Origin of the sequence: Streptomyces sp. NPDC090445, assembly GCF_044769385.1 — a bacterium.
GTDB lineage: Bacteria > Actinomycetota > Actinomycetes > Streptomycetales > Streptomycetaceae > Streptomyces.
On the sequence record NZ_JBIVXV010000002.1, the window covers coordinates 611,319 to 668,749 of the forward strand.

49 protein-coding genes and 2 tRNA genes (1 of these 51 only partly in view) are annotated in these 57,431 nt (G+C 70.4%); 11 read left to right on the top strand and 40 right to left on the bottom strand.

What is annotated here, in order from left to right; all coding sequences use genetic code 11:
• Positions 1-119: 119 nt before the first annotated feature.
• The 4 genes from ACIQUT_RS07520 to ACIQUT_RS07535 form a co-directional block, all read right to left on the bottom strand.
• Positions 120-512 carry a hypothetical protein gene (locus tag ACIQUT_RS07520; protein ID WP_403560406.1) on the bottom strand — a complete coding sequence of 131 codons (393 nt, stop codon included), beginning with the start codon at positions 510-512 and terminating at the stop codon, positions 120-122.
• Between the two features lie 96 nt (positions 513-608).
• Entirely contained in the window at positions 609-1,736 is a 1,128-nt protein-coding gene (gene proB, locus ACIQUT_RS07525) for a glutamate 5-kinase (RefSeq protein ID WP_403560408.1), read from the bottom strand.
• A gap of 90 nt (positions 1,737-1,826) precedes the next feature.
• The gene (locus ACIQUT_RS07530) at positions 1,827-2,270 is read right to left on the bottom strand and encodes a GtrA family protein (RefSeq protein ID WP_403560410.1); all 444 of its coding nucleotides are present in this window, start codon (positions 2,268-2,270) and stop codon (positions 1,827-1,829) included.
• A gap of 4 nt (positions 2,271-2,274) precedes the next feature.
• On the bottom strand, positions 2,275-3,321 hold the full coding sequence (locus ACIQUT_RS07535; protein WP_403560412.1) for a glycosyltransferase family 2 protein: 1,047 nt from the start codon (positions 3,319-3,321) through the stop codon (positions 2,275-2,277).
• A 157-nt stretch (positions 3,322-3,478) separates the two neighbouring features.
• On the opposite strand from ACIQUT_RS07535, the gene ACIQUT_RS07540 reads away from it, so the two are divergent.
• Both ACIQUT_RS07540 and ACIQUT_RS07545 read left to right on the top strand, forming a co-directional pair.
• Positions 3,479-6,349, top strand: coding sequence for a CDP-glycerol glycerophosphotransferase family protein (locus ACIQUT_RS07540; RefSeq protein WP_403560413.1), 2,871 nt, complete (start codon positions 3,479-3,481; stop codon positions 6,347-6,349).
• An 86-nt stretch (positions 6,350-6,435) separates the two neighbouring features.
• Complete coding sequence (locus tag ACIQUT_RS07545) at positions 6,436-7,566, top strand: glycosyltransferase (RefSeq protein WP_403560638.1); 1,131 nt, start codon at positions 6,436-6,438, stop codon at positions 7,564-7,566.
• Between the two features lie 100 nt (positions 7,567-7,666).
• Here the strand turns inward: ACIQUT_RS07545 and galE are convergent, their stop codons facing one another.
• From galE to ACIQUT_RS07590, 9 genes are all read right to left on the bottom strand, one after another.
• On the bottom strand, positions 7,667-8,665 hold the full coding sequence (gene galE, locus ACIQUT_RS07550) for a UDP-glucose 4-epimerase GalE (RefSeq protein ID WP_403560415.1): 999 nt from the start codon (positions 8,663-8,665) through the stop codon (positions 7,667-7,669).
• A gap of 60 nt (positions 8,666-8,725) precedes the next feature.
• Entirely contained in the window at positions 8,726-10,342 is a 1,617-nt protein-coding gene (locus ACIQUT_RS07555; protein ID WP_403560417.1) for a glycosyltransferase family 2 protein, read from the bottom strand.
• Positions 10,343-10,419: 77 nt separating this feature from the next.
• Entirely contained in the window at positions 10,420-11,865 is a 1,446-nt protein-coding gene (gene obgE, locus ACIQUT_RS07560; protein ID WP_403560419.1) for a GTPase ObgE, read from the bottom strand.
• Positions 11,866-12,031: 166 nt separating this feature from the next.
• The gene (gene rpmA, locus ACIQUT_RS07565; RefSeq protein ID WP_008738950.1) at positions 12,032-12,286 is read right to left on the bottom strand and encodes a 50S ribosomal protein L27; all 255 of its coding nucleotides are present in this window, start codon (positions 12,284-12,286) and stop codon (positions 12,032-12,034) included.
• Between the two features lie 14 nt (positions 12,287-12,300).
• Complete coding sequence (rplU, locus tag ACIQUT_RS07570; protein ID WP_114057537.1) at positions 12,301-12,621, bottom strand: 50S ribosomal protein L21; 321 nt, start codon at positions 12,619-12,621, stop codon at positions 12,301-12,303.
• A gap of 159 nt (positions 12,622-12,780) precedes the next feature.
• On the bottom strand, positions 12,781-13,218 hold the full coding sequence (locus ACIQUT_RS07575; RefSeq protein WP_403560421.1) for a hypothetical protein: 438 nt from the start codon (positions 13,216-13,218) through the stop codon (positions 12,781-12,783).
• A gap of 93 nt (positions 13,219-13,311) precedes the next feature.
• Positions 13,312-17,481, bottom strand: a complete 4,170-nt coding sequence (locus tag ACIQUT_RS07580; protein ID WP_403560423.1) for a ribonuclease E/G — start codon at positions 17,479-17,481, stop codon at positions 13,312-13,314.
• Positions 17,482-17,715: 234 nt separating this feature from the next.
• The gene (locus ACIQUT_RS07585; RefSeq protein WP_403560425.1) at positions 17,716-18,498 is read right to left on the bottom strand and encodes a TIGR03936 family radical SAM-associated protein; all 783 of its coding nucleotides are present in this window, start codon (positions 18,496-18,498) and stop codon (positions 17,716-17,718) included.
• Positions 18,499-18,726: 228 nt separating this feature from the next.
• Positions 18,727-19,746 carry a hypothetical protein gene (locus tag ACIQUT_RS07590; RefSeq protein ID WP_403560426.1) on the bottom strand — a complete coding sequence of 340 codons (1,020 nt, stop codon included), beginning with the start codon at positions 19,744-19,746 and terminating at the stop codon, positions 18,727-18,729.
• 184 nt (positions 19,747-19,930) lie between these two features.
• Here ACIQUT_RS07590 and ACIQUT_RS07595 point away from each other — a divergent pair, with 184 nt between their 5' ends.
• The 3 genes from ACIQUT_RS07595 (at position 19,931) to ACIQUT_RS07605 (ending at position 22,829) form a co-directional block, all read left to right on the top strand.
• Positions 19,931-21,505, top strand: a complete 1,575-nt coding sequence (locus tag ACIQUT_RS07595; protein ID WP_403560428.1) for a recombinase family protein — start codon at positions 19,931-19,933, stop codon at positions 21,503-21,505.
• Positions 21,506-21,902: 397 nt separating this feature from the next.
• Positions 21,903-22,262 carry a hypothetical protein gene (locus tag ACIQUT_RS07600; protein ID WP_328790457.1) on the top strand — a complete coding sequence of 120 codons (360 nt, stop codon included), beginning with the start codon at positions 21,903-21,905 and terminating at the stop codon, positions 22,260-22,262.
• 390 nt (positions 22,263-22,652) lie between these two features.
• Positions 22,653-22,829 carry a hypothetical protein gene (locus tag ACIQUT_RS07605; RefSeq protein ID WP_403560430.1) on the top strand — a complete coding sequence of 59 codons (177 nt, stop codon included), beginning with the start codon at positions 22,653-22,655 and terminating at the stop codon, positions 22,827-22,829.
• Positions 22,830-22,861: 32 nt separating this feature from the next.
• On the opposite strand, the gene ACIQUT_RS07610 is transcribed toward ACIQUT_RS07605, so the two are convergent.
• Positions 22,862-23,926, bottom strand: coding sequence for a DUF1269 domain-containing protein (locus ACIQUT_RS07610; RefSeq protein ID WP_403560432.1), 1,065 nt, complete (start codon positions 23,924-23,926; stop codon positions 22,862-22,864).
• Between the two features lie 1,087 nt (positions 23,927-25,013).
• On the opposite strand from ACIQUT_RS07610, the gene ACIQUT_RS07615 reads away from it, so the two are divergent.
• Positions 25,014-25,847: a recombinase family protein gene (locus ACIQUT_RS07615; protein WP_403560434.1), complete on the top strand. Its 834-nt coding sequence runs from the start codon at positions 25,014-25,016 to the stop codon at positions 25,845-25,847.
• Between the two features lie 52 nt (positions 25,848-25,899).
• Here ACIQUT_RS07615 and ACIQUT_RS07620 read toward each other — a convergent pair whose 3' ends face one another.
• From ACIQUT_RS07620 to ACIQUT_RS07700, 17 genes are all read right to left on the bottom strand, one after another.
• Complete coding sequence (locus ACIQUT_RS07620) at positions 25,900-26,376, bottom strand: hypothetical protein (protein WP_403560436.1); 477 nt, start codon at positions 26,374-26,376, stop codon at positions 25,900-25,902.
• A gap of 80 nt (positions 26,377-26,456) precedes the next feature.
• On the bottom strand, positions 26,457-26,681 hold the full coding sequence (locus ACIQUT_RS07625; RefSeq protein ID WP_403560438.1) for a DUF397 domain-containing protein: 225 nt from the start codon (positions 26,679-26,681) through the stop codon (positions 26,457-26,459).
• A gap of 273 nt (positions 26,682-26,954) precedes the next feature.
• Positions 26,955-27,167: a hypothetical protein gene (locus ACIQUT_RS07630; protein WP_403560439.1), complete on the bottom strand. Its 213-nt coding sequence runs from the start codon at positions 27,165-27,167 to the stop codon at positions 26,955-26,957.
• Positions 27,168-27,470: 303 nt separating this feature from the next.
• The gene (locus ACIQUT_RS07635) at positions 27,471-28,319 is read right to left on the bottom strand and encodes a helix-turn-helix domain-containing protein (RefSeq protein WP_403560441.1); all 849 of its coding nucleotides are present in this window, start codon (positions 28,317-28,319) and stop codon (positions 27,471-27,473) included.
• A gap of 18 nt (positions 28,320-28,337) precedes the next feature.
• Positions 28,338-28,862, bottom strand: a complete 525-nt coding sequence (locus ACIQUT_RS07640) for a DUF6879 family protein (RefSeq protein WP_403560443.1) — start codon at positions 28,860-28,862, stop codon at positions 28,338-28,340.
• A gap of 567 nt (positions 28,863-29,429) precedes the next feature.
• Positions 29,430-31,355: a TIGR03960 family B12-binding radical SAM protein gene (locus tag ACIQUT_RS07645; protein WP_403560445.1), complete on the bottom strand. Its 1,926-nt coding sequence runs from the start codon at positions 31,353-31,355 to the stop codon at positions 29,430-29,432.
• An 81-nt stretch (positions 31,356-31,436) separates the two neighbouring features.
• The gene (locus ACIQUT_RS07650) at positions 31,437-33,026 is read right to left on the bottom strand and encodes a CHAD domain-containing protein (RefSeq protein ID WP_403560447.1); all 1,590 of its coding nucleotides are present in this window, start codon (positions 33,024-33,026) and stop codon (positions 31,437-31,439) included.
• 91 nt (positions 33,027-33,117) lie between these two features.
• Entirely contained in the window at positions 33,118-34,317 is a 1,200-nt protein-coding gene (gene rodA, locus ACIQUT_RS07655; RefSeq protein WP_403560449.1) for a rod shape-determining protein RodA, read from the bottom strand.
• Between the two features lie 14 nt (positions 34,318-34,331).
• On the bottom strand, positions 34,332-36,512 hold the full coding sequence (gene mrdA / locus ACIQUT_RS07660; protein ID WP_403560451.1) for a penicillin-binding protein 2: 2,181 nt from the start codon (positions 36,510-36,512) through the stop codon (positions 34,332-34,334).
• Positions 36,513-36,525: 13 nt separating this feature from the next.
• Complete coding sequence (mreD, locus tag ACIQUT_RS07665; RefSeq protein ID WP_403560453.1) at positions 36,526-37,230, bottom strand: rod shape-determining protein MreD; 705 nt, start codon at positions 37,228-37,230, stop codon at positions 36,526-36,528.
• A gap of 12 nt (positions 37,231-37,242) precedes the next feature.
• Positions 37,243-38,181: a rod shape-determining protein MreC gene (gene mreC, locus ACIQUT_RS07670; protein WP_403560455.1), complete on the bottom strand. Its 939-nt coding sequence runs from the start codon at positions 38,179-38,181 to the stop codon at positions 37,243-37,245.
• A gap of 174 nt (positions 38,182-38,355) precedes the next feature.
• Positions 38,356-39,375 (bottom strand): rod shape-determining protein, encoded by a 1,020-nt coding sequence (locus ACIQUT_RS07675; protein ID WP_360622546.1) that lies wholly within the window; start codon positions 39,373-39,375, stop codon positions 38,356-38,358.
• Positions 39,376-39,696: 321 nt separating this feature from the next.
• Positions 39,697-40,107, bottom strand: a complete 411-nt coding sequence (gene ndk / locus ACIQUT_RS07680; protein WP_403560457.1) for a nucleoside-diphosphate kinase — start codon at positions 40,105-40,107, stop codon at positions 39,697-39,699.
• Positions 40,108-40,218: 111 nt separating this feature from the next.
• Positions 40,219-40,563, bottom strand: a complete 345-nt coding sequence (locus ACIQUT_RS07685; protein ID WP_403560459.1) for a DUF4233 domain-containing protein — start codon at positions 40,561-40,563, stop codon at positions 40,219-40,221.
• Between the two features lie 2 nt (positions 40,564-40,565).
• Entirely contained in the window at positions 40,566-42,038 is a 1,473-nt protein-coding gene (locus ACIQUT_RS07690; protein WP_403560640.1) for a bifunctional folylpolyglutamate synthase/dihydrofolate synthase, read from the bottom strand.
• Between the two features lie 135 nt (positions 42,039-42,173).
• Positions 42,174-43,322: a sensor histidine kinase gene (locus ACIQUT_RS07695; RefSeq protein ID WP_403560461.1), complete on the bottom strand. Its 1,149-nt coding sequence runs from the start codon at positions 43,320-43,322 to the stop codon at positions 42,174-42,176.
• Between the two features lie 196 nt (positions 43,323-43,518).
• Positions 43,519-46,140: a valine--tRNA ligase gene (locus tag ACIQUT_RS07700; RefSeq protein ID WP_403560463.1), complete on the bottom strand. Its 2,622-nt coding sequence runs from the start codon at positions 46,138-46,140 to the stop codon at positions 43,519-43,521.
• 126 nt (positions 46,141-46,266) lie between these two features.
• On the opposite strand from ACIQUT_RS07700, the gene ACIQUT_RS07705 reads away from it, so the two are divergent.
• Positions 46,267-47,259 carry a hypothetical protein gene (locus ACIQUT_RS07705; RefSeq protein ID WP_403560465.1) on the top strand — a complete coding sequence of 331 codons (993 nt, stop codon included), beginning with the start codon at positions 46,267-46,269 and terminating at the stop codon, positions 47,257-47,259.
• A gap of 58 nt (positions 47,260-47,317) precedes the next feature.
• On the opposite strand, the gene ACIQUT_RS07710 is transcribed toward ACIQUT_RS07705, so the two are convergent.
• The 6 genes from ACIQUT_RS07710 to ACIQUT_RS07735 form a co-directional block, all read right to left on the bottom strand.
• Positions 47,318-47,593 carry a hypothetical protein gene (locus ACIQUT_RS07710; protein ID WP_403560467.1) on the bottom strand — a complete coding sequence of 92 codons (276 nt, stop codon included), beginning with the start codon at positions 47,591-47,593 and terminating at the stop codon, positions 47,318-47,320.
• A 173-nt stretch (positions 47,594-47,766) separates the two neighbouring features.
• Positions 47,767-49,053 (bottom strand): ATP-dependent Clp protease ATP-binding subunit ClpX, encoded by a 1,287-nt coding sequence (gene clpX, locus ACIQUT_RS07715; RefSeq protein WP_030297265.1) that lies wholly within the window; start codon positions 49,051-49,053, stop codon positions 47,767-47,769.
• A gap of 154 nt (positions 49,054-49,207) precedes the next feature.
• On the bottom strand, positions 49,208-49,882 hold the full coding sequence (locus tag ACIQUT_RS07720) for an ATP-dependent Clp protease proteolytic subunit (RefSeq protein ID WP_306439583.1): 675 nt from the start codon (positions 49,880-49,882) through the stop codon (positions 49,208-49,210).
• An 88-nt stretch (positions 49,883-49,970) separates the two neighbouring features.
• Positions 49,971-50,588 carry an ATP-dependent Clp protease proteolytic subunit gene (locus ACIQUT_RS07725; protein ID WP_179174540.1) on the bottom strand — a complete coding sequence of 206 codons (618 nt, stop codon included), beginning with the start codon at positions 50,586-50,588 and terminating at the stop codon, positions 49,971-49,973.
• A gap of 287 nt (positions 50,589-50,875) precedes the next feature.
• On the bottom strand, positions 50,876-52,270 hold the full coding sequence (gene tig, locus ACIQUT_RS07730) for a trigger factor (RefSeq protein ID WP_403560470.1): 1,395 nt from the start codon (positions 52,268-52,270) through the stop codon (positions 50,876-50,878).
• Between the two features lie 163 nt (positions 52,271-52,433).
• Positions 52,434-52,510, bottom strand: a tRNA-Pro gene (locus ACIQUT_RS07735).
• Positions 52,511-52,687: 177 nt separating this feature from the next.
• Between ACIQUT_RS07735 and ACIQUT_RS07740 the strand changes: the two genes are divergently transcribed.
• The 3 genes from ACIQUT_RS07740 to ACIQUT_RS07750 all read left to right on the top strand — a co-directional run bounded on the left by ACIQUT_RS07740 (position 52,688) and on the right by ACIQUT_RS07750 (position 54,478).
• Positions 52,688-52,758, top strand: a tRNA-Gly gene (locus tag ACIQUT_RS07740).
• A 215-nt stretch (positions 52,759-52,973) separates the two neighbouring features.
• On the top strand, positions 52,974-53,450 hold the full coding sequence (locus ACIQUT_RS07745) for a hypothetical protein (protein WP_403560472.1): 477 nt from the start codon (positions 52,974-52,976) through the stop codon (positions 53,448-53,450).
• Between the two features lie 410 nt (positions 53,451-53,860).
• Complete coding sequence (locus ACIQUT_RS07750; protein ID WP_403560473.1) at positions 53,861-54,478, top strand: hypothetical protein; 618 nt, start codon at positions 53,861-53,863, stop codon at positions 54,476-54,478.
• Positions 54,479-54,793: 315 nt separating this feature from the next.
• Here ACIQUT_RS07750 and ACIQUT_RS07755 read toward each other — a convergent pair whose 3' ends face one another.
• The 3 genes from ACIQUT_RS07755 to ACIQUT_RS07765 all read right to left on the bottom strand — a co-directional run bounded on the left by ACIQUT_RS07755 (position 54,794) and on the right by ACIQUT_RS07765 (position 57,011).
• The gene (locus ACIQUT_RS07755) at positions 54,794-54,988 is read right to left on the bottom strand and encodes a hypothetical protein (protein WP_403560475.1); all 195 of its coding nucleotides are present in this window, start codon (positions 54,986-54,988) and stop codon (positions 54,794-54,796) included.
• A 146-nt stretch (positions 54,989-55,134) separates the two neighbouring features.
• A complete protein-coding gene (locus tag ACIQUT_RS07760) occupies positions 55,135-55,590 on the bottom strand; it encodes an HD domain-containing protein (protein WP_403560476.1) in 456 nt (151 codons plus the stop codon).
• On the bottom strand, positions 55,587-57,011 hold the full coding sequence (locus tag ACIQUT_RS07765; protein WP_403560478.1) for a pyridoxal phosphate-dependent decarboxylase family protein: 1,425 nt from the start codon (positions 57,009-57,011) through the stop codon (positions 55,587-55,589). The genes ACIQUT_RS07760 and ACIQUT_RS07765 overlap by 4 nt, the downstream gene beginning before the upstream one ends.
• Before the next feature lie 199 nt (positions 57,012-57,210).
• On the opposite strand from ACIQUT_RS07765, the gene ACIQUT_RS07770 reads away from it, so the two are divergent.
• On the top strand, positions 57,211-57,431 hold the 5' end (the start) of the coding sequence (locus ACIQUT_RS07770; RefSeq protein ID WP_403560479.1) for a DUF4232 domain-containing protein. It continues 358 nt past the right edge of the window; only the first 221 of its 579 coding nucleotides appear in the window; the start codon lies at positions 57,211-57,213; the stop codon falls past the right edge of the window.

The window sequence follows — 57,431 nt, forward strand, 5'->3', positions numbered from 1 at the left end:
GCCCGGGAGCGTCCGGCCCGGGCGGGGGCGCCGCCGGGGCGGCCCGCCGGTGGCCCTGCACCTCCGGCCTGCCGGCCGGGCCGGGCCGGACCCGGGTCAGGGCCAGGGGACGGCCCCGGTCAGTACGGGTGGACGCCGACCGGGTGGGCCGGGGGCGGGCCGTAACCTTCCGCCACGCGGAGGTGGTACGTCGCGCGGTCGATGACCTCCAGGCCGACGATCTCCCACGGCGGGAGCTGCGCCGTGGAGCGGTGCTCACCCCAGAGGCGGAGCGCGACGGCCGCCGCGTCGTGGAGGTCGCGCGCCTCCTCCCAGTACCGGATCTCGGCGTGGTCGTCGGCGTATCTGCTGGTCAGCAGGAAGGGATGGTCGTGGGCCAGCTGTTCCAGCCCGCGCCGCACCTCCGACAGCGGCGCCGGCTTGCCGGAGACGCTCAGGGTGACGTGCCAGAGGCGGGAGGGCTCTGCACGCTCGTCCCCGCCGCCGTTGATGCTGGTCAGCGCTCCTCTCACCAGCCGCCTCCTGTCTGCACCGCTTGTTGCCGCCGGCGTGTCCGCCCTTCACAGTTGACCAGTCCCGGGCCCGCCGCGCGGCGGTTTTGCCGAACCTCAGCCCTGGAGCAGGACCAGATCGTCCCGGTGGACGACTTCGCGTTCGTACTCGGGTCCGAGCTCGCGGGCCAGCTCGCGGGTGGAGCGGCCGAGGAGCTGCGGGAGTTCCCTCGCGTCGAAGTTGACCAGGCCCCGGGCCACGGGGCGGCCGTCGGGCGCCCGCAGTTCGACCGGGTCTCCGGCGACGAATTCGCCTTCGACGGCGGCGATCCCGGCGGGCAGCAGGGAGCTGCCGCGTTCGGTGACCGCGGCGACGGCGCCCTCGTCGAGGACGAGGTGCCCCTGGGGGGTCGATGCGTGCTGGAGCCAGAGCAGCCGGTCCGCGGAGCGGCGGCCGGTGGCGTGGAAGTGCGTGCCGGTGGTCCGCCCGGCGAGGGCGTCGGCGGCGTGGCTGGCCGAGGTGAGGACGACCGGGATGCCGGCCGCGGCGGCGATCCGCGCGGCCTCGACCTTGGTGACCATGCCGCCGGTGCCGACGCCGGCCTTGCCGGCGCTGCCGATCGAGACGTGTGCGATGTCGGCCGGTCCGTGCACTTCGTCGACGCGGGTGCTGCCGGGGAGCGACGGGTCGCCGTCGTACAGGCCGTCCACGTCGGAGAGGAGGACGAGGAGGTCCGCCCGGACGAGGTGGGCGACGAGGGCCGCGAGCCGGTCGTTGTCGCCGAAGCGGATCTCGTCCGTGGCAACGGTGTCGTTCTCGTTGACGACGGGCAGGGCGCCCATGGCCAGCAGCTGGTCGAGGGTCCGGTAGGCGTTGCGGTAGTGGGCGCGCCGGCTGGTGTCGTCGGTGGTCAGCAGGACCTGGCCGACGCGGACGCCGTACCGGGCGAAGGAGGCGGTGTAGCGGGCGACGAGGAGGCCCTGCCCGACGCTGGCGGCGGCCTGCTGGCGGGCGAGGTCGGTGGGGCGGCGGCGCAGGCCGAGCGGGGAGAGTCCGGCGGCGATGGCGCCGCTGGAGACGAGGACGATCTCCTTCTCGCCGCCGCTGCGGGCCTTGGCCAGTACGTCGACCAGGGCGTCGACCCGGTCCGCGTCGAGCCCGCCGGCCGCGGTGGTGAGGGACGAGGAGCCGACCTTGACCACGATCCTGCGGGCGTCCACGACACCTTGCCTAGCCGCTGACACGTCTGTCCCCTTGCCCCTTGCCGTGCTGGTACGCCTTGTGCGTCTGCCACCTCAATCTACGGGGTGGGTGCGGATGGCCGCGCACGGGTTTCAGACCCTGGACGACCGCGGCTTGCCGGAGGTGGTGGGCCCGGGCGCGGGGGCGTTCTCGGCCTGCTTCCGGCCGCCCGGGACGAGGATCTTGCGGGAGAGCAGGAAGGTGAAGGGGATGGCGACGACGGCGGCGACGAGCGGCGCGATCCGGGTGTCCATGCCGGCCCAGGTCACGAGGGCGTAGAGGCCGGCGGACTGGATGACGTAGTTGGTGACGTTCGTCAGCGGGAAGAGGAGGAACTTCTTCCAGGTGGGCCGGGTCCGGTAGGTGAAGTAGGTGTTCATGAAGAACGAGCCGACCATCGCCAGGAGGAAGGCGAGGGTGTAGGCGAGGAAGTACGGCATCCACGGGTGGAGCAGCAGGTAGATACCGAAGAAGGTGCCGGTGTTGACGGCCCCGACGAGGCCGAAGCGGAAGATCTGGCCGAGCTGCTCTTTCATGGGTTCAGCGGGCCTCGTTCTTCGACGGGACGGCTTCCCGGACCGCGGCTCCACGGACCGCGGCTTCCCCGACCGCGGCTTCCCCGACCGCGGCTTCCCGGACCGCGGCCGGCCGGGCCTGCGGGTCGGCGCCGTGGGCCTCCTTGACGAGGAAGTGCGGGCGGCGCTTGGTCTCGTAGTAGATGCGTCCGATGTACTCGCCGATCAGCCCCAGCATGATCATCTGGACGCCGCCGATGCCGACGATGATCGCGACGAGGGTGACGTAGCCGGGGACGTCGACGCCCTCGGTCATGGCCATGATCGCGATCCACACGGCGTACAGGGCGGTCAGCGCGACCAGTGAGACGCCCGCCCAGATGCCGATGCGCAGCGGGCGGTTGTTGAAGGAGATCAGCCCGTCCATGGCGTAGTTCAGCAGCGAGCCGAACTTCCACTTGGTCTCGCCGGCCTCGCGCTGGGCGTTGCGGTAGTCGAAGTGGACGGTGTCGAAGCCGATCCAGGAGAAGAGGCCCTTGGAGAAGCGGTTGTACTCCGGCAGCGACAGCAGTGCGTCCACCGCATGCCGCGACAGCATCCGGAAATCGCCCACGCCGTCGGTGAGCTCGACGTCGACCCAGCGGTTCACGCCCCGGTAGTAGAGGCTGCTGAGTGCGGAGCGGACCTTCTTGTCGCCCTCGCGGGTGCGGCGGGCGATGATCTGGTCGTGGCCCTGCCGGTAGTAGTCGAGCATGGTCGCGATGAGCTCCGGCGGGTGCTGGAGGTCCGCGTCCATGATCACGACGGCGTCGCCGGTGGCCTCGCGCAGGCCGGCGAGCATGCCGGCCTCCTTGCCGAAGTTGCGGCTGAAGGAGACGTAGCGCGTGCGTTCCCCGTGCTCGGCAGCGATCTTGCGGAGCTTTTCGAGGGTGCCGTCGCGGCTGCCGTCGTCGACGTAGCAGACTTCATACGTGACGGGCAGGGAGTCCAGGACCCTGCGGATCTCCGCATCGAAACTGTCGATCACGGCTTCTTCGTTGTAGCAGGGGACAACTACGGACAGCTTCGTCATGAACACTTCCTGCGGAGTCCGAACGGGTGATTGTCGGCGACCGGACCCGCCACTCACCTCTTCCTCAGAAGTATGCACGCCGGGGTCGGCGGGCCGGATCCGAGCGCGGCACACGGTAGCTTTGACGGGTTAAGCGGAATGGAACGAAGGGATCGAGGTGCACGTGCCTGACGTCTCCGTGGTCGTCATCGTCTACAACGACGCCGAGCGCCTGCCGACGGCCGTGCGGTCGGTTCTGGACCAGACCCTGCACGGGGTCGAAGTCGTGATCGTGGACGACTGCAGCCAGGACCGGTCGTTCGCGGTCGCCCAGGAGCTCGAAGCAGCGCACCCCGGACGGGTGCGGGCCTTCCGGCTGCCCGAGAACAGCGGCGGCTGCGGCGCCCCCCGCAACCACGGCATCCGGCAGGCGACCGGCACGTACGTGATGTTTCTGGACAGCGACGACGTGCTGGAACGAAACGCCTGCCGGAACATGCTGGACGCCGCCGAGCGGACCGGCTCCGACCTGGTCTCCGGCATGTGCGTGCGCGTGCACCTCGACAACCGCTGGGGCAAGACCACCGAGTGGTACCCCTGGATCTACTCGCGCACCCGCACCCTGGAGTCGATCACCGAGGACCCCGACCTCCTGGTGTACGACACCCTCTCCACGAACAAGTGCTACCGGCGCGCGTTCCTGCTGGAGCAGGGCCTGGAGTTCCCGGTGGGCATCCACTACGAGGACCTGCTCTTCTCCGCCCAGGCGTACGTCGCCGCCCGCCGCATCACGCTGATCCCGAACCACGTCTACTACTGGAACGTGGTCGAGAAGGCCGCGACCAAGTCGATCAGCAACCGCCGCCACGAGATCGCGAACTTCGTCCACCGGATGGAGATCCACCGCCGCGTCGACGAGCTGCTGGCCGCCAAGGGCTACACCGAGATCAAGACGGCCAAGGACGCCAAGTTCCTCAAGCACGACCTGGTGCTCCACCTGCGCGACCTGCCGCTGCTCGGCGACACGTACCGCCAGGAGTTCGCCCGCCTCGCCAACGGCTACCTCGCCGGCATCGACCCGGCCGCCTACGACAACGTCACACACCTCCAGGCGATCTGCGCCTACCTCCTGGGCAAGGAGGACTGGGACAACCTGCTCCCGGCCGCCGACGCCATGACCAACAAGGGCCGCCTGACCTCGCCGCTCGCCGAGCGCGACGGGCGGATCTACTGGTGTGGCGAACATCTCGACGACGCCGAGGCCCGCCGGATACTGGACGTCACCGAGCAGGGCTTCCACACCACCCCGCTCTCCTCGCTCGTCCTCGGCAACCGCCTGACCTCCTACGAGGACGACGGCCGCGGCAGCGTCACCCTCGCCGGCACCGTCGTGAACCCGCTCGGCCGGATCGCACCGGAAGCAGAACTCAAGGCCAGCCTGGAGTTCCGGGCCCGCCGCCAGGTCGGCGTGCGGTCCTTCAGCTTCCCGGTGGAATCCGTCCGGCACGCCGGTGACACGATCGAGTGGCGGGCCACCGCCGACATCGGCAGCACCGTGCGCCCCCTCGGCATCATCGACGCCGTCTGGGACGTCCGGCTCAAGCTGACCGCCGGCAGCGACCGCCTCACCACCCGCGTCTCCGTCGGCGGCGTCGACCTGGAGTCGGCGGCCCGGCTGCGCGTGCGCCCGCGCCTGACCCGGCTGGTCTCCGACCGCTTCGAGCCCGAGGTCACCAAGAAGGGCAACCTGTCCTACGTCCTGATCGCCGAGGGCCCCGCCGCCGTCCGCACCCAGGCCCTGATCAGCGGCGCCATGCACGGCAGAACCGCCGGCGTGGTCAAGAAGACCCTGCGCCGGGCCCTGCGCGCCCGCCGGAACCTCGGCTCGGGCGAGCAGAAGGTGAAGGTCTACCACGAGGTCTTCTCGAAGCTGCCGGTCAAGAAGGGCACGGTCGTCTTCGAGAGCCACATGGGCAAGCAGTACAGCGACAGCCCGAAGGCGATCTACGAGGAGATGGTCCGCCAGGGCGTCGCCTTCGAGGCGATCTGGTCGTACGCGGGCGCCAAGCCCACCGGCTTCCCCAAGGAGGCCACCCTGGTCAAGCGCTGGAGCTGGCCCTACCTGCGGGCCCTGGCCCAGGCCGAGTTCTGGATCGACAACCAGGGCTTCCCGCTGGCGCTGACCAAGCGCCCGGGGACGACGTACATCCAGACCTGGCACGGCTCCGCCCTCAAGCGGATGGGCTTCCACGAGCCCCGCACGAAGGCCCAGGGCCGCGCCGGCCAGGACCGCTTCCAGGCGGCCGTCAACCGCTTCGACCACTTCCTGGTCCGCTCCGAGCACGACGTGCGCACCCTGGCCAAGGGCTTCCGGCTGCGCGACGAGGTGCTCCTGCGCGCCGGCTACCCGCGCAACGACGCCCTCGTCGAGGCCCACCGCGCCGAGACCCAGAGCGGGGAGCGGGTCCGCGGACCGCTCGCCGCCGAACTGGGCATCGACCCCGCGAAGAAGGTCCTGCTGTACGCGCCCACGTTCCGGGCGAACGCGGACGGCGCCGTGGAGGGCTTCGAGTTCCCCTTCGACGTGGAGGAGTTCGCCAACCGGCTCGGCGACCGCTTCACCCTGCTGGTGCGCACCCACTACCTCAACAGCGTCTCCCTGCCGCCGTCCGTCGAGGGCCGGGTCATCGACGTCTCCGGGCACCACGACATCACCCCGCTGCTGGCGCTCGCCGACGGTCTGATCACCGACTACTCGTCCGTGATGTTCGACTACGCGGTCCTGGACCGGCCGATGCTGTTCTTCGCTTACGACTACGACAGCTACGCGGGCGACATCCGCGGCACGTACTTCGACCTGAAGGAGAAGGCCCCGGGCCCGGTCGTGGCCACGGCCGGCGAACTCTTCCAGGCCATCGCCGCCTTCGACGAGGCGGACGCCAAGTACGCGCAGGCGCGCCAGCGCTTCCTCACCGAGTTCGGCGAGTACGACCGCGGGGACGCCGCCCGCCAGATCGTCGAGAAGTTCTTCACCAGGAGCGGCAAGTGAGCCAGCAGACCGCCGAGGCAGCCGAGACCGCAGCGGCCGCCGGTACCGCAGCGGCCGCCGAAACGGCCGGCGGCCGTGACGTCTTCATCGTCTCCAACAGCGTCGACGAGCTCGGCGGCGTGACGACCTGGTCGCACCAGATGGCCCGGCTGTTCACCGACCGCGGCCACCGCGTGCACCTCGTCGGCATCGCCCCGGTCGCCGAGGAGATCCGGCAGAAGCTGCCCGCGGACCTGCCGTACTCGATGACCACCCTGTACGACACCCACCCGCCCAAGGCCCGCCGCCTGCGCGGCATCAAGGGCCGCCTCAACGCCCCCGAGCGGCGCCGCCAGGCCGCCCGGCGGGCCCTGATGCACGCCAAGGCGGAGCAGCTCAGCGCCCTGCTGCGCACGGCCCGCCCCGGCGGCGTCGTGATCGTCACCCAGGTCTGGGCGATGGAATGGGTGGCGCTCGCCGACACCGAGGGGCTCACCGTCATCGGCATGAGCCACGAGTCGTACGAGGCCAGCCAGAAGTCCAGCCGCGGCGACCGGGTCCGCCGCCACTACCGCGGGGTCGACCGGCTGCTGGTGCTGACCCCGGAGGACGCGGACCTGTGGATCCGCTCCGGCATGGAGAACGTCTCCAGCATGCCGAACCCCCTGCCGTTCATGCCGGAATCCCCCGCCCCGCGCACCGCGAAGGTCGTCGCGAGCGTCGGCCGCCTCGCCTTCGAGAAGGGCGTGGACCTGCTCCTCGACGCCTGGGCCGAGGCCGCCCCGCAGCAGCCCGACTGGGTCCTGCGGATCTACGGCGCCGGCGTGGAGGAGGCCGCCCTGCGGGCCCACTGCGCCTCGCTCGGGATCGACGACTCGGTGGAGTGGATGGGCAGCACGGACGACGTGCTGGGCGCCCTGCGCGGGGCTTCGGTCTTCGCGCAGGCCTCCCGGGCCGAGGGCTTCCCGATCACCCTGCTGGAGGCGATGGCCGCGGGCGTGCCCGTCGCCGCGTTCGACTGCGCGCCGGGCGTGCGCGAGATCGTCTCGGACGGCGAGGACGGGCTGCTGGCCCGCCTGGGCAACACGATGGAGCTGGCCGGGCACCTGCGCGTGCTGATGGCGGACCGGGAACTGCGCGACCGGCTCGGCGACCGGGCGTTCCGGTCCGTGCAGCGGTTCTCCGGCACCGAGATCACCGACCGGTGGGAGGAGCTGTTCGCGTTCCTGGAGCGCTGAACGGCCCCGGCCGAGCGCCGGACGGTACGGACGAAGCCGCCCGCCCCCTTCGCTACAGGGGACGGGCGGCTTCGTCGTACGACGGACGTGCCTGCGGAGGCTACCGCTCGTGGTGCACGGCGCCCTCGCGGTTGGCCTCCCAGCCCGCCCACGCCGAGGCGATCATCTCGCGGACGTCGTGCTTGGCCTTCCAGCCCAGCTCCGCGTGGATCCTGTCGGCCGAGGCCACGACCTTCGCCGGGTCGCCGGGACGGCGCGGCACGACCACCGGCTCGACGTCGTGTCCGGTGCCCTCGTTCAGCAGCCGGGCCATCTCCCGCACGGAGACGCCCTCGCCGCGGCCGATGTTGACCGTCAGGTCCCGGTAGTCCTCCGCGGCCGCCCACTCGGCGAGCTTGCGGGCCGCGGCCACATGGGCCTCGGCCAGGTCCTCGACGTGGATGTAGTCGCGGATGCAGGTGCCGTCCGGGGTGGGGTAGTCGTCGCCGAAGATCCGGGCGCCCTCGCCCTCGTCGAACCGCTGGAAGACCATCGGGACCAGGTTGGAGACGCCGGTGTCCGCGAGCTCGGGGGCGGCGGCGCCCGCCACGTTGAAGTAGCGCAGGCAGGCCGTGGCGATGCCGTGCGCCCTGCCGGCCGCGCGGACCAGCCACTCGCCGGCCAGCTTGGTCTCGCCGTACGGGCTCAGCGGCGCGCACGGGGTCTCCTCGGTGACGAGGTCCACGTCGGGCATGCCGTACACGGAGGCGGAGGAGGAGAACAGGAAGTTCCGGACGCCGGCCTCGGCCACCGCGCCCAGCAGGACCTGCAGGCCCTCCACGTTCTCGTGGTAGTAGTACAGCGGCTTCTCGACGGACTCGCCGACCTGCTTCTTGCCCGCCAGGTGCACCACACCCGTGATCTTGTGCTCACGGATGGTCTTGTCGAGGACCAGCCGGTCCAGGACCGAGCCGATCACCAGCGGGACGCCCTCCGGGACACGGTCCTCGTTGCCCGTGGACAGGTCGTCGAGGACGACGACCCGCTCCCCCGCGAGCTGCATCGCGCGGACGACGTGCGAACCGATGTAGCCGGCGCCACCGGTGATCAGAAAGGTCATGCGTTCCTCCCGAGTCGTTTCCGTTGAGCTGGGCGGCGGTCCGGAGGCCGCCTGCCGTCTTCACCCCGCCGCGCGGCCTGCCCGGACCCGGTGGAGACGGCTGCGTACGAGGCTCAGCGCGCCCGCAGCGCCCGGCGCGAGCCGCAGGGCCAGGGAACCCCCGGCCGTACGGAACGGCTGCGCCAGCAGAACACCGTACCTGCTGCTGAGCAGCGCCCTGCGGCGGAGCAGACCGTCGAGGGGGCGCGGGGAGGTGAGCAGGGAGCTCCCGTCGGCACACTCCACGCCCACCTGCACGTTCCAGGCCTGCATGCCGGTCCGGCCCTGGCGGCGCCCGGCGGCGGCCACGGCCGTCAGGTGGAACGGCACGTCGCAGGTCCAGCCGTCGCCGTCCGCGGCGGGCCGCAGCTCCACCGGCCGGTCGAGCACCGGCTCGCCGCCCGAGCGGGGCACGAAGCCCAGCCGGACGGTGCGCGGCCCGGCCTGGGCGAGGCGCCCGTACAGGTCGTGCACCCGCAGCCGCAGGCCGCTGCCGGCCGGTCCGGCGTCGATGGTGACGGGCAGGTCGGCGAGCGGCAGCCCGTCCAGCCCGTCGAGGGGGACGGGGAGCTCCTCGCTCCACACGGGCCCGCCGTCGGGGCCGGTGGCGTACGGGGGCAGCAGCCGCGGCGGCTCGGCGGCGAACCGGGTGAGCCGGGCCACGTCGGCGGGCGGCTCGGGCGTCGCCCGCAGCACGCGCACGATCCAGCGGGCGTGGGCGCCGGCGGCCTCGACGGCGGCCTCGTCGAAGGTGTCCAGGTAGTCGCGGGTGAGGGTCCACCAGGCGGCCTGGTAGCCGGGGTCGGTGCCGAGTTCGCGCAGGTACATGCGCAGGTCGTACTCCAGGAACTTCACCTGGCAGGCGCGGCCCAGCTCCGGGGAGGAGTCGTCGAGGATCCGGTGCGCGGTGCGGTGGGCCTCGATCCGGGAGCGCCAGTTGGAGACGTCCTTGCGGTCCAGGGAGATCGACACCTGGGCGGCGCTGCGGCGCACGTGCCACACGTAGACGAGGTCGCCGACGACCGCGATGCGGGGGGCGGCGGCAAGGACGCGCGAGGTGAAGACGAAGTCCTCGTAGACGAACCGGCCGTCGGGGAAGCGGATCGCGTGCTCCTCCAGGAAGGCCCGGTCGTACAGCTTGTTGACGCAGAGGGTGTCGCGGACCAGCTCGGGCCGGTCGGCCGGCCGGTCGATGACGTCGCCCGGGGCGTACAGCCCGGGCACCCAGGGGGTGTCGTGGTACTGCGGCAGCTCACGGCGTACGCAGGCGCCGACGGTCACGGGCGCGCGGTGCTCCTCGGCGGCCCGCAGGAGGGCCTCGGCCGCCCCGGCGGGCAGCACGTCGTCACTGTCGAGGAACAGGACGTACGGGGAGGTCGCGACCGCGATGCCGTCGTTGCGGGGGGTGCCGCAGCCGCCGCTGTTCTCCGTGCGGTGCACGACCTTGAGGCGGGGGTGGACGGCGGCCAGCTCGTCGAGCACCCGGTCGGTGCCGTCGGACGAGGCGTCGTTGACGGCGATGACCTCGGCGACGACCGGGCCCTGGGCGAGTGCCGAGGTGACGGCCTCGCCCACGAGCTCGGCGTCGTTGTACGCGATCACGACGACGGAGACGCTGGGAGGAAAGGTGCTGCTCACCCATGGGATCCTAGGCGACCAGGGTAAACATCACCTCAATACCGGCGCCTCCGCCGACGGAACGGCGGAATGGCAGGTCAGAAGGGACGGAATTCGTCGTACTCCTGCTGCGCGGAGTCGCCGCGGCGGGCGTCCTTCTCCTTGCGGCGCTGCGCGGCCGGACGCGGGGCCTCCATGCGGTGGTCCTCGCCGCGGCGGCCGAGCATCTCGGCGCCGGCCATCATCGACGGCTCCCAGTCGAAGACGACCGCGTCCTCCTCGGAGCCGATCGCGACGCCGTCGCCGGCCCGCGCGCCGACCTTCAGCAGCTGGTCCTCGACGCCCAGGCGGTTCAGGCGGTCCGCCAGGTAGCCCACGGCCTCGTCGTTGTTGAAGTCGGTCTGGCGGACCCAGCGCTCCGGCTTCTCGCCGCGCACCCGGTACACCTCCTCGACCTCGTCGAAGGTGACGGTGAAGCCGGTCTCGTCGACGGCCTTCGGGCGGATGACGATACGGGTCGCCTCCTGCTTCGGCTTGCGGGCGCGCGCCTTGGCGACGACCTCCGCGAGGAAGTAGGACAGCTCCTTCAGGCCGGTGCGGGCGACCGCGGACACCTCGAAGACCTTGTAGCCGCGCTCCTCCAGGTCGGGGCGGATCATGTCGGCGAGGTCCTGGCCGTCCGGGATGTCGACCTTGTTGAGGACGACGAGGCGCGGCCGGGTCTCCAGGCCGCCGCCGTACTGCTTGAGCTCCTCCTCGATGACGTCGAGGTCGGAGACGGGGTCGCGGTCGGACTCCAGGGTGGCGGTGTCCAGGACGTGCACGAGGACCGAGCAGCGCTCGACGTGCCGCAGGAACTCCAGGCCGAGGCCCTTGCCCTGGCTGGCGCCCGGGATCAGGCCGGGGACATCGGCGATCGTGTACACGGTCGAGCCGGCGGTGACCACGCCCAGGTTCGGGACGAGCGTCGTGAAGGGGTAGTCCGCGATCTTCGGCTTGGCGGCGGAGAGCACCGAGATCAGCGAGGACTTGCCGGCGCTGGGGAAGCCGACGAGGGCCACGTCGGCGACGGTCTTGAGCTCCAGCACGATGTCGCCGGTGGCGCCGGGGACGCCGAGGAGCGCGAAGCCGGGGGCCTTGCGTCGGGCGGAGGAGAGCGCCGCGTTGCCGAGGCCGCCGCGGCCGCCCTCGGCGGCGACGTAGGTGGTGCCCTGGCCGACGAGGTCGGCGAGGACGTTGCCCTGCTTGTCGAGGACGACGGTGCCGTCCGGGACCGGCAGGACGAGGTCCTGGCCGTCCTTGCCGGAGCGGTTGCCGCCCTCGCCGGGCTTGCCGTTGGTGGCCTTGCGGTGCGGGCTGTGGTGGTAGTCCAGCAGGGTGGTGACGGACTGGTCGACGACCAGGATCACGTCGCCGCCGCGGCCGCCGTTGCCGCCGTCGGGACCGCCGAGCGGCTTGAACTTCTCCCGGTGCACGGAGGCGCAGCCGTGGCCTCCGTTACCCGCGGCGACGTGCAGCTCGACGCGGTCCACGAAGGTGGTCATGGGTGTTCCTCCAGATACAGACGGGATGTCCCGGACAGACCTTGCTGTCCATTAAACGTGTCTACGTACAAACGCGCCGAGGGCGGACCTCTCTTCCCGGCCTGCGCCGGAAAGAGCTGAGATCCGCCCTCGGGACGTTACGAACGCTTGATCAGCAGAAGCTGGATCAGGCGGCCGGAACGATGTTCACGACCTTGCGGCCACGGTGCGTGCCGAACTGCACGGCACCGGCCTGCAGCGCGAACAGCGTGTCGTCGCCACCCCGGCCGACACCGGCGCCCGGGTGGAAGTGCGTGCCGCGCTGGCGGACGAGGATCTCACCGGCGGAAACGACCTGACCGCCGAAGCGCTTCACGCCGAGCCGCTGGGCATTGGAATCGCGACCGTTCCGGGTGGACGATGCGCCCTTCTTGTGTGCCATTGCTCAGTCCCTCTTTACTTCGCGGCCGACGGGATGGACGTGACCTTGATCGCCGTGTACTGCTGACGGTGACCCTGGCGACGGCGGTAGCCGGTCTTGTTCTTGTAGCGCAGGATGTCGATCTTGGCACCCTTGGTGTGGTCCACGACCTCGGCCTGGACCTTGATGCCCGCCAGGACCCACGGGTCGCTGGTCACGGCGTCGCCGTCGACCACGAGCAGGGTCGAGAGCTCGACCGTGTCGCCAGCCTTGGCAGTGGAAATCTTGTCAACCTCAACGATGTCGCCGACAGCAACCTTGTGCTGGCGGCCACCGCTGCGCACGATGGCGTACACGCGGATCTCTCTCTCGCTCGCAATGGAAACCCCTGAAGCCAGCCGTTCCCCGCAGAACGCGATACGGCCTCTCCCGTGCCGCTTGCGGCCCGGGAGGTGAGGTGCTCAGTGGCTGGCGCGCACGTAGACACGCCGACGGTCAAGGTTACGGGGCAGGGTTTACGAGGTCAAACCGGGCCGTGCAGTCGCCGGGTCCGGGGCCGGGGCGCCGCAGGCCCCGTCCGGTCGGCCCATCGTCCACGTACCGCTGTCGAAGCCCTCGACGAAGTACCGGCAGCCGGTGAAGTCGTCCTGCGCGAACCGCTGCGGGTCCGCGTCTGCGGCCGCGTCGACCGCCACCAGCAGCACGTCGTTGACGTCCTGCTGCTGCGCGGCGAACGCCCGCACCTCCGCCCAGGTCATGGGGACCCCGGTCGGCGAGGCCAGGACCAGCTCGCGGAAGTCTTCGAAGTCGAGGCCGCCGGGGGGCTCGCCGACCCCGTCCCAGTCGAGCAGGAGCCACGTCCAGGTGTTGTCGGGGACGCGGGTGAGCACCTCGGCCAGGCCGGTCTTCCGGCGCTGCCCGTCCTGCCCGTCCCACATGGGAAACCGGTCCATGTCCGGTGCCTTCTCTCCTGTTCGCGGGGTGCGGGTACGGGACTGCCCCGGCCCCCGCTGCGGGGGCCGGGGCAGTCCCGGTGGTGACGCGGATCAGGCGTCGGCGTCGGCGGCGGGCTCCGCCGCGGCGGCCTTCTTGGTCGCCTTCTTCGCCGTCGTCTTCTTGGCCGTCGTCTTCTTGGCGGCGGTCTTCTTGGCCGTCGTCGTCTTCTTCACGGCGGCCTTCTTCGCCGGCGCCTTCTTGGCTGCCGCCTTGCGGACCGTCTTCTTCGCCGGGGCGGCCTCCTCGGACGGAGCCTCCGCCTCGGCCTCGGACGCCGCTGCCGCGGGCTCGGGCTCGGCCGCGGCAGCCTCGACCACCAGGACCGCCGCCTCCGCGCCTGCCGGGGATCCGGCCGGAGCGGTGGCCTTGCGGGTGGCGCGGCGCCGCGGACGCGCCGGGGCGGCCTCCGCCGCCGGAGCCTCGGCAACCGGGGCCTCGGCAGCCGGGGCCTCCGCCTCGACGGCCTCCGCCACGGGGGCCTCGGCCGGCACGGCCTCGGCGACCGGGGCAACCGGGGCAACCGGCTCGGGCTGCGGCTCCGGCTCGGCCACGACGGCCGGCTCCGGCTCCGCCACCGGGGCGGTGGCCTTGCGGGTGGCGCGGCGGCGCGTACGGCCCTTCGGCGCGGCCTCCTCCGCCACCGGGGCGGGGGCGGCCTCGACCGTCTCCGCCGCGGCCTCGGCCTCGGCAGCCGGCTCCAGCACCGTGTCGGCGGGCTCGGTGACCGGCTCGGCCTCCACCTCGGCCACCGGCGCCGGGGCCGGGACCTCGACCGGGACGGCCTGCACCACGGGCGCGGCCGCGGCCCGCGGGGCGCCCGCCGCAGCGGTCGCCTTGCGGGTGGCACGGCGGCGGTTGCGGCGGCCGCTGATACCGGCCGCCGCCTCGGCCTCGGCCGCGCTGCTGTAGAGCTCCTCGTCCGGGGCGAACGCCGGCTCGGGCAGCGCCACCGGCGCGGCGATCTCGGCGGCCACCTCGGCCTCGGTCTCCACCTCGGCACCCGCCTCGGGCGCCTCGGTCACGACGGCCTCGACGGCCTCGACCTCGTGCTCGTGGCCGCGGCCGCCGCGGCGCTTGGCCCGCTTGCCGCCGTTGCCGGCCGTGACGGCCGTGTCCATGTGCACGATCACACCGCGCCCGTTGCAGTGGACGCAGGTCTCGGAGAAGGACTCCAGCAGGCCCTGGCCGACCCGCTTGCGGGTCATCTGGACCAGGCCCAGCGAGGTCACCTCGGCGACCTGGTGCTTCGTACGGTCGCGGCCCAGGCACTCCAGCATCCGCCGCAGGACCAGGTCGCGGTTCGACTCCAGGACCATGTCGATGAAGTCGACGACGACGATGCCGCCCAGGTCGCGCAGCCGCAGCTGGCGCACGATCTCCTCGGCCGCCTCCAGGTTGTTCCTGGTGACGGTCTCCTCGAGGTTGCCGCCCTGGCCGGTGAACTTGCCGGTGTTGACGTCGATGACGACCATCGCCTCGGTCTTGTCGATCACGAGGGAGCCGCCGGAGGGCAGCCACACCTTGCGGTCGAGCGCCTTGGCGAGCTGCTCGTCGATCCGGTACGTCGCGAAGACGTCGACCTCGGAGGTCCAGCGCTGCAGCCGCTCGGCCAGGTCCGGGGCGACGTGCGAGACGTAGCCGTGGATGGTCTCCCAGGCGCTGTCACCGCTGACGATGACCTTCGAGAAGTCCTCGTTGAAGATGTCGCGCACGACGCGGACGGTCATGTCCGGCTCGCCGTACAGCAGGCTCGGCGACGAGGTCGTGATCTGCTTCGACTTCTTCTGGATGTCCTCCCACTGCGCCTGCAGACGCTCGACGTCGCGGCGCAGCTCATCCTCGCTCGCGCCCTCGGCGGCGGTGCGCACGATGACGCCCGCGTCCTCGGGGACGATCTTCTTGAGGATGCTCTTCAGGCGCGCGCGCTCGGTGTCGGGCAGCTTGCGGCTGATGCCGGTCATCGAGCCCTCGGGCACGTAGACCAGGTAGCGGCCGGGCAGCGAGACCTGCGAGGTCAGGCGGGCGCCCTTGTGGCCGATCGGGTCCTTGGTGACCTGGACGAGCACGGACTGGCCGGACTTCAGGGCGGACTCGATGCGGCGCGGCCCGTTGGCCATGCCGAGCGCCTCGAAGTTGACCTCGCCGGCGTAGAGGACCGCGTTGCGGCCCTTGCCGATGTCGATGAAGGCGGCCTCCATGGACGGCAGCACGTTCTGGACCTTGCCCAGGTAGACGTTGCCGACGTACGAGGTGGCCTCTTCCTTGTTGACGTAGTGCTCGACGAGCACGTTGTCCTCGAGGACGCCGATCTGGGTGCGCTCGCCGGACTGGCGGACGACCATCACGCGCTCGACGGCCTCACGGCGGGCCAGGAACTCGGCCTCGGTGATGATCGGCACGCGGCGGCGGCCCTGCTCGCGGCCCTCGCGGCGGCGCTGCTTCTTCGCCTCCAGGCGGGTCGAGCCCTTGATGGACTGCACCTCGTCGGAGGTCTCGGCCTTCTCGCGGGCCGGGCGGGGCTCACGGACCTTGACGACGGTGCGCACGCCGTCCTCGTCGGTGGCCTCGGCCTCGGCGACCGTGTCACCGGTGCGGCGGCGGCGGCGACGGCGGCGACGGCTGGAGCTGGTGCCGAGGGCACCGGCCTCATCGCCCTCCGCCTCGTCCTCCTCCTCCTCTTCCTCGTCGGCCTCGGCCTCGGCCTCTTCCTCGGCGGCCTCGTCGAGGTCGGCGGCCTCACCGCGGCGGCGGCGACGGCCACCACGGCGGCGGCGGCGCGAGGGGCGCTCGTCGGACTCGTCGGCCTCTTCCTCGTCGTACTCGGCGGCCTCGGCCGCCGGCTCCTCCTCGGCGGGCTCCGCGGACGGCGCCTGCGGCGCGGCCTCGTCGAGGTCGGCGGCCTCACCGCGGCGGCGGCGACGGCGGCGGCCGGACGACCGGTCGGCGGGGGCCTGGACGGCCTCGGCCTCGGCGGCGAGCTCCTGCTCCTCCGCTTCCTCGGCCTCCTCCTCGGCCAGGGCCTCGGCGCGGGCGGCCGCGGCGGCGAGGGCGGCGGTCTCCGGGGTCTGGAACATCGGCTCGGCGAAGACCGGGGCCTGGAAGACCGGCACGGCGGGGCGCGTGGCGCGGCGGCCGCGGGCCGGGGCGGCGGGCTCCTCGGCCTCGGCCTCCGGCTCGGCGGGGGCGGCCGGAGCGGCCGCGGCAGCCGGAGCGGCGGCGCGGGTGACCCGGCGGCGGCCGCGCTTGGGGGCGTCGACGGCGTCGCCGACGGTGAAGGTGGCGGTGGTGGCGGCGGCCTTGGGCGCCTCCACCTCGGCCACGACCTCGGCGGCCGGAGCCTCGGTGACCGCGGGAGCCTCGGCGACCGGGGCGGCAGCGGCACGGGTGGCACGACGACGCGCACGCGGCGCCGGAGCAGCGGCCTCTTCCACGGCCGGAGCGGCCTCCGCAACGGGAGCCTCGGCGACGACCGCCGGAGCCTCGGCGACCGGGGCGGCAGCAGCACGGGTGGCACGACGACGCGCACGCGGCGCCGGAGCCTCCTCCGCGACCGGAACCTCGACCGGGGCAGCCTCGACGACCTCCGGAGCCTCGGCAGCGGCGGCCACCGGAGCGGCAACGGCGCGCGTGGCACGACGACGCGCACGCGGCGCCGGAGCCTCCTCCGCGACCGGAACCTCGACCGGGGCAGCCTCGACGACCTCCGGAGCCTCAGCGGCGGCAGCCACCGGAGCGGCAGCGGCACGGGTGGCACGACGACGCGTACGCGGCGCCGGAGCGGCGGCCTCCTCCACGGCCGGAGCGGCCTCCGCAACGGGAGCCTCAGCGGCCGGAGCGGTGGTGGCGCGCGTGGCACGGCGGCGGGTGCGCGGCGCCGGAGCGGCGGGCTCCTCGGCGGCCGGGGCGGGCTCCGCAGCCGGAGCCTCCGCGACGGCCGGGGCGGCGGCCTCGGCCTGCACCTCGGCGGCGGGCGCGGAGACGGTGCGCGTCGCACGGCGGCGCGGCCGGGCGGCCGGGGCGGTGTCCGGTGCCGCTTCCGCGGCGGGAGAGGCGGCCGGAGCGGCCTCGGCGGGAACCTCTGCGGTGGCCTCGGCGGCGGTGGCGCCGGGCGGACCGGCCGGGCGCGACGCGGCACGGCGACGCCTGCGCGGAGGCAGGTTGTCGCTGGGGCTGCCGCTGTCGATGGCGCCGGCGGTGTTCTTGTTTTCGTTGTCGAGCATGCGGGCGGTTCTCCCGTCACGCTCCCGGGCGCCGCGGCTGACATCCGGTCCGGCACGGCTCCGCACGATCAGCGCGGAGCCGGCCTCCGGGGCGCGTTCGCCACACGGGAGCTGTAGTCCATGGCCGCCGGTTCCGTACGCCTTGTCCGTACGGCCTGGCGGAAGTCTTCAGGTGGGTGCGCTGCCGGACCCAGGTGGCTCCCGAGTGCCAGGGCGGCGCAGCGACGGCGTTCCCTACGCGGCGGGACCTTCCGGCGCCTTCGCGTCGGCGGTCACGGCGGCCGTGGGTGAAGCGGCCGTGTCAGCCTCGCGGTCGGGCGCGAGCGGGTCGGTCACCGTGCCGGACTCCTCGTCGAAGAGCCCCTGCGCCAGCCTGGTCACCGCTGCGGGGACCGGCGGCGCCAGGTCGGCCACAGCTCGGAGACCGGACAGGACGTCGTCGGGTCGTACGGCAGGTGTCAGATGCCGAACAACCAGCCGCAGTATCGCACAGGCATTGTCCACCGGCCTATCAGCGGGGACCGGAAGGACGTCGAGGGTCGCAACGGCCCCTCGGGTGTCGAAGGTGCGCATGCCGTTCTTGGTGCGGCGCTGCACCTCGACCGTGCCGGCGGCGAGGTAGGCCTCGACCGCGCGGGCGGCCTCGGCCGTGTCGACACCGTCCAGCCGCAGCTCCCACACGGAGGCGGTGAGCCGGTCCGCGAGCCCGGAGGTGCGGACCTCCACGGCGTCGACGATGTCCAGGCCGACCGGCATCGACTCGTCGAGCAGCTCACGGAGCTTCTCCGGGTCGCGGGGCTCGGTGAGCGCGATCTCCAGGTACTCGGCCTCGCTTCCGGTGCCGGTCGGGGCGGCGTTCGCGTACGAGACGCGGGGGTGCGGTGTGAAGCCGGCCGAGTACGCCATGGGCACCTCGGCGCGGCGCAGGGCGCGCTCGAACGCGCGCTGGAAGTCCCGGTGGCTGGTGAACCGGAGGCGGCCGCGCTTGGTGTAGCGCAGTCGGATGCGCTGCGCCACCGGTGCGGGGGGCGGGCCTTCGGGCTGTCGCTTGCCCAGTGGTTCTTCTCCTTGTGCGGGGCGGCGCGGCTCGCGCGCTGCCCTGAGGTCCGGTGAGCCTGCGGGCGGTTCCGTGCCCTCCGGCTCACCCCTGCCGGGTGTGCAGGGAGCGCTCGGGGGCGGGACGCGGCCCAGGCTGTCGTACTACCCAGAGTACGCGCCCGTGACCTCGCCGGTTCCCGGGGCCGGTCACCCCAGGAGGGCCCGCCGCACCTCGGCGCGTACCTGCCGCACGGTCGCGCGGACCGTGCGCGCGGCGTCCCGCAGGACGTGCCCGACGGGGGTGAGGACGTGACGGTAGACCTGCCTGCAGGGCCACACGACCAGGGCCCGCCACACCAGGGCGATCCCCCGCCCCACTGCCTTGACGATCCGCCCGGCCACGTGCCAGGCCCACGCGAACAGCCGGCCGACCGGCGCGAGCACGTACGCGTACACCCCGCGCGCCAGCCAGACGAACGCGGCGCCGACGGGCACGAACACCCACCGCCACACCGCAGTACCGGTCCAGGCCATACCCCGCCCCACCGGCACGAAAACCCACCGCCAGACCGCCGTCACGGTCCACACCACGGCCTGTCCCACCGGCACGAACACCCAGCGCCAGACCGCTGCCACCGTCCACACCACGGCCTGCCCCACCGGGACGACGAGCCACTGGTACACGGCCCGGGCCAGCCACACGACGCCCAGCCCGAGCGGCACGAGCCCGTACCGGTACCCGCCGGTGACCAGCCAGGCCACGGCGATCCCGACCGGCCTGAGCAGATACCCGTAGACGGCGGCGACCAGCCAGGCCGCACCCAGCCCCACGGGCCGCAGCAGCCACCGGTGGACCGCCGCGGCCAGCCACGCCAGCCCGCGCCCGACCGGTACGAGCAGGTACGCGTACGCGCCCCGCGCCAGCCACGCCACCCCCTGCCCGACCGGCCGGAGCACGTACCGCCACAGGCCCACCCAAGGCCAGACGAACGCCAGCTTGAACAGGACGGTCAGCACCCACCCGATTCCGCGGCACAGCGGTTCGAGGACGTGGGTCCACAGCGGTCCGAGGACGTGCCGGTGCACGGCCCGCCCGAACGCGGCGAGCAGGTCCCACACCACCCGTACGGGCAGCACGATCAGCACCGCGATCACCTTGGCGGGGATCCGCAGCACCCCCACGAGGCAGCCGTCGCCCTGCCCGGAGGGACGTTTGTCGAGTTCCATGCAGCTAAGGACACGCGAAAGCCCCCCGCCGTTGCACGGCGGAGGGCTTTGGCGCACGGGCTGCTCCGGGCTACTTGACGACCGTCAGCGGCAACATCTTCTTGCCGGTGGGACCGATCTGGATGTGGGTGTCCATCTGAGGGCAGATGGACACATGCCTACATCCATACATACGCTCCCGCCCATGAAGACGTATGCCGTCGAGACGGAGTGGACTGCCTCAGACCTGGCCCTCTTGGAGGACCTGAAGAAGGCGGAGGGTCTACTCCCTGCGGACGCTCCGCGCGCCCTGCTGTCCATCCGCCTGTCCGTTCTCACCGAGGACACCACGTCGCCGGTACGCCAAGAGCTGGACCTCCGCCTCCTGGCCAGAGAGAAGGGATGCCGCGTCGTCGGCATCGCTTCCGATCTCAACGTGTCGGCGACGAAGGTTCCGCCGTGGAAGCGGAAGGAGCTGGGCGAGTGGCTCAACAACCGGGCCCCGGAGTTCGATGTCCTGCTCTTCTGGAAACTGGACAGGTTCATCCGCCGCATGTCGGATCTCTCGACCATGATCGAGTGGTGCGAGCGGTACGGGAAGAACCTCGTGTCGAAGAACGACAGCATCGACCTCGAATCGACCGTCGGCCGGATGATGGTCACGCTCATCGGAGGTATCGCCGAGATCGAGGCGGCGAACACGTCGACCCGGGTCGCGTCGCTGTGGGACTACACGCGAACCCAGGACGCTTGGTTCGTCGGCAAGCCTGCGTACGGCTTCGTCACCGCGAAGAAGAACGGCAAGCCGTCCCTCGCCATCGAGCCGAACGCATACAAGGCGCTGCACTGGGCTCGCCGCATGGCCCTTCGTGGCGTGTCCGCCCGCCGCATGGCTCTGTGCCTCGTCCGCTCCGGGCTCATGTCCCCAGGGCTCACTACCTCGACTCTCCTCCGGCGCCTCCGTAACCCGGCCCTCATGGGCTACCGGGTGGAGGAGAACAAGAACGGCGGCGTACGCCGCTCGAAGCTGATACTCGGGCACGACGGCAAGCCGATCAGGGTGGCCGAGCCCATCTTCACCAAGGAGGAGTACGACGAACTCCAGGAGGCCATCGACCGGCGCGGCAAGAACCAACCCCAGCGCCAGACGCACGGCGCGACGCAGTTCCCGGGAGTCCTCACCTGTGCCGACTGCACGTCGAACATGACCGTGCATGTCACGACCAACAAGTTCGGCCAGTACCAGTACCTCCGGTGCCAGAAGTGCAAGAGCGGAGGGTTCGGCGCACCCGATCCACAGGGTGTGTACGACGTGCTCGTGAACGACGTGCTGCGAGTCCTCGGCGACTTCCCCGTACAGGTTCGGGAGTACGCGCAGGGGGCGGAGGCTCGGGCCGAGGTGAAGCGGCTTGAAGAGGCCATCACCTACTACATGACGGGCCTTGAGCCGGGAGGTCGCTACACGAAGACGCGGTTCACTCAGGAGCAGGCGGAGAAGACGCTCGACAAGCTGACCGACGAGCTGACCGCGATCGACCCCGAGACCACGCAGGACCGTTGGACGCTCGTCCACAACGGGAAGACGTTCCGCGAAGTATGGGAGTCCGGCGGCATGGAAGCCATGGCCGAGGATCTGCGCCGCGTCGGCGTCACGTGCGAGGTGACTCGGACCAGGGTCAAGGGCGTGCGCGCTCCGTCCGTGCACCTGCGTCTGAAGATCCCTCGCGACGTGCAAGAGCGTCTCGTCATCAAGAGCGACGAGTTCGCCGCCAAGCTCTGACGGACCCGTGCCCCTGCCCTGTCGCGCGAAGGGCGGGGGCTCGGTCGACCAGGTTGACGACCGAACAACACGCCGTGTAAGAAGATCCTCCCGCTCCTTCCAGGAGCGGACACCGTAGCTCCCGCCGTGTGACGGCGGTAGAGCTGGCCACTCCATGAAGGGGCCGCCATCCCGAGGGGCTGGCAGGGGAAGCCGAGGGCACCCCGAAGCGCAGGACGGTACTGCGCGACTTCCACTCACCCGCCGAGGCACAGCTACGCGCTGACTTGGCCGCCGCCAGGAGGTCGCCGCCCTTGAACATCACCATCGAGATCGTCTGGACCTGTGAGGTCTGCGCATCACCGCTCCTGGACGGAGAGGCACACGACGACTGCGCCGGCACCGAAGCGACCGGCCGATGACTTCGAGCAGCATCGACTTCGGGCAGGGCCGCACGTGGGGCGGCGTCTCCCAGCAGGAGTACCAGCGTATGGCCCGAGACGCCCGACACCCGCTCGCCTACCGCATCCACTTCGCGGCCCTCGGGTGGGCCGACCGCCACGGGCACGCCAGCTTCGGTCCCGGCAAGCTCGCCGCCCTGTTGGGCAAGGAGGGCAAGCCCCTGTCCGATCAGAGCACGAACAACGCTCTGGCCCGGGCCAAACAACTCGATCTTGTCTCTCCCCGGTCGGGGGCTGCCTGTCTGCTCCTCCCCTACTACCTGTTCCAGAAGAGGAAGGGCGCACCCGTACCGTGCCGCCTGCACCTTGACCGGTGATCGCTACATCGCTCACGTGCAGCGAGCACACGCCGCACGTGTACCGAGTCGGCATCTCACCTGCGGAGACGTTCACGCCCTCTCTTTTCTTTTTGGCTTCACCAGCGCGGCCCCGAAGGGGAGGAAGGAAGGCACGTACGCACTTACATGTCAGCGGCGAAGGGAACGGGCGCGCAGCGCCCCAACCGCAAGCGCATCGGAGAAGAGGCAGAGGCGGAAGCAGGCTTTACGTAAGCGGCCCCGAAGGGGTCGACATCAGGAAGACCAGAGAGCTGGCCAAGCGGGGGCGCTACCGCGCCCCACTACCTCAAGGCTTCAAGGCAAGGCGCTTGGGCAAGGGGCCGCTACGCGGCCACAACGGGAAGCAACAGACGACAAGCCTCGATGATGATGAGGATCTCTGGAATCGGCCAGGGCTGCTCGTCGCCTCAGAACGAGGCACCGGCCGGGCCAGAGATCATCGCCCCGCGGCGGCCGACCCGCGTGGACCTCAACAGGCCCGGCAGCGGCACCGACCCCGACCTGATGGAACGGCTCGAACGGCAGATCCTCGGCCCCCGAGACTGATGCCCGGGCACGGACAGCCTTTCAAGATCGTTTCATTTCTCTTGTCCCGCCTCCGTTGCCGTGTGCCCCTGCACCTCGGTCTCCACGTGAGCGACTTCAAGAGTCTGAATCGTTCCGCCCAGGTCCTTGAGCTTCCCCGCGACGGCGTCGGTCTCAAAGTCCCAGGTGAGGACCCCGACGGCTGCACCACCGTCGTCAAGTTCGCGGCCGATGCTTTCCATGTCCTCGTCGGTCATCTTGAGACCTTTGTGGAAGAACTCGCCGATCACGCCGCCTCCGGCCCCGGCGGCGAGCGCACCCCCTGCCAGGGACAGGCCGCCGGTGGGGATGGCCGCGATCACGCCGAGCGCCACGCCGACCCCCATCCCCTTCTTCCCGGCCCTCCGGCCTAGCTTGTGCTCCTTGACCTTGCCGTGGCTGTCCCTGACAAGCACACCGATCGCGTCGACCTTCATGTACTCGGTGGCCTTTTCCCAGTTCTTCAGCGACCGCGCCGCCTGGTCGGCGGATTCCTCGTCGGGGAAGAACGCGAGGACGAGTTGCTGCCTGTCACCCCCCAGGTCCTCCCTTGCCTTGCGGGGCGTCACTGCCTCTTCTCGCGAGATCCCGTGGCGATCGAGGTAGGCGAAGATCTTCGCGCCACCGTCAGAGTTCCCCTCCAGCTCGGACTTGAGCCAGTCCCGCATCGCGTCCTCGTGTTCGAGCAGGTCCTCGGCGAGCGCCTTGAGCTCAGGCGTATGGGCGTGCTTGGCCATCATCTTGTACAGCGGATCGACCTCACGGGTCTCCTCGGCCGTCAGCTTGGCCACTGTCTTGAAGGAGTGCAGACCGCGCGCGAGCGCCGCGCCTTCCCTGCCCAGCTTCTCGGCCTGCGCCAGGGTGACGTGCACGCCCGCGTCGTGGCCGAAGGGCTCGCAGTAGTGGACGTTGAACCACTCCATCGTCGCGCACGCTGTGAACTGCTCGGCATGCTGCGGATACATCTCGGTCAGCGTCTCGAACAGCCCGACCCCGAAAATCTCACCCTCCCAGGAGATCTTCAGCAGGTCGCGCTCGGTCCGGCCACCGGCGAATCGGTGCTTCTCGACAAACGTCATGTGCACGCACCTCGTGATCCATCTCGCCGGAGCCCGGCCTGGTTCCGGCAGGCAGCAGCCTTCGAAGGGCCAAGGAACTCGAAGGGTCCATGTGCGGCATCGCGTCGGCCAAGACCGCCAGCTCATGTGTCGCTTTCGCCCTCTCACTACCAGTAGGCCAGCAACAGGACGCAGGTGCCAGCGGGCTCCGGTGACCCTTTGAGGACTGTCGGTGTTCGATGCGACACTCTGAGCTGATGAAGTTCAGGGGGCGGGCAGGCGCGGAGGCGCTCCGGCCGCCTGCGTCGATCGTCTGCGCGGAGTGCCAGGTGTTACGAACTCAATTGGCACGCGGCGGACGGCAGTCGAGGAGACACCGGATCAGTGAGCCGTCACCCGAACCCCTGCACGGAAGATCCATTCCGTGATACACGCCCGTCCGCAGGTCAGATGCCGTGTGGGTGGGGAGATCCATCGAGCAGGTCTGGGTTCCCCCCTGAGCAGGGGGTGGCCGATTTCAGGAAGCGCCATCAATTGAGGCTCACTCTTGCGCAGTCCCTGAGCGCCGGCTACGCCGGGCGCAGCTCTCTTACCTGCATCTTCTCCGCCGTTGCCTCACTCCGCCGCCCTGACGGGGTCTGAAACCGTGGCAGGATCTGAGCCGCCAAGACATGGCGGTCGGGCAAGGCCCCCGTCGGGGGTCATACCCCCACCCCCTTCGCCGTCGCCCTGCCCTTCCGTCAGCCGCCGGCAGGCAGACCCGTGCCACGCGGAGGCGAACGGCTGTGCACCCCTCCGCACGGCCGACAGTCCGCACGCCTCACACGGAGACAGGAGCGAAGCGGCAGGCTGGCAGGCAGCCTCCCGACAGGGCAGGCAGTCAGGGCAGAGGGCAAGCCAGAGACGCGGCGCACCAACGCCCCGCTTGAGCATGAGCACCAGAATCACGACCCCTCACGACGGGGCGTCTCGCAAACCTTCGTTTTCGGGACGGACGAGCAAGGCTCGGGGCGTGTCCGTTTCGCCCACGCTCGGATGTCCCGTAACCCGTCCCGAAACATCCCCCTCCGGACTGGCTTTCGGGACACGTTTGTGAGACGGTCTCGTCATGACCACGAACACCCCGGCCGCACAGGTCGAACGTCACGCCTGCCCGAAGTGCGATGCCCCTGCTGGTAGCCCCTGCCGTACGACGACGGGCAAGGTAGCGGCGAACTACCACACGGGCCGCTTCGCCCTGGTGCCGTCACTCAAGGCGGAACTGACCGTGAAGACTCCGGCCGACCGCAACCCCGGCAAGGCATGGACGGCAGGCGCTCCCGTCACACAGGTGTCTGACGCGATACCGGGCGCAGCGATCCGGCTGGGCTACGCCCGTTGCTCAACCGTGGGACAGGAACTTCAGTCTCAGTTGGACATGCTTGCCCGTGCCGACTGCACCCGCGTGTTCTCGGAGAAGATCAGTACCCGTGTGAAGGAGCGGCCGGAGCTTGAGAAGGCGCTCACCCTGGCACGGGAGATCAAGGCAGCTGCGCCAAATCAGCCGGTCATCCTGACCGTGGTCGAGATGAAGCGTCTTGCCCGCAGCGCGTCAGAGCTGATGACGCTGTCTTCCACCCTTCAGGCGGACGGCATCCAACTGGAACTCCTGTCCGGCCCCCTTCAGGGTGTGTACGACCCGAACGGGGCAGGCGCGATCGTGTTCGCCGTGCTCGCCGTCAGTGCTGAGGTGGAGCGGGAAGGCATCCGGGAGAAGACGTTGGAAGGGTTGGAAGCTGCGGCCCGTAAGGGCAACGTCGGTGGGCGTCCGTCCGTCGTGGACGACGACAGGCTTGCCGTAGCCCGTGCCCGGTACGCCAAGGGAGAGAGCGTCACAGCCATCGCCAAGGCCCTGGGAATCGGTCGTGCCACGTTGTACCGGCACCTCGGAGAGAGCGCCTGAGACAGGCGCACACGGACGCAGACGGGCCCTCGGCATACGCCGGGGGCCGCTGTCATGTGCGGGCCTGCTGGGCGGGGCAGGGCAGGGCTGGAGCAGCACGGTTTGGCGAGCACGTCACAAGGGCGACCGAGTGGAAGACAGTGCCCTTCAGGTAGTGGCCGAGGGACACGTCTCCTCCCCACGTGAGCCGCTCGACTGCACCCTTCACCAGGAGAACCAACCTGGTCACTTCCCGATCCTCCTCAGACGCGAATCGGGGGGCGAACTCTGCGAGCTGAAGGCCGAGCCACTCACCGGCTTCCTTGGGTTCCTCCCACGTCCCTCGGATCATCGAGGGCGGTTTCATGAGCCAGTGCGCCGTCTGGATCGGGGGCACGTCGGTAGCCGGGAACACGGCCACGGCTTCTCGGTACCGGTCATGTACCTCCATCTCGCTGCTTGCGGTCGGGGCCTGTCCGGCCGGTCTGCGGACGCTCTCCCTGTCGAACGTCTTCTTCTCCCCCACCCATGCGTAACCGTGGTGGTGCACCGCTGCTCCGTTCCGAGGGATGACGACGGCCCCGCCCGTCGGCGTGAGGGCGGGGCCGTCAGTTCAGGTGGTGCCGTGGATCAGGCGGAGAGGTCGAAGCGGGCGGGGTCGATACCCGCCGCGTCCAGCTCGGCCGTGGTGAAGCGCAGCGGCTCAGCGCTCGGGCGCTTGCTGTCGCCCACGGCCCACGCGTCCGGCCCGATCTTCGCGAAGGTCACGCACGCCTCGCCGTCCGGGTGGGTACTGCCGCCGCACGCCTTCGAGAACTCGGCTCCCTCGATGGGGAGCCCGTACAGGTCGGTCATCGTTGTGCCCTTCCTGATCTGCTTCACAGCCGAGCGAGTGCCGGCTGCACCCCGCCCGTGATGGGCGGGAGTCGATGGGTACTTCGGTTTCCCGGGGCCCGAAGCGGTTGCCCTCACCGCCCAGGGCGGCACTCCAGTCAAGGAGCGGACCGGGCCGGAACCTGGGCACGTCAACCCAGACGAGACACGTCCTGCCTCTGCTCAACGGCTTGTCGATCGGGGGACTACCTGCCTCCCGCCGGGAGGGCAGCGGTGACAGGATTCTGTGGCGGTTCAGGAAGCCGAGGGCACCCGCAGCGCCTCTGCGATCTGCTCGACCGCATCAGCGCGGATCATCCCGAGGTGGACGTATGCCTGCCCGGTGTGCGTCACCACGGGCCGGACGCTGCTCCACGCGGACTCGGGAACGCCGAGCGCGGCGAGTGCCGCGCGTATGGACTCCGTCGCGTCTGTCGCCTGAGCCCTGGCATCTCTCCACGTCTGCATGTCCATCAGTGGCCGGTCCCGTGCATACGGAGCAGGATGTTGCAGTCGGCGACCGTGGTCCTGTCGTGCTCCATGCCCGCTGCCTTACGGAGCTGGCCGAGCCGCGCGCACTCGGGGCAGCCAGGTACCGGACGGGGCGGAGGGCGCTCCTCCCGGATCGGCAGTTCTACCGGTACTTCCTGCCATCGCGTGGGTTCTGTCTTCGTCACCGCCGCGCCCTCCCTGTCGCTTCCGAGGTCGATGAACAGACCGTAGGGAGCGGGGTCGTAAGGGGTCCACGCTGTTGCACGCGGTTGCACGGATTCACCCGAGGGCAGCGAGAGCCTTCGTGATCAGGGCGCGGGCTTCCGTGCCGCGCACGGCGGATCGGGACAGTTCGGAGAAGGCCCGGAGGTACGTACGGATCTCGCCGGGGGTGGTCAGGTTGATCTCTGCGGTGAGAGTCTCCACCGCCACCTGTCGGTCGTCGAAGGCGTAGAAGGCTTCGAGCGGCCAGACGGTACGGCGAGCCCGTGCGGGGATGATGCCGAGGGATACGTTCGGCTGCCCCATCACCGAGAGCACGTGTTCAAGCTGGGCCGCCATCGCGGCATCGTCGCTCACCCGGTAGTAGAGAACCGTCTCTTCGAGCACCAGGGCGAACCGATGGTCCCCTTCCCGGATCACGCGGGACCGTTGGGCCCGAGCCTTCACCGCGTCGGCCACGTCGTCCGGGGTCCCCTGGAACGCCGTGATGGACCGCAGAAGCCCTGTCGCGTAGCCGGGGGTCTGGAGCATCCCCGGCATGACGTTCGAGGCGTACACGCGAAAGGAGCGAGTCCGCTGGTACAGCGGGACAGTCTGCTCATGAACGCGCCGCATCCCGTCACGGTGGATCTGCCGCCACTCGACGTACATCGACTCTGCGTTTCGGGACGCAGCGATCAGATCAGCCGCGTGATCGTCCGCCCCGCAGGCAGCGCACCAGGAACGGATGTCTGCGTCCGAGGGCGGCGTCTTGCCCCGCGCGATCCGGAATGACTTCGACTTGTGCCAGCCGCACCGAGCGGCCAGCTCATGCCCTGTCAGGCCAGCGTCTTGCATGAGGCCCTGCAAGCGGGCAGCCACAGCGGCTCGCGCCGCTTGGGCGCTGGAGAGCGGAGAGGAAGGCATGAGCTGACCGGTCAGGAATCAGACGGCGTACTTCTCGTGCGGGATGGCTCGCTCCCACACTGCTTCGAACGCCGACACGCACAGCTCAACTGCGGCAGGCTCTTCCGTCTGGTCAGTGTGGACCCATCGGCCGACTCCATCGAAGACGTTGAACTGAACAAGACGGCCGTCGAACAACCAGAAGTCGTTACCCGGCAGGGCAAGGTCCGAGGCGTGGCGACGGGGCAGCCAACGGATCTGCTCCCCAGCAGCCACGTTCGTGAAGGTGCCCGAATGCTCGAAGGCGATGTAATCACTGACGGGCTCCGAGACGATGCGGGCACGTCGGATGACCACACCCTTGGCCGTGACCTCCTGAACCAGGTCGAGCCACGGACGCCACCACGAACCCCGGTCCTCCGGGTCGAGCCGGCGCCCTTGCTTCCACGCGGCGAAGCCTTCGATCTCGTTCTCAACGCCGTACGTGTCGCGCATCTCAAGATGCACGGCTGACTCCCGCACTGACCTGATGAGGTCAGAGAAGTCAGTCAGACTCTGCGACACGGAGCGCCTCCCTGAGAAGCGGGATCATCCGCTTCGGAACCCTGATCACCGACTCATGCCCGGGGATCGGCACATCCCGCGAGCTCTCGCCCGTGGTCCGCTCGTCTGCCGTCCACCCCTGGATCACAAGATCCTTCGACTCCTGGTCCACCCACACAGCGGGTGATCCGTGATCTCCGGACTCGGGATCTTTACCGACGAACCGTAAGGCCATGGCGTCCCTCCCTGTCGAGCGCGTTGCGCCTGGTTGCACGACCTTCACTCTGTCGGAACCTGCGGGTCAAGAGGGCGCGTTCACCCCGATCCGACCCGAAGCTGTCCATCGGCCCCACGCAGAAGGCGCCCGGACTCTTACGGCCCGGACGCCTCTGTTCAGCTACACCCACTCGACCGCCGAGACGATGCCCGGATCTTGCCGAGGAGCAGGGAGCGGCGTGCGCCGCACAGGGCGGGAAGCCTGCTCCCGCCCCCTCGTCCCGAGCTCCCGAAGGATCTCGGTACGCTCCGCCTCGCTCATGCCAGCGAGCGTGTCAGCCATCCTCTGGACGGCATCGCCGCTGGTCACGGCTACTTCTTGACCTCAAGCGGGAGCAGCTTCTTACCCGTCGGTCCTACTTGTGGCCATGTGTCGAACTGAGGACAGACGCCGCAGTCGAAGCACGGGGTCCAGCGGCAGTCGTCGACCTCGGTCTCGTCGAGGGCGTCCTGCCAGTCCTCCCAGAGCCACTCCTTGTCGAGGCCGGAGTCCAGGTGGTCCCAGGGCAGGACTTCCTCGTACGTGCGCTCGCGGGTCGTGTACCAGTCGACGTCCACGCCGTGCGCGGCGAGGGCCTTGTCGGCGCACTGCATCCAGCGGTCGTAGCTGAAGTGCTCGCGCCAGCCGTCGAAGCGGCCGCCGTCCTCGTACACGGCGCGGATGACGTCGCCGATGCGGCGGTCGCCGCGGGAGAGGAGGCCTTCGACGATGCCCGGCTTGCCGTCGTGGTAGCGGAAGCCGATGGAGCGGCCGTACTTCTTGTCGCCGCGGATCTTGTCGCGGAGCTTGGCCAGGCGGGCGTCGGTCTCCTCGGCCGAGAGCTGCGGCGCCCACTGGAACGGGGTGTGGGGCTTGGGCACGAAGCCGCCGATGGACACCGTGCAGCGGATGTCGTTCTGGCCGGAGACCTCGCGGCCCTTGGCGATGACGTTGACGGCCATGTCGCCGATCTGGAGGACGTCCTCGTCGGTCTCGGTCGGCAGGCCGCACATGAAGTACAGCTTCACCTGGCGCCAGCCGTTGCCATAGGCGGTGGCGACGGTGCGGATCAGGTCCTCTTCCGAGACCATCTTGTTGATGACCTTGCGCATGCGCTCGGAGCCGCCCTCGGGGGCGAAGGTCAGGCCGGAGCGGCGCCCGTTGCGGGTGAGCTCGTTGGCCAGGTCCACGTTGAACGCGTCGACGCGGGTCGACGGGAGGGACAGGCCGACCTTGTCCTCCGTGTAGCGGTCCGCGAGGCCCTTGGCGATGTCGGCGATCTCCGTGTGGTCCGCGGAGGACAGGGAGAGGAGGCCGACCTCCTCGAAGCCGGTCGCCTTCAGGCCGCGGTCGACCATCTCGCCGATGCCGGTGATGCTTCGCTCCCGCACGGGGCGCGTGATCATGCCGGCCTGGCAGAAACGGCAGCCGCGGGTGCAGCCGCGGAAGATCTCGACGGACATGCGCTCGTGGACGGTCTCGGCGAGCGGGACGAGCGGCTGCTTGGGGTACGGCCACTCGTCGAGGTCCATGACGGTGTGCTTGGAGACCCGCCACGGCACGCCCGACCGGTTCGGCACGACGCGCCCGATGCGGCCGTCCGGCAGGTACTCCACGTCGTAGAAGCCCGGCACGTAGACGCCGCCGGTCTTGGCGAGGCGCAGCAGCAGCTCCTCGCGGCCGCCGGGGCGGCCCTCGGCCTTCCAGGCGCGGATGATCTCGGTGATGTCGAGGACGGCCTGTTCGCCGTCGCCGATGACGGCGCAGTCGATGAATTCCGCGATCGGCTCGGGGTTGAAGGCCGCGTGGCCGCCGGCGAGGACGATCGGGTGGTCGACGGTGCGGTTGCGGGCCTCCAGCGGGATGCCCGCGAGGTCCAGCGCCGTGAGCATGTTGGTGTAGCCCAGCTCCGTGGAGAAGGACAGGCCGAACACGTCGAAGGCGCCGACCGGGCGGTGGCTGTCGACGGTGAACTGCGGCACCTTGTGCTCGCGCATGAGCTCTTCGAGGTCGGGCCACACGCTGTAGGTGCGCTCGGCCAGGACGCCCTCGCGCTCGTTCAGCACCTCGTAGAGGATCATGACGCCCTGGTTGGGCAGCCCGACCTCGTACGCGTCCGGGTACATGAGCGCCCAGCGGACGTCACAGGCGTCCCACGGCTTGACGGTGGAGTTGAGCTCTCCGCCGACGTACTGGATGGGCTTCTGCACATGCGGGAGCAGAGCTTCGAGCTGTGGGAAGACCGACTCGGACATCACGCGACTTTCGTGAAGCGGGCAGGGGGGCGACTCTCAAGCGTAACCCGATGCGTCGCCGGTGCCGGACGTCGTGATCTTGGTCTAGGGGGCGAGGGCCTCCCGGAGGGCGGGGTCGGAGGCCTGGTCCCAGATTTCCGGAAGCTCCCGTTCGCGTGAGGCGGCGAGGGCTTCCTCGCGGGCGTAGAGCACGCCCCAGCTGAAGGCGGACTCGCCCGCCGCGGCCGCCTGCTCGGCGAGGCCGCGCAGTGCATCGCGGGCGACGACGCTGTCCTGGTGGTCGCCGAGCAGGGTCTGGACGGACTTCATGGCCTTGGCCTGGCGGTCGGCGGGCTTGCCGAGGGCGGGTTCGGCGGCCTCGGCGGCGTACCGGGCGCGCTTGGCGGCCTTGCGGGCGTCGTGGAGGGCGTGGTCGCGTTCCTCGCCGGGGTCCAGGGAGAGGGCGTGCTCGATCCGGCCGGAGAGCCGCTCGTAGTCGCGGAGCACCGCCTTGGGCAGGGGCTTCCCGGCGGGCTTGGCGGCGGCCGGCAGCAGCGGGGGGGCGGCGAGCAGGGCGTCGAGGGCGTCGAGCAGGGCCAGGTGGCGCGGGGAGTCGAGGTAGGCGAGGGCGCGGCGGCGGGAGGCGGCGCGGCGGCCGTTGTTCCAGGTGCGCAGGCGGCCGCGGACGGGGCCGTGGCGCAGGGTGCGCGGGAGGCCTTCGAGGCCGTCCTGGAAGCGCTCGTGGAGGACTTCCTGGTCGCGGTCGACGCCGAGTTCCTGGCCGAGGTGGCGCAGCTCCTCGCCGATGGGGTCGGTGACCTCGCGGTCGAGGATCTTGCGGTAGGTCTTGAAGGCGCTGCGCATGCGGCGGGAGGCGATGCGCATCTGGTGGACGGAGTCGGGCAGGTTGCGGCGTACGGCGGGGTCCTGGGCGACGATGGCGTCGCGCTGTTCGCGCAGGTAGGCGAGGACGTACGCGCCCGCAGTGCCCTCGGCGGGGCCGATTTCGGGGCGGGGGGCGGGTTCGGTGCCGGTCTCGGCGAGGGCCCGGGCGAGTTTGGAGGGGGCGTCGCTGACGCGGATCCCGGCCTTGCGGAACTTCTTCTCGACGGCGTCGAGGAGGGCGGGGTCGACGCCGTCGGCGAGTTCCACCTCGACTTCGGTCCAGGTGGCGACGGCTCCGGTGACGGCTCCGGCGGCAGCCTCGGCCGCTTCTGCGGTGTCCCCCGCCGCCCCCGCGCCGGCGGGCTCGGCCTCGGCGCGGACGCTGTCGGTGGAGAGCTCGGCGAGCAGGGCGCCGTCGGCGTCGAGGAGGTGGCTGACCCGTCGCGAGGAGAGCAGGCGGACCTGCGGCCTGAGGCCGCTGTCGCGGACGCGGGAGCGGACGAGGGCGGCGAGCGGGCGGGGGACGGTGTCGCCGAGCGGGGCGGCGACCTCGTCGCGGACGCCCGGGGAGACGGGCAGTTTGAGGTGCCAGCCGGCGTCGGAGCCGCCGGTCCGGCGCCTGAGGGTGAGTCCGTCGGCGGCGAGCCGCTGGTCGGGGGTGTCGTAGTAGACGGCGTCGAGGTCGACGGTGCCCCGGTCGGCGACCTCGGCGATCCCGGCCGTGCCGGTCAGGTCGGGGACGCCGCGCCGGGCCGCCTTGCTCGTCTCGAACTCGAACTTGCGCTCAATCTCCCGCTTTGTATCCGCCATGCATCGAACTTAATCCTGAACGGATCACGACGGGAGGGTGAACGGCTGCCGGACCGCCGATCGGCTGCGAAACGGCCGAAGACCGCCGCCGTCAGGCCGACAACGGCCGCTGCACCTTGATGGACTGCAGGAGCCCGATGGCCACCCACACGGCGAACATCGACGAGCCTCCGTAGGACACGAAGGGCAGCGGCAGACCCGCCACCGGCATGATCCCGAGGTTCATTCCGATGTTCTCGAAGGACTGGAAGGCGAACCAGGCGATGATCCCGGCGCAGACGATCGTCCCGTACAGCTCGGTGGTCTCGCGGGCGATCACGCAAGCCCGCCACAGGATGACGCCGAGCAGCAGCAGGAGCAGCCCGCCTCCGACGAATCCGAGCTCTTCCCCGGCGACCGTGAACACGAAGTCGGTCTGCTGTTCGGGGACGAACTGGCCGGTGGTCTGGGAGCCCTTGAACAGCCCGGCGCCGGTCAGGCCGCCGGAGCCGATCGCGATGCGCGCCTGGTTGGTGTTGTAGCCGACGCCGGCGGGGTCGAGGTCGGGGTTGGCGAAGGCGGCGAAGCGGTTGATCTGGTACTCGTCGAGGATGCCGAGCTGCCAGACCAGGACGGCGCCGGCGACGCCGGAGCCGAGCAGGCCGAGCACCCAGCGGTTGGAGGCGCCGGAGGCGAGCAGCACGCCGAGCACGATGACGACCATGACCATGACGGAGCCCAGGTCGGGCATCAGCATGATGATGCCCATCGGGGCGGCGGCGAGGCAGAGCGCCTTCACCACGGTGCGGTGGTCGGGATGGGAGAGGTCGCCGGCGTCCACCCGGGCGGCCAGCAGCATCGCCATGACCAGGATGATCGTGATCTTCACGAACTCGGAGGGCTGGAGCGAGAAGCCGCCGCCGATGACGATCCACGCGTGGGCGCCGTTGATGGTGGCGCCGAGCGGGGTGAGCACGGCGATGATCAGCACGAGGGAGATCCCGTACAGGATCGGCACGGCGCCGCGCAGGGTCCGGTGGCCGAGCCAGATCGTGCCGATCATCAGCACCAGTCCGATGCCGGTGTTCATGGCGTGCCGGACGAGGAAGTAGTACGGGTCGCCCTGGTTCAGCTGGGTGCGGTTCCGCGTCGCGGACCACACCAGCAGGCTGCCCAGGAGGGACAGGGCGAGCGCGGAGAGGATGATCGGCCAGTCGAGGCGGCGCAGCACGGAGTCGCGCGAGGTCAGTTTGGCCATCGCGCCGCGCTCGGGTGCGTAGCGGGATACGGAGAACTTGTTGGCGGTCTGCATGGTCGCTTTTCGGCTCAGTCGTGCCACGACGGGGGCTGGGCGGGGGGTCCGGCGAGCGCGGGCGGCGCCAGTTCCTCCGGGGACGGGGGCACGTACGGCTTGATCTCGGGTGCTGCGATGGAGCCGTCGGGCTGGACGGTGGGCAGTGCGGACTCGGGCCGGGGCAGCAGGGCCCTGGCGGGGTCGTGGTTGCCGGCCATGTCGTATCCGTACATGGCGTTGTAGATGTTGCGCACGGCGGGTCCGGAGGCGCCGGATCCGGTCCCGGCCTGGGAGATCGTCATCACGATCACGAAGTCGTCGGTGTAGGTCGCCAGCCACGAGGTGGTCTGCTTGCCGTAGACCTGGGCGGTGCCGGTCTTGGCCCGCATCGGGATCTCGTCCTGCGGCCAGCCGATGAACCGCCAGGCTGCGGTGCCTCCGGGCTCGACGACCATGCGCAGGCCCTTGTCGAGGTTCTGGATGGTCTTGGCGTCGACCGGCAGCCTGCCGTGGGGCGTGGGCTTGATGACGTCGGCCCGCTTGCCGTCGGGGCTGATCACGGCCTTGCCGACGGTGGGGTCGAAGAGGGTGCCGCCGTTGCTGATGGCGGCGTAGGCGGTGGCCATCTGGATGGGGGTGACGAGGACGTCGCCCTGGCCGATGGCGAAGTTGATGCTGTCGAAGGCCTTGAGCTGGTTGCCTTCGAGGCAGCTCTCGTAGGCGATCTGCTCGACGTAGGTGCCGCCCTTCTTGCCCTGCTTGCACCAGGCGTCCTTGTTGGCCGTCCAGAAGTTCTTCTTCCACCGGCGGTCGGGGATGCGGCCGGTGACCTCGTTGGGCAGGTCGATGCCGGTCTCGGAGCCGAGTCCGAACTCGCGGGCGGTCCGGTAGAACCAGTCGTGGGCGTCCTTCTTGGGCTTGAGGCCGCCGTCGCGCTGCCATTCCTTGTGGCCGAGGGCGTAGAAAACGGTGTTGCAGGAGAACTTGAGGGCTTCGCCGAGGCTGATGGGGCCGTGCCCCTTGGACTCGAAGTTCGCGAAGCTCCGGCCGCCGAGGCTGTAGGAGCTGCTGCAGTTGTACTTGCTGTCGAAGGGGTAGCCGGCGCGGACGGCCGCGCTCGCGGAGACCACCTTGAAGATGGAGCCTGCCGGGGCCTGGCCCTGGATGGCCCGGTTGAGCAGCGGGTAGTTGGAGCTCTTGCTGGTGAGCGCGGCGTAGTCCGTGCCGGAGATGCCGCCGACCCAGGCGTTGGGGTCGTAGTCGGGCTGGGAGGCCATGGCGACGACGCGGCCGGTCTTGGCCTCCATGACGACGACGGCGCCGGAGTCGGCCTCGTACTTGCGGCCGGTGATCTTGTCGGTCTCGTGGCGGACGGTCTTCATCGCCTGCTGGAGCTCGTACTCGGCCACGGCCTGGACGCGGGCGTCGATGCTGGTGACGAGGGTGGACCCGGGCACGCCCGGGTCGGACTTGGTCTGGCCCATGACCCGGCCGAGGTTGTCGACCTCGTAGGAGGTGACGGTCGCCTTGCCGCGCAGCTGCTTGTCGTACGTGCGCTCGATGCCGGAGCGGCCGACCTGGTCGGAGCGCAGGTGGGGCGAGTCGGTGTCCTTCGCCTTCTGGATCTCGTCGTCGGTGACCGGCGAGAGGTAGCCGAGCGCCTGGGCGGTGCGGGCGCCGCCGGGTGCCGGGTAGCGGCGTACGGCAGTCGGCTCGGCGGTGATGCCGGGGAATTCCTCGGGGCGTTCGCGGATCTGGAGGGCCTGCTGGGTGGTGGCCTCGGAGGTGACCGGGATGGGCTGGTAGGGGGAGCCGTTCCAGCAGGGCTTGGGGGTCTGGGAGTCGCAGATGCGGACCTTCTCCACGACCTCCCGGGGGGACATGTCCAGGACGGCGGAGAGCCGGGTCAGGACGTCCTTGCCCTTGTCCTTCATCTTCATCAGCGCGGTACGGCTGGCGGACACGACGAGGCGGGTCTCGTTGTCCGCGAGGGCGACGCCGCGGGCGTCGAGGATGGGGCCGCGGACGGCGGGCTGGACGACCCGCTGGACGTGGTTGTTCTTCGCCTCGTCGTAGTACTCGCCGCCGTTGCGGATCTGGAGGTACCACAGGCGCCCGCCGAGCGTGCAGAACATGGAGAAGATGAGGACCTGGATGATGACGAGCCGGATCTGCACCCGGGGAATCCGGCCGGTCGCGGGGGTGTTGGTCACGGTCCCTGCCCCTTCACAGCTTCTTGACGCTCTTCACGCTCTTGACGCCCTTCACCCCCCTTATCCGTCCGGCGCGGTTGGCCCGGTTGCGGGCCGTCATCAGGCGCAGGCCGCCGCGCTGGCTGCCGATGCGCAGACCGGTGCCGCCGGCGAGCCAGCCGGAGGAGACGTCGGTGGCGGCGGCCTGGCCGCCGCCCGCGTCGACGGCCATCGGGTCGCTCTCGGCGCGCCGGGCGAGGGCCATGACGAACGGGACGGCGAACGGCGCGAGCAGCAGGTCGTAGAGGGTGGCGGTGAACAGCAGCCCCGTCAGGCCCACGTGGCGGGCGGCGGTGTCCCCGACGAGGGCGCCCACGCCGGCGTACAGCAGGGTGGAGCCGATCGCGGCGGCGACGACGGTGAGCAGCGGGCCCCAGGCGGAGCGGAACCGCCCGGAGTCGGGGCGGACGAGGCCGGCGGCGTAGCCGATGACGCACAGGACGAGCGCGTACCGCCCGGCGGCGTGGTCGGCGGGCGGGGCCAGGTCGGCGAGGAGGCCCGCGGCGAAGCCGATGAGGGCGCCGCCGACGTGCCCGTAGACGAGGGCGAGGGCGACGACGGTCAGCAGGACCAGGTCGGGGACGGCGCCGGGCAGTTGCAGTCGGCCGAGGACGCTGACCTGGACGACGAGGGCGACCAGGACGAGCGTGGAGGCGAGCAGGATCCGGTTGAAGCGCATGGCGGTCTGCTCCTACTCGTCGGCCGGACCGGCGGACGCGGACGGGGACGGGGTCGCCGTGACGGTGACCGTCGGCGTGGGCACGGCCTGGGGCTTGGGCGGCAGGACGGCGTCGCGGGGGTCCTCACGCGGGGGCATGACGACGACGCCGACGATGTCCAGGCGGGAGAACCCGACGAAGGGGCGGACCCAGACGGTGCGGGTCAGGTCGCCGCGCGCGGGGTCGACCTTGACGACCTCGCCGAGGGGGACGCCGGGCACGAAGGGCTTGTTGCCGCGGGAGCCGAAGGTGACGAGCCGGTCTCCGGGGCTGATCTTGGCCTTGCCGTTGAGCATCTGGACGGACAGGGCGCGGTCGCCCTGCCCGGTGGCGAAGCCGAGCTCGCCGGTCTTCTCCAGGCGGGTGCCGACGGTGAAGTCGGGGTCGTTGGCGAGGACGACGGTGGCGGTGTCGGGGCCGACGGTGGCGACGCGGCCGACGAGGCCGTCGCCGTTGATGACGGTCATGTCGCGTTCGATGCCGTCCTTGCTGCCGGCGTCGATGGTGACGGTCCAGGAGAAGCCCTGGGCCGCTCCTATGGCGATGACCTCGGCGCCCTTGATGCCGTACTGTCCGGCGCCGGCCCGCTTGAGCATCTCGTCGAGCTCGCGGATCCGGCTGCGGGTCTGGTCCTCGCTGCCGAGCTTGGCCTTCAGGGCGGCGTTCTCGCGCTCCAGCACGGCGATGCGGCTGTGTCGTTCGCCGGAGTCGCGTACCGCTCCTATGGCGTTGGCGACCGGATCGACGGCCGTCGCGACGCCCTTCTCGACCGGTCCGAAGACCGCCGCGGCGGCCTGGCGGGCGCCGTCGACCGGGGACTCCTCTCCTGCCCTGATGTCCACCGTGATCAGTGCGAACGCGATGGCGATCAGGAGCACCAGGAGCAGCCGGCTTTCTCGTGTGTCCCTCACGTGCGGCGGCCGTGCCTTCCTTTGTAGATAGCCGAGCGGCTGAACGGCTCCGGTGGAGCCGGGGCTTGCACCGGACTGTTGCCTGTATATCAACGATCCGCCGCACGGGCGCGGCAGCACCCGTACGGCGGATCCTTGTGTTCCGCTTGTCCCCGGGCGGCCCCGGGGAGCCGGTCAGCGCCGGGGCTGGGCGTCCAGGACCTGCTGGAGCGCCTCGAACTCCTCCACGCACTTGCCGGAGCCCAGGGCGACGGAGTCCAGCGGGTCCTCGGCGATGTGGATCGGCATGCCGGTCTCGCGGCGCAGCCGCTCGTCGAGGCCGCGCAGCAGCGCGCCGCCGCCGGTCAGGACGATGCCGCGGTCCATGATGTCGCCGGAGAGCTCCGGCGGGCACTTGTCGAGGGTGGTCTTCACCGCGTCCACGATGGCGTTGACCGGCTCCTCGATGGCCTTGCGGACCTCGGCGGCGGAGATGACCACCGTCTTGGGCAGCCCGGAGACCAGGTCGCGGCCGCGGATCTCGGTGTGCTCGTCCTGGTCGAGGTCGTACGCCGACCCGATCGTGATCTTGATCTGCTCGGCGGTCCGCTCACCGAGGAGGAGGCTGTACTCCTTCTTGATGTGCTGGATGATCGCGTTGTCGAGCTCGTCGCCGGCCACCCGGATGGACTGCGCCGTGACGATTCCGCCGAGGGAGATGACCGCGACCTCGGTGGTGCCGCCGCCGATGTCCACGACCATGTTGCCGGTGGCCTCGTGCACGGGAAGGCCCGAGCCGATGGCCGCGGCCATGGGCTCCTCGATGATGTGCACCTGACGGGCGCCGGCCTGCGTGGACGCCTCGATGACGGCGCGGCGCTCCACCCCGGTGATACCGGAGGGGACGCAGACCACGACGCGCGGGCGGGCCAGGTAGCGGCGCTTGTGGATCTTGAGGATGAAGTACCGGAGCATACGCTCGGTGATCTCGAAGTCGGCGATGACGCCGTCCTTGAGGGGCCTGACGGCGACGATGTTGCCGGGCGTGCGCCCGATCATCTTCTTCGCCTCGGAGCCGACCGCCAGAATGCCACCGGTGTTCGTGTTGATGGCGACCACGGACGGCTCGTTCAGGACGATCCCCCGGCCCCTCACGTACACCAGCGTGTTGGCGGTCCCGAGGTCGATCGCCATGTCACGGCCGATGAACGACATGTTGTTCCCCTTGTTCCCCATGAGGAGCGTCTGGCCTTCCAGTTGATAGCGGCTGCTGTCAGGTCGGCGAGGTGGGTGTGTGGGTGGAGGCCCCATCGTAGTGCCGAGGGTACGGACATCGCGCGACGGGACTCCGGCAATCCCGCCGGAACGGATACCCGCCCCCTTAGTGGTGACGTCGTGTCCTGCACATGCGTTCCCGCACGGGCCCGGCCATACCGAAGGGCGACCGAAATTACTTCGGTCGCCCCAGGTCGTGAGCGCTATTCGGCTGATGTCGGGTCAGGACGCGTCCGTCAGGGGGACCCGTCGGAGAACCCGTCAGAGGGAGGGGAAGAACAGCTTCAGCTCGCGCTCCGCGGACTCCTCCGAGTCCGAGGCGTGGATCAGGTTCTCGCGGGTGATCGTGCCGAAGTCGCCCCGGATGGAGCCCGGCGCGGCGGCGATCGGGTCGGTCGGGCCGGCCAGCTGGCGCACGCCCTCGATCGCGCGCTCGCCCTCGACCACGAGGACGACGACCGGGCCGCTCGCCATGAAGCCCATCAGCGGCTCGTAGAAGACCTTGCCCTTGTGCTCGCCGTAGTGCGTCTCCAGGGTGTCCTGGTCGAGGGTGCGCAGCTCCATGGCCGGGATGGTCCAGCCGGCCTTCCGCTCGATACGGCCGATGATCTCGCCGACCAGGCCGCGGCGGACAGCGTCCGGCTTGAGGATGACGAGCGTGCGCTGGGACATGTTGCTGCTCCTTGCGGCAAACGGGTGCGGTGGTACGAGGCTACAGCCAGCCGGCGGGCGTGCTGCGCGGAGCCCCGGGCCCGCCCGGGCCGGGGGCTCCGCGGCCGGCGGCTATGCCTGGGCTTCGCTCTGTGCGGCCCAGCGGGCCTTGGCGGCGTCGATCTTGCGGCCGTAGTGGACCGAGCACCACCACAGGCCGGCGAACACGGCCCCGAGGAAGAACATCATCGGCACCACGAACCCGCTCGCGATCAGGCCGATCTGCAGGGCCCAGCCGATCTGCACCGCGCCCGGCCGGGAGAGCATCCCGCACAGCAGCACCGACAGCAGCATGGCGATCCCGCAGACCGTCCAGACCTCGGCCTGGGTCAGGTCCGGGTCCTTCATGGCCACCAGCCCGGCGAAACCGATGACGAAGAACTCGCCGATCAGCGTCGAGGCACACAGGGTGCGCATCCTCAGCCCCTCTTCAGCAGCAGGCGGGCCTCGCCCACCGTGATCACGGAGCCGGTCACCAGGACGCCAGCCCCTCCGTACTCGGCCTCTTCCTCCGCCAGCGTGATCGCCGCCTCCAGGGCGTCGTCCAGCCGCGGCTCCACCTGCACCCGCTCCGCGCCGAAGACCTCGACCGCGATGGCGGCCAGCCCGTCCGCGGACATCGCCCGGTGGCTGGTGTTCTGCGTGACCACGACCTCCGCGAAGATCGGCTCGAAGGCCTCCAGGACCCCCCGCACGTCCTTGTCGTCGCTCACGCCCACGACGCCGACGAGCCGGCTGAAGCCGAACGCCTCGGTCACCGCCTCCGCCGTGACCTGCGCGCCCGCCGGGTTGTGCGCCGCGTCCAGGATCACCGTGGGGCTGCGGCGGACGACCTCCATCCGGCCCGGCGAGGTCACCGAGGCGAAGGCCCGCCGCACGGTGTCCACGTCCAGCTCCCGGGCCTGCTGCGCGCCGACCCCGAAGAAGGCCTCCACCGCGGCCAGCGCGACCGCCGCATTGTGCGCCATGTGGGCGCCGTACAGCGGGAGGAAGATCCCCTCGTACTCGCCGCCCACGCCGCGCAGCGTCAGCATCTGCCCGCCGACCGCGACCTCGCGCGAGACGACGCCGAACTCCATGCCCTCGCGGGCCACGGTCGCGTCCACCTCGACGGCCTTCTTCAGCAGCACCTGCGCCGCGTCCACGGGCTGCTGCGCCAGGATCACGGTGGCGTCCTGCTTGATGATGCCGCCCTTCTCCTGGGCGATCTCGGCGGGAGTGGAGCCGAGCCGGTCGGTGTGGTCCAGGCTGATCGGGGTGACCACCGCGACCGCGGCGTCGATCACGTTGGTCGCGTCCCAGCTGCCGCCCATGCCGACCTCGACGACGGCCACGTCCACGGGCGCGTCCGCGAACGCCGCGTACGCCATCCCGGTGAGGACCTCGAAGAAGGACAGCCGGTAGTCCTGGGAGGCGTCGACCATCTCCACGTACGGCTTGACGTCCCGGTACGTGTCGACGAACCGCTCCGCGGTGATCGGCGCCCCGTCCAGGCTGATGCGCTCGGTGATCGACTGCACGTGCGGGCTGGTGTACCGGCCGGTGCGCAGCTCGAAGGCGTTCAGCAGGGCCTCGATCATGCGGGCCGTGCTGGTCTTGCCGTTGGTGCCGGTGACGTGGATGGAGGGGTACGCGCGCTGCGGCTCGCCCAGGACGTCCATCAGCGCGGCGATCCGGCTGACGGAGGGCTCCAGCTTGGTCTCGCCCCAGCGGGTGGACAGCTCCTGCTCCACCTCCCGCAGCGCCTGCGCCACCTCGGGGTCGAGGGGCGCCTCGGGAACCGGGTCGCCCTGGGGCGGCCCGGCCTGGGCGCGCAGGGTCCGGCTCCCGGCCTCGATCACCGCCAGGTCGGGGTCGCGGTCGGCTTCCTCCGCCACGATGCTGTCGAACATGTCGAGGGTGTCGTCGCGGTCGTCGGGGCCGTGGCTCTCGGGCTGCTGCTCACTCACAGGGCCAGTCTACGGACGGGCGCCGGGAGGGCTGCGCGGCCCTCGGCTCCGGGGGCCGCGCGCGGGGCCCGGACGGCGCTACCCGCGGGGCAGGGTCGCCACGACGAGGTACGCGTCCTCGGTCCGGGTGGCGGTCAGGGTGCCGCCGAGGCTGCTGACCCGCTCGGCCATGCTCGCCGTGCCCGAACCCGCCGAGACGGGGGCGCGTGCCGGGCCGCGGGCGGGCAGCCTGTTGCCGACCGAGATCCGCAGCCGGTCCCCGTCCGCCTCGATCCGTACGTCGACGGTCTGGCCGCGGGCGTGCTTGGCGGCATTGGTCAGGCATTCCTGCACCACCCGGTAGACGGCCGCCTGCCGCAGCGGCGACAGGCCGTGGACCTGCGGGTCCAGGCTGAGCCGTACGGGTGAGCCGGCGCGCCCGCTCTGCTCCGCGAGGACGGGCAGCCCGTCCACGCCCGGGGTGGCGTCGGGGTCGCTGCGCTGGACGATGATCTCGTTGAGGACCAGGTGGGCCCGGCGGGCGGTGTCGGCGAGCTCCTCGAAGTCCTTCGCGTGCGCCGTCCGGCGCGCCCGTACCGACAGGACCTCGGAGCGCACGGTCAGCAGGGTCAGCTCCCGTCCGACGAAGTCGTGGACGTCGCGGGCGACCGAGGAGCGCTCCTGCTGGACCGCCTGGAGCACGGCCGACTCGGCGGCGCGGGCTTCGAGCTCGCGGACGAGGTCGTGGCGGTAGGCGGCGATGCCGACGGCCGAGGCGAGCACGCCGATGGGCACGACGAGGCTCAGGAAGGCGCTGAGGGTCTGGGCCCGCGGCTCGGGCCAGCCGGGCACGCTGAACACCGCCAGCGCGAACGCCACGTAGCCGACGGTGGCGAGGACGGCGGCCCGGCGGCCGCGGTAGCGGCCGACCGAGTAGAGGGCGAACTGGATCAGCGTCAGCTCGTGCAGCCAGCCGATGAACAGCAGGGCGGTGAGGTACGGGATCCAGGGCGCCCGGCGGCGTACGACCAGGGTGGCGGCCCCCGCGGCGAGGACGGCGGCGGCCATGGGGCCGGTCAGCGAGTTGTCGGCGGCGGCGAGGCCCGGCAGGTCCAGGGCCATCAGGGCGAGGCAGCCGAGCGCGGTGAGCACGTCGGACGCCCGCTGGGTGCCGGACCAGCCCTCGGCGAGCCGGCGGCCGCCGGCCACGGCCCACTGGTACGCCGAGACGACGGGCTGGAGGCGCATGCCTTCCATCATCCGTGGTTGCCGTAGGGGATCCGGCCCGACCAACCCGGACAAAAAAGTGATAAACGGCACGCCGGGGGCCGGGTACGGCGAAGGCGGGTACGGCAAGGGCGGTACGGCGAAGGCCCCCGCACCGGCATCCGGTGCGGGGGCCTTCGTACGGCCGTGGCGCGGCCCGCGGCCTGCGGGCCGGCTGCTAGGCGGCGGGCAGGGCCTCCAGCTGGGCCTGGATCCGCGCGATGTCGGCCTCGGCCTTGGCCAGGCGGCCCTTGATCTTGTCCACGACGTTGTCGGGGGCCTTGGCCAGGAAGGCCTCGTTCCCGAGCTTGGCCTCGGCCTGGGCCTTCTCCTTCTCCGCGGCCGCGAGGTCCTTGGAGAGCCGCTTGCGCTCGGCGGCCACGTCGATGGTGCCCGACAGGTCGAGCGCGACGGTGGCCCCGGCCACCGGCAGGGTGGCGGTGGCGCTGAAGCCCTCGCCCTCCGGCTGGAGGCGCAGCAGCTGGCGGATGGCCGCCTCGTGCGCGGCGAGCTGCGTGCCGGCCAGGTCGAGGCGGGCCGGGACCTTCTGACCCGGCTGCAGGCCCTGGTCGGCGCGGAAGCGGCGGACCTCGGTGACGACCTGCTGGAGGTTCTCGATCTCGGCCTCGGCGGCCTCGTCGCGGAAACCGCTGTCGGACGGCCACTCGGCGACCACGATGGACTCCCGGCCGGTGAGGGTGGTCCACAGGGTCTCGGTGACGAACGGGACGACCGGGTGCAGCAGGCGCATCAGGACGTCCAGGACCTCGCCGAGGACCCGGCCGGAGGCCTTGGCGCCCTCGCCGCCCGCGAAGAACGTGGTCTTCGACAGCTCGACGTACCAGTCGAAGACCTCGTCCCACGCGAAGTGGTAGAGCGCCTCGCTGAGCTTGGCGAACTGGAAGTCCTCGTAGTACGCGTCGACCTGGGCGACCGTCTTGTTCAGGCGGGACAGGATCCAGCGGTCGGTGGCCGACAGCTGCTCGACGGGCGGAAGCTCGCCCTCGACCGTGGCGCCGTTCATCAGCGCGAAGCGGGTCGCGTTCCAGATCTTGTTGGCGAAGTTGCGGGAGGCCTGGACCCAGTCCTCGCCGATCGGGACGTCGGTGCCCGGGTTGGCGCCCTTGGCCAGGGTGAAGCGGACGGCGTCGGAGCCGTACTTGTCCATCCAGTCCAGCGGGTCGACGACGTTGCCGAAGGACTTCGACATCTTCTTGCCGCGCTCGTCGCGGACCAGGCCGGTCAGGGCGATGGTCTTGAACGGGACCTCGCCGTCCATCGCGTACAGGCCGAACATCATCATCCGGGCGACCCAGAAGAAGATGATGTCGTGGCCGGTGAGCAGGACGTCGGTGGAGTAGAACTTCGCCAGGTCCGGGGTCTTCTCCGGCCAGCCGAGCGTGGAGAACGGCCACAGGCCGGAGGAGAACCAGGTGTCGAGGACGTCGGTGTCCTGGTGCCAGCCCTCGCCCGTCGGCGGCTGCTCGTCGGGGCCGACGCAGACGATCTCGCCGTTCGGGCCGTACCAGATCGGGATCCGGTGGCCCCACCACAGCTGGCGCGAGATGCACCAGTCGTTCATGTTGTCGACCCAGTCGAAGTAGCGCTTCGACATGTCGGCCGGGTGGATGGCGACGCGGCCGTCGCGGACGGCGTCACCGGCGGCCTGGGCCAGCGGGCCGACCTTGACCCACCACTGCATGGACAGGCGCGGCTCGACGGTGGTGCTGCAGCGCGAGCAGTGGCCCACGGAGTGCATGTACGGGCGCTTCTCGGCGACGATCCGGCCCTGCTGGCGCAGGGCGCCGACGACCGCGGAACGGGCCTCGAAGCGGTCCAGGCCGAGGAAGGGGCCGTGGACGGTGATCACACCGCGCTCGTCCATGATCGTCATGGAGGGCAGGTCGTGGCGCTGGCCGATGGCGAAGTCGTTCGGGTCGTGCGCCGGGGTCACCTTGACGGCGCCGGTGCCGAACTCCGGGTCGACGTGCGTGTCGGCGACGACCGGGATGGTGCGGTCCGTCAGCGGCAGCTTGATCCGCTTGCCGATGAGGTGCCGGTAGCGCTCGTCGTCCGGGTGGACGGCGACGGCGGTGTCACCGAGCATCGTCTCGGCGCGGGTGGTGGCGACGACCAGGGTGTCCTCGCCCTCGCCGTACGTGATGGAGACGAGCTCCCCGGCGTCCTCCTGGTACTCCACCTCGATGTCGGAGATGGCGGTCAGGCAGCGCGGGCACCAGTTGATGATGCGCTCGGCGCGGTAGATCAGCTCGTCTTCGTACAGCTTCTTGAAGATGGTCTGGACGGCCTTGGACAGGCCCTCGTCCATGGTGAACCGCTCGCGCGACCAGTCGACGCCGTCGCCGAGGCGGCGCATCTGGCCGAGGATCTTGCCGCCGTACTCTTCCTTCCACTGCCAGACGCGGTCGACGAACTCCTCGCGGCCCAGGTCGTGGCGGGACTTGCCCTCCTCGGCGAGCTGCTGCTCGACCTTGTTCTGGGTGGCGATGCCGGCGTGGTCCATGCCGGGCAGCCACAGGGCCTCGTGGCCCTGCATGCGCTTGCGGCGGGTCAGGGCGTCCATCAGCGTGTGCTGGAAGGCGTGGCCCAGGTGGAGGGAGCCGGTGACGTTCGGCGGCGGGATGACGATGGTGTACGCGGGCTTCTCGCTCGCGGCATCGGCGGTGAAGTACCCACGCTCTACCCAGCGCTCGTAGAGCATCCCCTCTACCTCGGCCGGCGCGTACTGGGTCGGCAGTTCGGAGTTGGGGGTGCTGGGTGTCTGCGTGTTCTCGGTCACGGGCACAGTTTAGAGGCGTAACGGTCCGGTACTGAAACCGGCAAACCCGGGGGCCGGGGACCTGCGCCCGGCACCGGTGGGCCAGGATGTGTGGACTGCATAAACATCCTGAAGGGGGACGTGGGTATGAGCTACAACCAGCCGGGACCGTACGGAGGCCCGCCGCCGCAGCAGCCGGGACCGTACGGCGCCCCGCCGCCCCCGCCCCCTGCCCCGGCTCCCGGCCCGTACGGCCAGCCCGCCCCCCAGCCCGGCTACGGCTACCCGCAGCAGCCCCCGACCGCCCCCATGGGCTTCCCGCAGCAGCCCCCGCCGCCGCCCGGCGCCCCCGGCTACCCGCCGCAGCCCCCGACCGCCCCGATGGGCCTCCCCCAGCAGCAGCCGCCCTACGGCTACCAGCAGCAGCCGGGCATGCCGCCGCAGCCGTACGGCACCCAGCCGCCGAAGAAGTCGAAGACGGGCGTCATCATCGCCGCGGTCGTCGCGGTGGCGGTCATAGCCGGCGGCGGCTGGTACCTCCTGGGCGGCTCGGGCGGCACCATCGACGAGGCCACCAAGGGCTACAAGCTGGTCGCCCCGGAGACGGTCGGCGAGTTCAAGAAGAACCCCAAGTCTCAGCCGGGGTCTTTCACCGACAAGGAGCGCCGGGAGGCCGAGGCCGTCGGCGTCAAGAACCCCACCCAGGTCAACCAGAAGTACCAGGCGGGCGACCCGAGCAACCCGCTGGCGGCCAAGGCGCTCAACTTCGAGGGCGTCTACGGCGACATCGCCGAGCCCGAGAAGGCGGTCGACGCCTACTTCGCCCTGGCCAAGGCCAACACCAGCGAGGGCGACAAGATGACGGTCGAACTCATCGGAACCCCCAAGGCGATAACCCCGAATGGTTTCAAGGGCGCAGTGATGAAGTGCCAGGAAGCCAAGTACACCGCGAAGAGCTCCACGACCAAGGGGCCCAAGGAGTTCACTCTTCCGATCTGCATCTGGGGCGACCACAGCACCCTGACCATGGTCGGCGCGAGCGACGCGGCTGCCATCCTCTCGGGCCAGAAGGGCTACACCATGGAGCAGGTCGCGGACCTCGCGGCGAAGCTCTACAACACGGCCCGCGTCAAGGTCTGATCGACCCGGCGGCCGACACGAGCACCCGTTCCCCGTGTCGGCCGCAACCAGGTCGCCCTTACGCCATGCTGCACGCCGTGATGGCGTCTTCGCTCCGGACCCCTATGTTGGCCAGACCCAAGTAGCAACCCTGCCAGGCTCCCACGTTGGTGTAGTCCGCACCGAACTTGCAGGCAGCCTCCACCTTCGGGCCGATGACGTAGCCCGCTTCATGCAGCGAATACTGGCAATCGCCCTGATCGGCCGACGCGGGTGAGGCCACCACGATCGGCAGCGCAGCAGCAGCGAACACTGCCGCCAGGACTCCCCCTGCACGCTTCATCTTCATCTCCATCCCTTTGCCTACGGCACGGAGAAGGAGTTGATCATGAAATGTGCCGACACTCTCGGGAAAATGGCACAAATGACCGATTGCCGATCGAGTTTGCCTGAATCCGACGAGGGGCGCCCCGGATGTCCGGGGCGCCCCTCCTCGTTCGGGTGCGGCAGCAGCGCGCCGCGTAACGACTACGCCGACTTCTCCTGCGGGCCCTGGTCCTTCGGGACGATGCGGGGGACCAGGGTCGGGTTCACGTTGGAGCGGACCACGTCGGCGGTGATGACCACGCGGGCCACGTCCTTGCGGGACGGGACCTCGTACATCACCGACATCAGGACCTCCTCCATGATGGCACGCAGGCCGCGCGCGCCCGTCTGGCGGAGGATCGCCTGGTCCGCGATGGCCTCCAGGGCCTCGCGCTCGAAGTCCAGCTCGACGCCGTCGAGTTCGAACAGCCGCTGGTACTGCTTGACCAGGGCGTTGCGCGGCTCCACCAGGATCTGGAGCAGCGCTTCCCGGTCCAGGTTGTGCACCGAGGTGATGACCGGCAGGCGGCCGATGAACTCCGGGATCATCCCGAACTTCACCAGGTCCTCCGGCATGACCTCCTGGAACTGGTCGCTGGCCTCGATCTCCCGCTTCGAGCGGATCGTCGCGCCGAAGCCGATGCCCTTGGCGCCGGCCCGCGATTCGATGATCTTCTCCAGGCCGGCGAAGGCGCCGCCCACGATGAACAGCACGTTCGTCGTGTCGATCTGGATGAACTCCTGGTGCGGGTGCTTTCGGCCGCCCTGCGGCGGGACCGACGCGGTCGTCCCCTCCAGGATCTTCAGCAGGGCCTGCTGGACGCCCTCGCCGCTGACGTCGCGCGTGATCGACGGGTTCTCGCTCTTGCGGGCGACCTTGTCGATCTCGTCGATGTAGATGATGCCGGTCTCGGCCTTCTTGACGTCGTAGTCGGCGGCCTGGATCAGCTTCAGCAGGATGTTCTCGACGTCCTCACCCACATAGCCGGCCTCCGTCAGCGCCGTCGCGTCGGCGATGGCGAACGGGACGTTCAGCATGCGGGCGAGGGTCTGGGCCAGGAGGGTCTTGCCGGAGCCGGTCGGGCCCAGCAGCAGGATGTTGGACTTCGCGAGCTCGATCGCGTCGTCCCGGCCCTGCGCGCCGCCGTTCTCGCCGGCCTGGACGCGCTTGTAGTGGTTGTAGACCGCGACGGAGAGCGCCTTCTTCGCCGGCTCCTGGCCGACGACATAGCTCTCCAGGAACTCGTAGATCTCGCGAGGCTTGGGGAGTTCCTCCCACCGGACCTCGGAGGTCTCGGCGAGCTCCTCCTCGATGATCTCGTTGCAGAGGTCGATGCACTCGTCGCAGATGTACACACCGGGTCCTGCGATGAGCTTCTTCACCTGCTTCTGGCTCTTTCCGCAGAACGAGCACTTGAGCAGGTCGCCGCCGTCACCGATGCGTGCCACGAGGTGCTTCCCCTTCGCCTGGGAGACGCCTGGTTCAGCGGCTCCTGGTGCCTCATATCCGACGGTACCTTGCCGGGGGCCCCGTACGGGGCCCCCTTGACGCGGTTCACATCCCGGAATTCCGGGACGTGTCCGCGTCGAGCGGCGGCAAGGATCAGACCGCGTTCATCTTGCGGGTGGAGACGATCTGGTCGATCAGGCCGTACGCCAGGGCGTCCTCGGCCGTCAGGATCTTGTCGCGCTCGATGTCCTCGCGGATCTTCTCGATCGGCGTGGACGAGTGCTTGGCCAGCATGGTCTCCAGCTGGTCGCGCATGCGCAGGATCTCGTTGGCCGCGATCTCCAGGTCGGAGAGCTGCTCACGGCCGGTGCCGCCGGACGGCTGGTGGATCAGCACGCGCGCGTTCGGCAGGGCCATGCGCTTGCCGGGGGTGCCGGCGGCGAGCAGGACCGCGGCGGCGGAGGCCGCCTGGCCCATGCAGACCGTCTGGATGTCCGGCTTCACGAACTGCATCGTGTCGTAGATGGCCGTGAGCGCGGTGAAGGAGCCGCCCGGGCTGTTGATGTAGATCGAGATGTCGCGGTCCGGGTCCATCGACTCCAGGCACAGCAGCTGCGCCATGACGTCGTTGGCGGAGGCGTCGTCGATCTGCACGCCGAGGAAGATCACGCGCTCCTCGAAGAGCTTCGCGTACGGGTCGTACTCGCGCACGCCCTGCGAGGTGCGCTCGACGAAGCGCGGGACGACGTAGCGGTTGTCCACCTGCGGGCCGGTGTAGAGGCCGCTCGCGGGAGAGAGGTTGTTCATGTGCATCTGGGTGTTCACCATCCTGGTGCCGTTCTGCGGGCTGGGGCTTGCCTGGTGCGGGCGGGCGTACGGGCCTCGCGCGAGGCCCGGCGCACCGCCGGGGCCGGGATCAGGCCCCGGTGCCGCCGCCGCCGGGAACCAGGGACGCGGCGCTGATGATCTCGTCGATGAGGCCGTAGTCCTTGGCCTCCTCCGCCGTGAACCAGCGGTCGCGGTCGCCGTCGCGGATGATGGCCTCGACGGTCTGGCCCGAGTGGCGGGCGGTGATCTCCGCCATGCGCTGCTTGGTGCGCAGCAGGTACTGGGCCTGGATCTTGATGTCCGAGGCGGTGCCGCCGATGCCGGCGGAGCCCTGGTGCATCAGGATGTCGGTGTTCGGGAGCGCGAAGCGCTTGCCCGGGGCGCCGCCGGTGAGCAGGAACTGGCCCATGGAGGCCGCCATGCCCATGCCGATGGTGACGACGTCGTTCGGGATGTACTGCATGGTGTCGTAGACCGCCATGCCGGCCGTCACCGAGCCGCCGGGGCTGTTGATGTACAGGTAGATGTCCTTCTCCGGCTCCGCGGCCAGGAGGAGGAGCTGCGCCGTGATCTTGTTGGCGATCTCGTCGTCGACCTGCTGGCCGAGGAAGATGATGCGCTCGCCGAGGAGCCGGTTGTAGACATGGTCGCCGAGGCCGCCACCGATGGACGGCTCACCCGCGGCGTAAGGCTTCAGATTCGTCACGTATCCACCTGCTCGTCTCCGACGGCCACATGCCGTCTCAGCGTCTCGTTCTGGGGCGCGGCCCGGTTGGCGCGGTGTGTCCGCCATCGTCCGGGTACTCCCGTGCCCTCGTATTCATGGACCCTAACGCGCAGGTCGGACAACGCCATCCCGCTTCCCGAACTGTTCGCTCGGAGCGCAAGGTTCCCGGGGGCCCCGGGGGTACGCGGAAGGGCCCGCACGCGGCGGCGTGCGGGCCCTTCAGAAGCACTGCGGGGTGCTGCCGGGCCAGCGGGGGCCCGCCGGGCTTACTTGGCCTCGTCGGCCTTGTCCTCGGCCTCGCCGTCGACAGCGGCCTCGACCGTCTCGGCGGCGGTCTCGACCTCGTCCTCCTCGTCGGACAGGTCGATGACCTCACCCTTGGTGTCGACGACCTTGGCGGCCTCGACGACGAGCGCGAGGGCCTTGCCGCGGGCGACCTCGCCGACCAGCATCGGGACCTGGCCGCCCTCGACGACCGCCTGGGCGAACTGGTCGGGGGACATGCCGGAGGAGGCGGCGCGGCGCATGAGGTGCTCGGTGAGCTCCTCCTGGTTCACACCCAGCTTCTCCTTGTTGACCAGGGCGTCCAGGACGAACTGGGTCTTGATGCCCTTGATCGCCTGGTCCTTGGTCTCGGCGTCGAACTCCTCGACCGTCTTGCCCTGGAACTCCAGGTACTTCTCGATGGTCAGGCCCATCTGGCCGAGCTGGTGGTGCTCCAGGTTGTGCTTGCGGGTGTTGACCTCGTCCTCGAGGAGCTTCTCGGGGATCGGGACCTCGGCGAGCTCCAGCAGCTTCTCCAGGACGCGCTCCTGGGCCTGCGTGGCCTGGTCGTACTGCTTCATGTTCTCGAGGCGCTTGCGGCTGTCGGCCTTCAGCTCGTCGAGGGTGTCGAACTCGCTCGCCATCTGGGCGAACTCGTCGTCCAGCTCCGGCAGCTCCTTGGCGGCGACCTTGGACACCTTGACGGTGACCTCGGCGTCCTTGCCCTCGGCGGAGCCGCCCTTCAGCTGCGAGGTGAAGGTGGCCTCGCCGCCGGCCTCCAGGCCCTTGACGGCCTCGTCGATGCCGTCGAGGAGCTCGCCCGAGCCGATGGTGTACGAGACGTCCGTGGCGACGCCGTCCGGCAGGACCTCGCCGTCGACCTTGGCCTCCAGGTCGAGGGTGACGACGTCACCCTCGGCGGCGGCGCGCTCGACGTCCTTGGTGGAGGCGAAGCGGTTACGCAGCTGCTCGACGGACTTCTCGACGTCCTCGTCGGTGACCTCGACCGCGTCGACCTCGACCTCGATGCCGGAGAAGTCCGGGATCTCGATCTCGGGGCGCACGTCGACCTCGGCGGTGAAGGCCAGCAGCTCGCCGTCCTTCAGCTCGGTGATGTCGACCTCGGGCTGACCCAGCGGGTTCAGGTCGGCCTCGTTGATGGCCTCGGTGTAGAACTTCGGGAGCGCGTCGTTGACGGCCTCCTCCAGCACGGCGCCGCGGCCGAAGCGCTGGTCGATGACGCGGGCCGGGATCTTGCCCTTGCGGAAGCCCTTCACCGTGACCTGCTGGTTGATCTTCTTGTACGCCGCGTCGAGGCTGTCCTTGAGCTCCTCGAAGGGCACCTCGACAGTGAGCCGAACCCGAGTCGGGTTCAGGGTCTCCACGGCGCTCTTCACGGTTCGGTCTCCTTGTGGCTGACTGCTGGGGTTCTGCCGTCTCGCTGGTATTCAGCGGCCCGGCGGACTTCGGCCCGGTACATCAGACACACGGGCACGCAGCTTGCATAGTAACCGCAAGCGGCAATCAGCCCACAACGCGATCTTGGCGATGCGGCGGTGGTGGTCGGGGTGGCCGGATTCGAACCGACGACCTTCCGCTCCCAAAGCGGACGCGCTACCAAGCTGCGCCACACCCCGTCGGTGCGACACGTAGGGTACATGGCCGGAGACCCTCCGACACGCCGCGTTTTGACGAAGGTTTCCGGCCGCACGCGGTCCGGCCACGGCCGGCGCACTATCCGGTGTGCACTCCCCCGGCCCGACCCGCTAGGATGCTCTCCGTGCCGCGGCCTTCGGACCTGCGGCGCACGCAATGCGGGTGTAGCTCAATGGTAGAGCCCTAGTCTTCCAAACTAGCTACGCGGGTTCGATTCCCGTCACCCGCTCTGAACGACAAAGGGCCAGGTCAGAGGACGTTTCCTCGACCTGGCCCTCCGTCGTTCCCATGGCCTGCGACCAGGCCGCCGTGCCCCCTGCGCATGCGTTTGTATGTCCGAGGTCTACGCGATCCGCCTCCTGGACGCCCTGAACGACGCGGGCCCCACGTCCGCAGCCACGGCGGCCGCCGACTCGGCAGCAGCACGAAGTGAAGGGATCGGCCGTGCCGACCGACGTCGCCCTGAGCCTCGACCGCCTCACGGCGCCAAGCTCCTACGACGACCTCATGCTGACCATAGGTACCTTTCAGCACATATGCGATTCGTCCTACCTCTCGATAGACCTCTATCCCACCGACACGGCCGACTTGGGTGGAGCACTCGCACGCTTGCTGGAGCAGTGGAGCACCCAGGTCGACGGGCTCCGCGGCGTGAGTGGCACCGCCTACCTGCCCTACGACTTCTCGGACCAGTGCACGGCATGGCTACGCGTGTCTTCTGCGGACGGACACGCCATCGAGGTCCAAGCCGGCTGGAGCACGATCCCGGGGTGGAACGTCAACCCTTTCGACTACATCGCCGAGGCCCGCGAGGTACCGGGGTTCAAGCCGCTTCCCGAAGCCCGGATCACCTGCCTGCTTGACGACCTGGCGGCCCGCATCAACGCCAACCGCATCACCCTCGCCTCCACCGGCAACTAGCGCGGGAAGAGTTTCCACTTCCTCAAGGGCGCTTCCGCCGCGCACGACGCGTCGAGCGCGCCCGCCACCCGGACCCGCGCCCCCCGTCTCGGCCCCGCTCCAGCCCACGGTTGCACCCCACTCCGCCCCAGGCAGCCAGGCCGAGCAAGCCCAAGACCCACGCGACACATCCACGCCGAGCCCAGCCAGCAAGGCCCGCCCGAACGCGCAGGCCCTGGCAGACCAGCCGCCTGGAGCCCCTGCCTCACTCCGCACGGGTCGACGGCAGACGGGATGACAGCAGGGGGCACGTTTGAGACCGCGGGGCTGCATCCGCTGATCAATGTTGCAGAACGACACTCGCCATAGCGGTCTTGGCTTTAGAGTGTCGCGACTCGCCATGTACCAGCGGACCGATTTACAGGTGAAACATGCACGTACAAGAATCGAGAATTTCTGTGCGGCTCGTGGAGTATCCGATCTACTACCCCGAAACTGCGTGGACGCTGGAAGTAGGCGAGCTTGAGATAACCAGTGGGGAAATCCTCGCAGAGCTTGGAGAAGTTGCCACACTTCATGGGCAGCTGAAATACCCGGCATCCCACGAGTTGAAATCACGCGAGAGTCAGACCAGCTGGGGCGCCTCCGGCTCATTCGGCGAATACCTTCTGGACTTGTCAGTCAACGCGGGAGGCGGTTTGGGCGCAATCGCCTTCAGCGCCGCCATCAAGATCACTTTTGACCGAATCCGTGCTCGGGCAACCTACACGCCGCCCCCTCGCGATCCAATGACACCTGACGAGGCTCGACGCCTCCTCGCATCACACATCTCGATCCACTATGGAGTTTCAGCAAGCCAGCTCATCGAAAAGGAGCACAAGCATTCACCAGTCGAGCAAATCCACGAGTTCTCGTTCACCAGCCCGGACGGGGCAGAGTACGGCGGGATAGTCGGCTCGCCAGAGGACCCCTTGGAATGCACACGGGTGTGGCGAAAGTCGTCCACCCCTCAGGCTAGGCCGGAGTACTCCCACATGGAGAACGAGTAGCCACGGTGGAGCCTTCATGGCCGTCTCAGAGGTGCAGGCGGTACCCCTTGGAGACCAGCGGCAGCGGGAACGACGTCGGCCCGGCCGGCAGATGAGTGCGGTATGAGTTCGGATCACATTTCAATCGCGCGAGGTTCGCAATGCGCTCCGATGAGGGGGACGGGGGCGCAAACTCCAGAACCAAGCAGATCAGCAGCCAGGCAGGTAGAGCCGTTTCCCGTCACCTGCTTCGCGCGGCTCAGGGCCGGGTCAGAGGGGTTTTACTCTGCTTGGCCCTGGCTTGTTCCCGGGTTTTGGGTGCGGGTCGGGCGTTGATCAGATTTTGATGCCGGCGATGGTGTCGGCCAGGGAGTTGAGGAAGCGGTTGACGTCCGGGGCGATGGAGCTGGACGCGAGGAAGAAGCCGAAGAGGACCGCGATGATCGCGGGGCCGGCCTTGATGTGGTTGCCGCGGATCATCACTACCAGGATGATCGCCAACAGAACCACCACTGACAGCGAAATCGCCACTTCTGATCACACCTTCGGTCGTTCCCGGTCGGCTTCGGGCACGCGGCCGTGCGTACCCCCACATGGATCATCCTCCCACCAACGGGGCTTGGCTATCCGTCACGTGATGATTCGCCCGTGGCGTCTGTCCGCCAACAGGGCTCGGGTCAGGGTGCGATGAGGCCGAGGAGGGAGCGGACGCGGGCGTACTTCGCGGACAGGCGCTGGCGGGTGGGCTCGTCGAGGACGGACAGCCGGGCGGGATCCGCGTTGTGCGCGAGGTCTGCCTCCTTGACCAGGAGGGCCCCGGGGGTGGCGAGGATGCGGGCCGTGTACTCCTCGACCGGTTCCCCGGGGCGCTTCGTCACCGCGAGGACCATGTCCTTCACGGTCTGGGGCAGGGGGGCGGAATCCAGCCATTCCCGGCTGAGGGCGTCGTCCTCGACGGCGTCGTGCAGCCAGGCCGCCGCCTGCTGTTCGGGGCTGCCGCCGCGGGCGCGGACGCCCTCGGCCACCGCGGCGAGGTGTTCGGCGTACGGCCGGCCGGCCTTGTCGGTCTGCCCCTCGTACGCGGTGCGCGCCAGGGCCTCGACCTCCGCGAGGGTGAGTGGCTGCTGCGTCATGCGGATCCCTTTGCTGTGGTGTGCGCCGCGGCGCGGAGGGCCCGTGCCGCCCGGTGCACGTCCGCCTCCGTGGTGCGCCAGTTGGAGAACGCGGCGCGCAGCGCGGGGGTTCCCGCGTAGACGGTGGGGGTGACGAACACCTCGTCCGCGGCGGCCTCCCGCAGGGCCGTGAGCCGGGCCGGGGTGGGGTCTTCGGCGAGGGTGAAGCAGACGACGTTGAGGCGAACGGGGGCGAGCAGCCGGAAGGCGGGGTCCCGCTCCAGTTCGGCGCCGAGGGCACGGGCGCAGTCGATGTCCCGCTCGACGATCTCCCGGTGGCCCTCGCGGCCGTACGCGCGCAGGGTGAACCAGGCGGCGAGGGCGCGCAGCCGGTGCGAGTTCTCGGGGGTCAGGTGCACCAGGTCGGGCCGGTCGCCGAGGGGGCCGAGGTAGGCGGCGGCGTTCTGGAAGACGCGGGCCTGGAGGTCGGGCCGGCGGGTGAACTGGACGGCGCTGTCGTAGGGGACGTTCAGCCATTTGTGCAGGTCGATACAGAGGGAGTCGGAGGCGTCGAGGCCGTCGGCAAAGTGGGCGTGCTGCGGGGAGAGGGCGGCGAACGCGCCGAACGCGGCGTCGGTGTGCAGCCAGAAGTCGTGGCGGTCCTTCAGCGCGGCGACGGCCCGGAGGTCGTCGAAGTCCACGGTGTTGACGGTGCCTGCGTTGGCGACGACGACGGCCGGGCCGGGCGTGTCGGCGAGGGCGTGGTCGAGGGCGGCGGGGTCGACGGCCTCGCGCCCGGGGAGGGTGGGCACGGGGACGAGGGAGGCGCGGCCGAGGCCGAGGACGGCCAGGGCCTTGGCGATGGAGGAGTGCGGGGCGCCGGAGAGCACGCGGACCGGGCCGAGGGCGGCGGCCCCGTCCTCGGCCGGGGAGACGCCGAGCCGTTCGCCGAGCCATTCGCGGGCGATGGCGAGGCCGGTGGTGTTGGACATGGTGGCGCCGCTGACGAAGGTGCCGCTGTGGTCGGGTCCGAGCCCGAACAGCTCGCGGAGCCAGCCGACGGTCTCGCGTTCGAGGTCCTGGCCGGCGCCGTCGAGGGCGGAGTTGGAGTTCTGGTCGTGGGCGGCGGTGAGCCAGTCGCCGGCCAGGGCGGCGGGGGTGGCGCCGCCGGTGACGAAGCCCAGGTAGCGGGGGCCGGCGGAGGCCGACAGGCGGGGTGCCCAGCGGTCGGCGAAGGCAGCGAGGGCTGCCTCCGTTCCGGTGCCGCGGTCGGGGAGCGGCTCCGGGAACGGCTCCGGGAGCGGCTCGTGGTCCGGCCGCCCGGCCGACGGCGGGACGACGGGGCGCTCGCCGAGGGTGGCGAGGGTGTCGGCGGCGGCGCGGCGGGCGGCTTCGAGGAGCTCGGGCAGGCGGGCCAGGTCGGCGGCGAGGGTGCGGTCCATGGGCGGCACGGTAGGGGCCGGGCGGGCGGTCACGGACCGGCCAATCCGGGGAGAGTGGCCGGTCCGCGGTCCGCGGCCGCCCATCGCCCCAACCCCCCTCCGCCCCGGCACGGCCCGACCCCGGCACGGGGTCGGCCGCCACGCCGGGGAAGGCCGAGGGGGGTGGGGTGGGGCCGCGGAGGTGTCGTACGGTCGGCGGATGCGTGCAATACGGGGGACAGCAAGGGCGTTTGGGGCCGCCGCGGCCGTGGCGGTGCTGGCGGGGTGCAGCACACCGCCGGCCCCGGCGCTCGCCCCGGGGCCGACCGGGGCGGCACTGTCGGCCGCCGGGGCGGCGTGCCCCGAGGGCGGGGTGCGCGTACGCGAAGGGCGCGGGGAATCCGCGATGGGCATGCGGATCGTGAACGTCCGGCTGGTCAA

What these genes read in the sequence shown, in the direction of transcription:
- ACIQUT_RS07615 (WP_403560434.1), top strand. Translation starts at nt 25,014, where the DNA reads ATGACCACGAACACCCCGGCCGCACAGGTCGAACGTCACGCCTGCCCG.
- ACIQUT_RS07650 (WP_403560447.1), bottom strand. Translation starts at nt 33,026, where the DNA reads ATGGCGGATACAAAGCGGGAGATTGAGCGCAAGTTCGAGTTCGAGACG.
- ACIQUT_RS07705 (WP_403560465.1), top strand. Translation starts at nt 46,267, where the DNA reads ATGAGCTACAACCAGCCGGGACCGTACGGAGGCCCGCCGCCGCAGCAG.
- ACIQUT_RS07595 (WP_403560428.1), top strand. Translation starts at nt 19,931, where the DNA reads ATGAAGACGTATGCCGTCGAGACGGAGTGGACTGCCTCAGACCTGGCC.
- rodA (WP_403560449.1), bottom strand. Translation starts at nt 34,317, where the DNA reads ATGCAGACCGCCAACAAGTTCTCCGTATCCCGCTACGCACCCGAGCGC.
- ACIQUT_RS07605 (WP_403560430.1), top strand. Translation starts at nt 22,653, where the DNA reads ATGAGGATCTCTGGAATCGGCCAGGGCTGCTCGTCGCCTCAGAACGAG.
- ACIQUT_RS07720 (WP_306439583.1), bottom strand. Translation starts at nt 49,882, where the DNA reads ATGGTGAACACCCAGATGCACATGAACAACCTCTCTCCCGCGAGCGGC.
- ACIQUT_RS07690 (WP_403560640.1), bottom strand. Translation starts at nt 42,038, where the DNA reads ATGTTCGACAGCATCGTGGCGGAGGAAGCCGACCGCGACCCCGACCTG.
- ndk (WP_403560457.1), bottom strand. Translation starts at nt 40,107, where the DNA reads ATGTCCCAGCGCACGCTCGTCATCCTCAAGCCGGACGCTGTCCGCCGC.
- ACIQUT_RS07625 (WP_403560438.1), bottom strand. Translation starts at nt 26,681, where the DNA reads ATGACCGACCTGTACGGGCTCCCCATCGAGGGAGCCGAGTTCTCGAAG.
- ACIQUT_RS07530 (WP_403560410.1), bottom strand. Translation starts at nt 2,270, where the DNA reads ATGAAAGAGCAGCTCGGCCAGATCTTCCGCTTCGGCCTCGTCGGGGCC.
- rpmA (WP_008738950.1), bottom strand. Translation starts at nt 12,286, where the DNA reads ATGGCACACAAGAAGGGCGCATCGTCCACCCGGAACGGTCGCGATTCC.
- ACIQUT_RS07750 (WP_403560473.1), top strand. Translation starts at nt 53,861, where the DNA reads ATGCACGTACAAGAATCGAGAATTTCTGTGCGGCTCGTGGAGTATCCG.
- ACIQUT_RS07695 (WP_403560461.1), bottom strand. Translation starts at nt 43,322, where the DNA reads ATGCGCCTCCAGCCCGTCGTCTCGGCGTACCAGTGGGCCGTGGCCGGC.
- ACIQUT_RS07675 (WP_360622546.1), bottom strand. Translation starts at nt 39,375, where the DNA reads ATGTCGTTCATCGGCCGTGACATGGCGATCGACCTCGGGACCGCCAAC.
- mreD (WP_403560453.1), bottom strand. Translation starts at nt 37,230, where the DNA reads ATGCGCTTCAACCGGATCCTGCTCGCCTCCACGCTCGTCCTGGTCGCC.
- ACIQUT_RS07610 (WP_403560432.1), bottom strand. Translation starts at nt 23,926, where the DNA reads ATGACGTTTGTCGAGAAGCACCGATTCGCCGGTGGCCGGACCGAGCGC.
- ACIQUT_RS07685 (WP_403560459.1), bottom strand. Translation starts at nt 40,563, where the DNA reads ATGCGCACCCTGTGTGCCTCGACGCTGATCGGCGAGTTCTTCGTCATC.
- ACIQUT_RS07765 (WP_403560478.1), bottom strand. Translation starts at nt 57,011, where the DNA reads ATGGACCGCACCCTCGCCGCCGACCTGGCCCGCCTGCCCGAGCTCCTC.
- ACIQUT_RS07630 (WP_403560439.1), bottom strand. Translation starts at nt 27,167, where the DNA reads ATGCAGACGTGGAGAGATGCCAGGGCTCAGGCGACAGACGCGACGGAG.
- ACIQUT_RS07580 (WP_403560423.1), bottom strand. Translation starts at nt 17,481, where the DNA reads ATGCTCGACAACGAAAACAAGAACACCGCCGGCGCCATCGACAGCGGC.
- ACIQUT_RS07575 (WP_403560421.1), bottom strand. Translation starts at nt 13,218, where the DNA reads ATGGACCGGTTTCCCATGTGGGACGGGCAGGACGGGCAGCGCCGGAAG.
- ACIQUT_RS07710 (WP_403560467.1), bottom strand. Translation starts at nt 47,593, where the DNA reads ATGGAGATGAAGATGAAGCGTGCAGGGGGAGTCCTGGCGGCAGTGTTC.
- ACIQUT_RS07600 (WP_328790457.1), top strand. Translation starts at nt 21,903, where the DNA reads ATGACTTCGAGCAGCATCGACTTCGGGCAGGGCCGCACGTGGGGCGGC.
- galE (WP_403560415.1), bottom strand. Translation starts at nt 8,665, where the DNA reads ATGACCTTTCTGATCACCGGTGGCGCCGGCTACATCGGTTCGCACGTC.
- ACIQUT_RS07760 (WP_403560476.1), bottom strand. Translation starts at nt 55,590, where the DNA reads ATGACGCAGCAGCCACTCACCCTCGCGGAGGTCGAGGCCCTGGCGCGC.
- ACIQUT_RS07590 (WP_403560426.1), bottom strand. Translation starts at nt 19,746, where the DNA reads ATGGAACTCGACAAACGTCCCTCCGGGCAGGGCGACGGCTGCCTCGTG.
- ACIQUT_RS07535 (WP_403560412.1), bottom strand. Translation starts at nt 3,321, where the DNA reads ATGACGAAGCTGTCCGTAGTTGTCCCCTGCTACAACGAAGAAGCCGTG.
- ACIQUT_RS07635 (WP_403560441.1), bottom strand. Translation starts at nt 28,319, where the DNA reads ATGCCTTCCTCTCCGCTCTCCAGCGCCCAAGCGGCGCGAGCCGCTGTG.
- obgE (WP_403560419.1), bottom strand. Translation starts at nt 11,865, where the DNA reads ATGACCACCTTCGTGGACCGCGTCGAGCTGCACGTCGCCGCGGGTAAC.